The organism is Aquimarina sp. (assembly GCF_977115655.1).
Genome location: NZ_CDSBKO010000011.1, coordinates 1 through 57,671 on the forward strand (window position 1 = coordinate 1; position 57,671 = coordinate 57,671).

Consider the following 57,671-nt stretch of genomic DNA (forward strand, 5'->3'; position numbering starts at 1 on the left):
TAATTACAGGTGCTACATCACAATTATCTGTTACTGTAGCCAAAGTTGTATAATCCGGCAATGTACTGCCGGATGCCAAAACCTGATCTGCAGGGCAGGTAATCACGGGAGCTTCTGTATCAACAGTTTGATTTACCGTAAACTGACAAGTAGCTGTATTCCCAGAAGCATCGGTGGCTGTCATCGTTATTATCATTCCATCTGCAAAAGCAGATCCCGATACCGGATTTTGTGTAATTGCAGGGTTTGGATCTACAGAATCCGTAGCAGATACCAATCCTGTATAATCCAAAATTGTAGAAACATTACAGTTTAGCTCCTGATCAGAAGGACAAGTAATTACAGGTGGAACAGTATCTGCATCCTCATTTACTACAAAAGTACAATCATTAGTGTTACTACTTGCATCTGTAGCGATAAGTGTAATTGTCATTCCGGGAGTATAAACCCCACCGGCTACAGGGTTTTGAGTAATTACAGGTGCTACATCACAATTATCTGTTACTGTAGCCAAAGTTGTATAATCTGGCAATGTACTGCCGGATGCCAAAACCTGATCTGCAGGGCAAGTAATTACAGGGGCTTCGGTATCTGAAACAGAAAATCCATATATTACATGGGCATGACCAGGATCTAAACTAGAACTACTATCATAATACAACCTTTCTTTCTCTCCCATGATTACGTCTGTGATTCCATCGCCGTTAACATCCCCCAAATCAGACACAGAATAATCCCCTAAGTTAGACCTGTTTACAACAAAAGCTTCTGATGATGGCAATGAAAAAGGGTTTACTGTTGCACTCCAAGGAGTACTTTTTCCGTAAACAATAGCTATAGAACCAGATCGTCCTACTATTAAATCCCCGATTCCATCCTTGTTAAAATCCCCCCCGACACTAGAGGTTCTATAGTTATTTCCTGCAAATTCAACTCCATTTGTACCATCCAAGCTTGTAATATCTTCTACTACAGAAAATCCGGTATTCTTTCCAAAAAGAAGCCTCTTGTTCCCAAACAATATGTCGTTTATCCCATCATTATTAACATCACCAACTCCTGTTATAGTTTTATAAAAAGAACCAGACGAAAAAGAAGAAACATCAACATAAAACCCTGTAGTTCCATTTATAGTTGCTGTTGGTACAATACTTGAAAAGCCACCTGTTTTTCCAAAAAGAACATAGGTTTTATTTGTACTTCCACCTTCAAACCCTACATCATCAATCCCATCTCCATTTACATCTCCTAAGCCCGCGACACCATTACCAATTCCTTCTCCATCAGCGTCCCCTTTTATTACAAATCCATTGGTTCCATTTAGATCATATCCCCTTATTAGCGCAGGAAACGCTGTAGATCTTCCATAAACAATATAACATTTACCAGAAGTATCAGTAAATCTTGCTGATCTGGCCCCTATTATGATATCATTAATTCCATCATTATTAATATCTCCTGCCGAATCAAAAGAAAGTGCAGACTGATCATACGGATCTGCTCCCATAAAAACAAAACCATTAGTACCATCAATACTCGAGACATTAAAAACAGGAGAGAAACTACTTGTTTTTCCAAAAATCACATATGTAGTTCCTAATTCTGCTCCTAGTCCATCGTTGCGAAATGGATCACTAAACATCAAATCATCAATTCCATCATTATTAATATCCCCTGCAGTACTAACCTGATAACCAGAAAATTGAAAATTCCCTCCTGGAATATCATTAGTTATTTTAAATCCATTGGTACCATCTAATAACGTAGTGTCTAAATTTGGAAGAAAATTACTTCCTTTCCCAAAAATCACAAAAACATCTCCCGGAAAATTACCTCTTTCTCTTCCGTAAGAAGAGTTAAAATTATACGCTTTACCTGGTGAGCCCACTATAAAATCTTCAATTCCATCTCCATTAATATCTCCTGCTCCTCTAACATCATAGCCTGTTTCTCCTTTTATCCTATTTCCTTCTATCTGAAAACCAATATTACCATCCAAATCATTTAAACTTATTGAAGTGGTTGTGCAATCTACAGGAGTTATGGGAGACCGGACAGTTACTAAAAATGAACAACTTTCTGTATTTCCGTTACCATCTGTAACAGTTACCGTCACATTGGTATCTGCTGTAAATATTGTTCCTTGTACAGGAGTTTGTGTATACGTAAGATCAAATAGTGATGTACAATTATCTGAAACACCAAGCTTTAAATAATAATTAGGAAGTGTCGAATTAACAAATAATGATTCTGAAGTTAAACAAGTAAGTACCGGTTTCTCATTATCTACTCCCTTAGTTACAAAAAATGTACAACTAGCGCTATTCGAGCTTGCATCGGTAGCTGTCATCGTAATTGTCATCCCATCTGTAAATATAGACCCTGCAGGTGGATTTTGGGTAATTACAGGATTGGGATCTACAATATCTGATGCAGTTACCAATGATGTAAAATCAGGAATCACAGTAGAGTTACATGCTATAGCTTGATTAGAAGGGCAAGTAATTGTTGGAGGGGTGGTATCAGCACCAGACAAAGTAGTAACATCATCGATATGGTAGATTTCTCCTTGATTTCCAGTTCCATCTTCTAAAAACAAATACACATCATAAGTAGTACCTGCTGTTAAAGAAGAAATTATCTCTTGGATATTGGTATTCGCGGTACTCATTAAAAAATCTCCTTCGGTTACTGCTCCTACACCATTAATGATATCATTATGATCCGAAGTTCCTGAAAAATTAGCTTGAAAAACTGCATAATGTATCCTTCCTGTCTCCGGGCCATTTACAACCAAGGTAAATCCTTGATCTGTTTCATTGATAGCTTGAGGATATCCATTATTTAAAGGCATCACACAATAATCACCTCCAAATACAACGTAGGTAACACCAGTTAAGCCGTTAACTTCATCTCTTTCAAATACAGCTGGTGCTCCGATAATAAAATCACTAATTCCATCTCCATTAAAATTACCAACACCATCTATATCATATCCAAGATTTTCCTGTATTCCATCTTCGACAATCCGTAAATGATTAATATCATTTATTCCCAATCGATTTTGCCAAGGGTCTGATTTTCCATAAACTATATACCCCCCTCTTTGTGATGTTACTCCGTAGGGTACTCCCATAGCAAAATCGTTTATACCATCATCATTAAAATCTCCTGCATTACTTACTGATAATACAGACAAACCTTCAATAATAAAACCATTATCACCATCTAAACTAGAAAGTTCAAAAACGTTTGGAAATGGTGATGTTAATTCTCTTCCAAAAATAATATATACCTTTCCAGAAGAAGCTTGACGTGCAGAAATTGCGATATCCTGATGACCATCATTATTAATATCACCAATACTTCCTATTCCTTCTCCCAAAAAGTTCCCAGAACCCTCTCCATTTATGATAAAACCATTTGCACCATCTAAATCAGAAAGTTCAAACACTGATGGAAATCTAGATGGAAGTTTTCGTCCAAAAACAACATAAACTTGACCAGAGTTAGGACCATTCACATCTGCACGAGAAGCACTAATCATTATATCATCAACACCATCCCCATTGATATCTCCAGAATTCGCAACTTTTGATCCTGACTCATCATCAATATTAATACCATTTATTACAAATCCATTTGTACCATCTAGGTCAGAGAGTTCGAACACCGATGGAAATCCAGATGGTAGCTCTCGTCCAAAAACAACGTAACTTCTTCCTGCTGCATCTGTAGTATTGGGAGATGCATATTGCGCTCCAATAACAATATCATCAATTGTATCATTATTAATATCCCCTGCTCTACTTAATGAAATTCCTGTTAAATCTCCAGGATCAATCCCATTAATAACGAAACCATTACTTCCATCTAAAGTGTTAAGATCAAAAGTTGCCGAAAAACCAGTTGTTTTCCCGTATACTATATAAACCGACCCTGTATTTTCAAACTTCCCTCCTCCATGAGGGTCAGTATATATGGCATTAAACATGATATCATCTATACCATCATTATTGATATCCCCTATACTGCTTACTTCTCTTCCTGTCCAGGAATCAATCCCATCAATTTTAAATCCATTAATTCCATTCAACGATGAAAGATCAATAGAGCTTGCTATTCCAGAAGCAGTTCCAAATACGACATAAACCTCTCCAAATTTATCATTACCATTGGGATCTGCCCAATATGCTCCTATAATTATATCATCTAGAGTATCATTATTAACATCTCCTGCATTCTTAATAGACCATCCTGACATATCTGCAGCATCAATACCATTAATTAAAAAACCGTTAGTTCCATCTAGTTCTGAAGTGTTTATTCTTGAAATACAATCTTGAGCTATACCTTTTATTAAACTAAAAAAACAAATTAAAACAATTGATATAGTTCTATTTCTACCTATGATGTTATATTTAATATTTCTCATCTTTTGAAAAAAAAAATTGTTCCCCACAAAACTAAATTTCCCCTTAATATTAAAACCCACCATAAATAGGGTTTTACCACATGTACTTACCCCCCTGTTTTCAGGGTGCTCTTTTTCACTATAAAAGGTGTTCCCCTGTCCATTCATATCCCACACCTTTGTAATGTAATTTTTTTGATAATCATACTAGCATAAGCTCTTATTATAAATCAAAAAATAAAAACAAAAAAATAAATACTAACCCTTTAAAATTTAGAAACTATGACCTGGGGAATCACATTAATTTTATTAAGTATTATCGCAGTACCATCTTTATTACTGTCAAAAAAACCAAATGCTAAAGAACTTTTAGAAAAAATCGAACCATATCAAGGATGGATCGGATTGGTATTCTGTTTTTGGGGAGTTTGGGGTATTATCACTGCGATTTTAAATCTTGGATGGTTAACCTCATACCCTATCTGGTGGGTTACATTATTGGCAGGAAATGTTATCGAAGCTATATTAGGATTTATGCTAGGTTTTGGGCTAATCAATAAATTCTTTTTATCCAAAAACGAAGCCGCAAAAGAAAAAGCAAACCAGCTAAGAGAAAAATTAGCCCCAAAACTAGGAAAATTAGGGGTCCTGGGGATCATAGTTGGTTGCTGGATGATCGTAGCCTCTTTCTTGTTCTTTATGTAAAACCTTATATAAAAGTATCCAACAAAAAACAAAATATATGATCATATTTGGAACTAGTTCTTCGATCATTCACCCCAAAAAATTAGAAAAAGGGGATTGCCCGTATTGTAAAACCGAAAACAATATGTGGATACAAGGATACCAAAAATATGTTCATATATTTTGGATACCGTTCTTTCCTGTGGGGAAAAAAGTATACATGGTTTGCGGGCACTGTAAAGGTGCTTTTGAAAAAAGAGAGATTCAGGATCCAAAATTGATACAGAGTTTTCTGGATGGCAAAAACAACCAAACAAAAACACCTTGGTATCACTTTACCGGACTGATATTGTTATCCATACTGATCGTATTGGTTTCTGTTCTTCCGTACATAACACGTACAACGTAAACAAATCCAAAAACCTTTATACATGAAAAAAATAATTTTTATAATACTTCTATGTATGTCTTTACAAACAGTAGTTTCACAAGAAAAAGCTAAAACACTAACCATAGTGGGCGAGGCTAAAAAGAAAGCCGAAGTGGACAGCTATAACCTTACTATCTCGTTAAAACAAATTGTAACAGACGGGTACCAGCAACATGAACCTAAAAGTCTTTCTGAGGTAAAACAAATGTATGCTGATAAGTTAAAGGCTATTGGTGTTGATTTTAGTGCCTTTCATAAAAACTTTGTATATCAGTTCTACTCTTCCTATTCTGAAGTTAACGACGTAGAGTATTTTTACTTTAACTCTGCTTCTCAAGAAGAAATCCATAAAATTATCGATTTAAAAATGAATGGTCTAAGTATCATACATGTAGAGATAATAGCTAAGGAAAAAACAAATGAAGAGTTGGCAGATTTAACTCATACTGCAATAGAAGATGCCAAAATAAAAGCATCAAAAATCGTAAGTAATCTTCATCAAAAATTGGGTAGTATAATAAAGATTGAAAATACTAGTACCAAGGAGCAATACATAGATATGTATAAGCCTGAACAAGATCAAAAACACTATGTAACAGTAACCTTTACTATAGAATAATAATCGCAATCTATTTAATTAATTAATACTTAAACTTTAAAAATGAAAACAAAAATTTTAATTGTAATCGCAATCTTAGCTTTCGGAAGCATCTTTAATGCACAAGCACAAAAACTAGGTAAATTTGGAAGCTCTATAGAAAAAAAGATTGGGCCTAAAACTATAAAAGTACCATATACTGATGTGGTATCCTATCTTGGGTATGCTGCTCCTGGCAATGAAGATGAAGTAAAAGACGGGAAAAAGTTTTACTACATCTATCTTTGGGTACCGGCAGTAGCTCCTGAACTTGGAGTACGAATGATGTCCCCGGTTGGTAAAACAAAAATCAAAAAAGCTACACAATCTGCTGCTTATACCGAAAATGCAAGTTCTGAAGAGTATTTTGATACTTACATTACATTAGAGCGTTCTGATATTGTTAGCAAAGATAACATTAGCCAAGATGCTGTAAATAGTGCAAATTGGGTAACCCTAGAGCGCAATGATGATAGTAGTGAAATGCCAAAACAACCAAGTGGCAGCAGCTATAACTCTTTATTAAGATATAAAAGTGAAGTTGGTAACCCTACCAAAGCCCTTACCGTTGGATTATACCGTATTGGGTTTACAACTTATAAAACTGGTGAAGTAAAAGGTACTTTCTTAGCAGAAGTTGCAGCTCCTATAAAATTACCAGGGGTAGTAATGGCAAAAACTATCGAAGATCTTAAAAAAGGGTTATAAAACATAAATTGGAATAATAGACCTCAAGGTTATTCCTGTGTTTTGACCCTAATCATCAAAAACATGGGGATAACCTGTTTTGATTGCCTTTTATTAAAACCACCTCTATTTAAGATGCAAGAAAACAATAAGCAAAATCCTAAAGAAGAAAAAAATCTTCTTGACGATATTCTGGCCAATGCACTTTCTTCTACAAAAAAACATGAAGAAATAAATGCTGGTCTGGAAACCAAAAAATGTAAAAGCTGCGGAGCTGCAAGACCTGAAGATACAGATCTTAAATACTGTGATTTTTGTGGAGACCAATTTTACTAAAATATAATCTACTAGAAATATGTCTTTTAACGATACACAAAAAAGATGGGATGATTTTCTTAAAAAAATCAATGATCGATTCGAAGAAATATTACAAAAAACAGAAACCCTATTACCTCTTCTTTTTGAATCTACCGATCTTGAAACCACTACCTTTCATAATGCCTGGCAAGGAATTTATTCTCAAGCCAATGAACTTATCTGGAAAATAGATAGCACATGGAACGATAAAGTCGAAGAAGCTTTTGAAGATGCAGGGGCAGAATTTGGGTCAAAACAATTTAATCAGGAAAGAGACAAAGGGCTTAGATCCAGGTTTAACCTGGAGCAAAAGCTAAAATCATACGAAGTGAAAATTTTTGCAGGTGCTGCAAAAAAATTATTAAAAGAAGTAAAAGAAACCCTGTCCAAAGATTTTTGTTGTACCCAATGCCAAGCTAAACTTGCTGTAAAAGATAATTTTTTCAGATCCTATTATAGTACTTGCCAATATTGTCAGACTGTAAATACATTCGAGCCCGGAACCAAAGCCCGAAACATAGAGCATTTTGCCATTCATGCCCTTGGGGAAGAGGCCGCATTAGAACATTATCTGCTGTATGAAGAACTTAAGTTTGAAAATTACATACAAAATCCTGAAACCCACAGCAAAGAGGAATTAATATCTACATATCAAAAATATATAGAAACCTACTTAAAGAAAAGAATAGAAATCATACCCGATTATAAAGACCGGTATGAAAAAGACCTTAAGTCTAAAATTGCACTCTTAACAAACTATCCATAATCCTAAAAGCAAAAAAAAATGTCAAATTCATTTAGAAATGAGCTACGATCGATAATAGAATGGCAAAACCCAACACCCGAAACTCTTTTTGAAAAATGGACAGAAAACGGGGATGAAATCAAAAATGCTTCAAAGCTTATCGTAGGACCCGGACAAGGATGTCTTTTTGTATATGAAGGCAAAGTAGAAGGTTTTTTTGAAGAAGAAGGGCTTTACGATCTCAAAACAGGAAATATTCCGTTCTGGACGACTATCAAAAATATCATGTATGCATTTGAGTCTGCCCATAAAGTAGGTATTTTCTTTTATAGAAAAGCAGAAATGCAAAATATACGCTGGGGAACCCCTTCTCCTATTACCTACAAAGACCCTGTTTATAATTTTCCTGTAGGGTTAGGTGCATTTGGTAATTTTTCTTTTAAAATCACTAAACCAGTTGATTTTTTTACCAACGTTATTGCGGGTGATGACTACTATCCGGTAAAAGCAATCCAGAAAGTTATCTTATCCAGAATTACCCAGCCTATTAGTGATTTCCTTGCCAACGCTTCGTTTAGTTATATAGAAATTGACAAGCACCGCAATGAAATTGCAGCATTCTCTAAAAGTGCGTGTACACAAATCTTTGGTGAATTAGGCTTTGAGCTACTTGATTTCAGGATAGAAGGAACCAGTTTTGATGAAGAAACCAAAACAAGGATTGGTCGAATCGCAGATATGAGCGCCGAAGCACAGGCAATGAAAGAGCTAGGCGTAAGCTATCAGGATTACCAACAACTCGAAGCCTTAAAAAATATGGCAAAAAATGAAAGTGGTGGTAATATCGGCATGCAAATGGGAGCCGGACTGGGAATGGGGCAAATGCTGGGAAATATGATGAACAAACAAGGGCAGCAATCTACGCCCCAACAAAATACCCCACCACCATCTCAATCTCAACCTCAAAACGATGATCCGGTACAAAAATTAGAAAAACTAAAGAAAATGTTTGATGCCGGCTTAATCGACGAACAGGAATACAAACAAAAAAAACAGGAAATATTATCTCAATTCTAAAAACAAAAATTAATTTTTAAAAACCGTACCGTATGAGCACAGTTAATGAATTATATCAAGATGTTTCAGGAAAACAAAAAAACGAATACAGAGACTACATGAGGATTATTGATCGTATGGACTGGCACAGCTATGACTACACGACATGGCCTTGTGCCGATCTTTCTTTTCAAGATCTCGAAGAAGGCAAAAACTATGATCTGTGGCCATTTAAACCTAACCTAAATGAACCACATTGGGTAGATCTTAACAATCAAATTAAGTCTGGTATCAGAAGGTATGGATTTGTAAACAAGCTTAAAATGCCAGAGCAGGTTCTAGAACTTTCTCACGAAGACGCTACAGAAATCCTTAATGACATTAAAAACCTGAAAAATAGTGACCTTTCAGAATTTAAGGATCAAATTCATGAGTATGGATTCTCTGATGAAAACCATTTTTTATGGGGAATAGCCATACTAGATTCTGCTGAAGAAAAAGCATACGATGCGGCGGATGACTTTTTAAAAGAGCAAAAAGCTAAACTAGATGCCCAGATGGATGCCCATATAGAAGCTGCAGAAGCCGGTGGGTTATTAGACCCTATAAAAGGGATCGATATGAAAACCTGGGCGGCTGCTAATGCAAAAATAGCAGGAGGAATGGATCTGGATGAAGTCCTTAAAGTAGTGGGGACAGAAAAACCAATCTGGGACGAAGTATCTGCAGAATGGACAGCAAGAATGTCTCAAGACACAACTTTTGCAATTTCCAAAGTATATGGTGATGCTTTTGTAAATTCGAATATTGGCAAATTTGCCGATGCAGGAAACAGTCAAAACGTTGGTTCTACTGCAAGTAATAACGATATTTATGAGGATTTTGAGCTTTATGTCAAGGTTATGTGTCATCAAAACATGGGGGCAGCTCAAGGAAAAGATGCTGCTTCAATCTTACAACAATACGGACTTACTGTTACTGATTGGAGTACTGTAGGTATGCATTGGGTAACAAAAATGGCTACAGATACTCGTATGGCATTAAAAATGGGAGAGTTAATGGAAAAATATAATGCAGAATTTGCTTCGGCAAAAGTTGGCGATGATATAGATTTTTAAACAAGAAACATTTTTTGTATAGATGACCCAAAGTTCATCAAAAACCCCAAAACACTACATTTTTTTGTATGATGAAACCGGGTCATCTAATTATTAAAGATAAAAAAGAGGTATCATGAAAAAAATATCAAAACAATTCAGACCACATGTAGGGCCACATCAAATAGAAATCACTGATAACAAAAACCGGCAAAGCTTATCTGGCAAACAGCCTGTGTTTATTTTCGATTTCTTTACCCTAGAACAACCCCTTAGATATTCTATAACATCTTACATTGCAAAAAAATCTAATGTTATACCAGTTCTTATTTAAAAATACCCAAATAAAATGCAGGTATTTTTTGTTTAGACAAAAAAGAAAATGCAAGCATAGTCAAAGCTATGATTAAATTTTATTTTGAAGCATAAACGAAAAAGAGCAAATTTTAGGGGGTAATTTTAAGTCAGAAATGGTATTAATATACTATCTGCAGAAATTATTTGGGTAGATGGACAGGATAAATTTTTAAATGATGAAGTGCCCTCTTTTTGGTTATGGGACCAAAACAGTTTGACCCGTCCTGAATAAAGGTTACAAATGGTACTCTGCATTTTTTAGCAAAAAGCATAAGAACACCTATTTTTACAAAACCTATAAAGGTATTTTTGATTTCATTTTTTCTACAATATTATATGCTGCAGGGCAGATAGCAACATTTTTTATCGTTAAATCAGAGATTTGCTGAAATTTTTTTCGATCTGTATGTGGGTACTCCCTACAAGCTTTTGGTCGCACCTCATAAATAGAACAATAATTATCACTGTCCAAAAAAGTACACGGGGTTTGTTGTAATACCAAATCCCCTTCTTCATCGGTTTGCAGGTATTGTTCTTCAAATTGTCTCGGTTTTATTCTAAAAAACTTTGCAATACGCTCTACATCTTTATCGGTAAACAACGGTCCTGTTGTCTTACAACAATTGGCACACTGTAAACAATCTGTAGTACCAAACTCTTCATCATGCAAATCCTGCATTATTTCATCCAACTTTTTAGGTGGCTTTTTTTTAAGTTTAGCAAAGAACTTTTTGTTCTCGTTATGTTTATCTTTGGCCAGTTTTGGTAATTGATCTATAAATTCCTGCATATTGCAAAAATAGAATTTTTAAAAATTATCCTTATCAATTTTAGACATACGATTAAGTAATAATTTTTCAGACATCCCCCCCGGGAGTTTATCTCTCTTAACAAGAGATTAAACAGGTACTGTAAAAACCAAATATAATACGCATGAACACAGATATTTTTGGAGAAGCTATTAAAGATTATTTCAACAACCAATATACAGAGGATATTGTGGTACAGGCAGATGATTTTGATGATGACCATATACCTGTCTCCTATTTTTTTAGATCGTATTCTGAAATGCCAAAAATAGAGCAAAAAGCGTTGGACACAGCATTTGGAAAGGTACTGGATGCAGGTTGTGGAGCCGGAAGTCATGGTTTATACCTTCAAAAAGAAAAAAAATTAGATGTTACCGCCATAGATATTTCTGAAGGGGCTATAGAAATATGCGAAAAAAGAGGTTTAGAAAACACTTATGCTCAAGATGTTTTTAAACACGATTCAGGTACCTATGATACTATTCTTTTTTTAATGAATGGTAGTGGTATTATTGGTACTTTAGATCGTATGGATAGATTTTTTAATCATATAAAAACACTTTTAGCTCCCGGAGGACAAGTTTTAATGGATTCTTCAGACATATCCTATCTTTATCAAGAAGAAGATGGTAGTTTTTGGATAGATGCCTCGGCAGGATATTATGGCGAAATGCGTTATATATTAAAATATAAAAAACAAATATCAGAAGCTTTTGATTGGTTATACATCGATTATAATACTTTACAAAATGCGGCCAATGCCAATGGTTTTTTATCCGAGTTGTTGATCGAAGGAGAGAACAACGATTATCTGGCCCGACTCACTTTGGTGGATTAAAATATAAAAACAACATGGTATAATCTTTGTGACCAGAAAATATTTAAAATAAGCCCTGTGCATACCATAAAAATTTTAAGCTACTTACTTATTTGTTCGTTTATCCTAATAGGATGTTCTGAAGATGATAATGCTACTTTAGATGCATTACAAGCAAATAACAAAAAACCTTTAGGAACTTCTGCTAATGATCTGTTAAGTGAAATTAACTTTACCAGTTTAAGTATAGAAATGGTATCTGTACAAGGTTTTGAACCCACAACAACTGCGATAGATGGATTTAAGCAATTTTTACAAGAGCGTTTATTTAAACCCGATGGAATAACTATTACCCAGCGTACCGTACCTTCTTCTAACAAAACACCTTTTACTATTGAAGAAATCCTGGAAATAGAAAATAACAACAGAACAGTATTTAATCAAACCGGCGATGTTACCGTTTTTATATATTTTGCCGATGGTAGCAAAGAAAAGGATACCGATAAAAAAATCACATTAGGCTCTGCTTATCTAAACACCTCTATTGTTATTTATGAAAGTACTATTCGTAAATTAAGTTCTCGTCCTAATGCCCCGCTACTATCTACTATAGAAACAGCAACTTTAAATCATGAGTTTTCTCATTTATTAGGTCTGGTCGATATAGGCTCTCCTAAACAGACCAATCATGCAGATGCAGATTCGCAAGGTCATTGTAGTATTGCCAGTTGTTTAATGAGTGCCGCTATAGAGTTTGGAAACGGTGCTATGGGCTTAGGAGACGATGTTCCTAAATTAGATGCCCAGTGCATAGCCGACCTAAGAGCTAACGGTGGTAGATAATAAACTATATCTACTTTCTTTATTGGTTCATATTTTTGAATTTGACTTTCAAAAATGAATACGATATCTTATCCATATACTAGATTATTTTTTTCCTTTAACATGTTTTAGCAACAGAAAAAAAATAATTATCTATATTTGTCAAATATAGATAATTTTAAATTTTAGAATATGAATATCAGTTTCACAAAACAGCAGGAAGATTATATTTCTAAGCAAGTTGCTACAGGAGAATATCAAAATAATAGCGAGGTAATACGTGATGCGTTAAGGCTTCATAGTATCTATCGTGAAAAAGTAATCAAAGATTTAAGAAAAGAAATTGAAGATGGGTGGAATGCTCCTGATAGTAACAGAACCATTGACGATATTATTGCTTCAAAGAAAAAAAGGTAATGCAAAAACTAGTATTATCTCAAAAAGCAGATGAAGATATCGAAGAAATATATGATGATGGAGTCTATAAATTTGGCAAGATACAGGCTATAAAATATTTAGAAGAATTAAATTTGATGTTCCTTTTTCTTTGTAATAATCCAGAAGCTCGTAAAAATAGAAATGAGATAAAAGAAGGACTTATCAGCTTTCCTTTCAGTTCTCATGTTGTTTTTTATAGAGTATTTAAAACTCATATTCGGATTATTAGAGTACTATATAGAGGAAAAGATCTAGTGAAATTTTTAAAATAAGAAATTCAATAAACGTATACTATCTAATACACCTTCTCTCCATTTACATAGGTTGCTTTTACTTTACTGTTTGGTATCTGATCTTCTTCGATTTCCATAATATTATCCTCCAGAATTATAAAATCAGCAAACTTATCTGCAGTTATACTCCCTTTTTCTTGCTCTTCAAAATTACTATAAGCAGCCCATAGGGTCATGCCTTTTAAGGTTTCTTCTCTGGTAAGAGCATTTTCTTTTTGAAAACCACCTTCTGGATATTGTTTTAAATCTTTACGAGCTACCGCCGCATAAAAAGTATAAAAAGGACTTACGTGCTCTACAGGGTAATCTGTTCCTAAAGCCAGTTTGCCTGTTTTTTCTAATAGTTTTTTATAGGCATACGCTCCTTTAATACGTTCTTCCCCCAGTCGCTCATCTGCCCAATACATATCGCTTGTTGCATGCGTTGGTTGTACACTCATTACCAAATTATTATTAAGGATTTCAAACTCTTCGGCAGCAACTACCTGAGCGTGTTCTACACGCCACCTTCTGTCTGATTTATTTTGCAATACCTCATAATATGTTTTCATTACCACAGCATTTGCAGAATCCCCAATAGCGTGCGTGTTCATCTGGAAAGGAGAACTTGCCAATCTTTTTGCAAGGTTTTTAAAATCATCGATACCAATTACCATAGCACCAAAATGATTTTCTTTATCGGTATATGGTTGTTTTAAAGTAGCCCCTCTGGATCCCAATGCCCCATCTGCATATACTTTAAAAGAAGAAACATTAAGTTTATCTGTTTTAAGCACCCCATTATTTAGATAATATTCTACATATTCTGGCACATTACTTACCATAGCGTACATCCTTATCTTTAATTCTCCTGCCTTTTGTAAGCTATCTATTAATGTAATTACACTTGGACTTAAACCTGCATCATCTACCGTAGTTAATCCATAACTAAAGTTAATTTTTTCGGCATCTTTTAATGCTTGTATTTTTTCTGCTATCGAAGGAGCAGGAATTATAGCTTCTATCCACTCCATAGGATTATCAATAAGTACCCCTGTTAATTCCCCTTCTTTTTGAAGAATCTCCCCTCCTGTTGCTTTAGTTTTTATACTAATATCAGCCATATCCAATGCTTTTTGGTTTACCAGCATTGCATGTCCGTCTACACGGGTAATTGCAACCGGCGTATTAGGAAATAAGCTATCCAGTACATCTTTTGTTGGGTACTCTTTTATCTCCCAATCATTTTGATCCCAACCTCGTCCTGTAATAAAAGAAACATTTTTTTCTTTTTGAAAAACCACAATTCGTTCTATCACTTCTGCATAACTAGTAGTCCCTGTTAAATCTACTTTTTGTTGCTGTAATCCTAATCCATAAAAATGGCAATGTGCATCTATAAAACCCGGCAGGATAGTTTTACCTTGGGCATCTAATGTATCGATAGCTGTGTATTTTTTTAAAATCTCTGCGGTACTGCCAACTTCAATAAATTTACCATCTTTTACCGCAAAAGCTTCTGCCTTTGGATTAGAATCCTCAACGGTATAAATAGTACCATTAATAACCACCAGATCTGCTTCTATAGGTTTTTGACAAGAAACAAATACTAGTGCAGATAGTACTATTATCGATATGCTTTTCATTAGAACATGTTTTTAGAGATCTAAATGTAAATATATCTAATTGGCTAGATCGTTAAGATTTTCTTAATATAAGTTGTTTTAGATTTTTATCCGGTTTTCCGTAAAAATATGATTTAAGGATGCTGTATCTTAGAATTGAAAATAGTATTTAACCAACATGAGTAGCCTGTTTAAAGACTGCTCTCTCTACACAATTTCTAAATTAAATATATTATGGGTTCTGCAAATCAACTTACAGTAAACAATTCGATAGAACACGGTGTTCTATCTTTTAATAGTAATGAATTAAAAGATTTTACCATACAGACTTGGTTAAAAACCAATCATCATGGGCCATTATTCCAACACTATTCTCAAAAAAATAACATCTATTTTTTTACAGAGGTTCTAAGTAATGGAAAAATTAGTTTTACGGTACAATCCAATGATTTCCAAAACACTGTTCAATCTAACCAAGGTGGTATTAATGATGGGGAATGGCATCATGTATCTCTTGTTAAAAAAGGAGATGAAATGTACATTTTGGTCAACGGAGAAACTGTTTCTACCGAACAAATTAAAGAAACCTGTGATTTACCAATTCAAAATATCGAAGAAATACTTATCGGTAAAAATAGTATCGATACCAAGGAGGAATCCTTTTTAGGAGAATTGGGAGGAATTGTGATCTGGGATCACGCTTTATCCCAAAAAGAAATTATACAATATCAAAAAGAATCAATAACAGGTAATGAAAAAGGGGTACTGGTTAGTCGTCCTTTTGCGATCAAAAAAGATCAAAATACCATACTATCCAATAATTGTATCGAGGATCAATTTGCTTTTATAAACATTATTAATGATTCTCCGTTCGATTTAAAAAAAGCAGATCCTCATCTCGACAAGATATCGGTACAGTTTCCTGAAACCATACCTGCAAAGAGTAACCTAAAAGTTGTTCTTAAAAACTTAACCGGTTTACCAGAGTTTTATGCCGAAGCAAAATATACCAACAGAGATACTCCGGAAATCGAATTAGTAATAGAAGTAAAAAAATCTCTTACTCCATATAAATCGTATCTAAAGGCTCCTGTGTCTTCTGTTTTAGAAAGAGGGATTACGGTAAAATCCAGTAGTAAAGAAATCTTTGATGCTGAGTTAAGAATAAGCGAAAACTTAGTAATCCTAAATGCAAAAAACCTTAATAAATTTATTAACGAAGTAAAATCCCAAGGTTTTAAAGGAGATATCGTTACTAACATGAATTATGATGAGACTACAAGAAAAGCCAATAGTACAAGCAGGCAAATAATTGAATATAACCAAGCGTGCCAACTGTTTAACCGAAGAATACAAGAAAAACCTTTGGCGATATTGTATTGTACCTGTACCGAAGATGTTCAAATCGCATATAAGACCGCTATTCAAAATAATCTTCCTGTAAGTGTGCGATCAGGGGGGCATGATCACGAAGGAGAATGTAGTGGAACTAATACTATTTTGATTGACCTGATAGAACTGAGTGAAGTTATTGTAGACGAAAAAACAAAAATAGCTGAAATTGGCCCTGGTAACCGTTTTATAAAGCTTACTACAGAACTAGCAAAAAATGGGGTAATGATCCCTCACGGAACTTGTGCTACTGTAGCGATACCCGGATTTATCATGGGAGGAGGATGGGGTCCCTGGACCCGAAGCAAAGGTATGTGCTGTGAATACCTGGTTAAAGCCGAAATCATACTGGGAGACGGAAGCATAGAAGTCATATCTGAAACCAATAAACCAGAGTTACTTTGGGCTTTAAAAGGTGGCGGAGGAATGAGCTATGGTATTGTTACCAAACTATTTATACAGACTTTTGATCTGCCGGAAACACTTGTTAAGTTTGAATTAGAGTGGAATTTATATGACAAACACACACAAGAAATAAAAGAATCTATTCCTACTATAAAAGTTTTAACCCAATGGGAAAAAATTATAACTTCTGAAAATACATCGAAGTTAATTGGTACCAATCTTAAAATTAACGGGAAACCACTTAAAATCATTGGCTATAAAGACGAAAAAAACAACGAACCTATCTATGAAGCTTTTGATCCCAATACTGTAATACATAATTGTGTGATGTATGGGTATTGGCAAGGAACACAAGAGCAGTTAACCATTTTTATTACCCAACAATTTACAGATAATAACATCAAACCAGAAGACATTCGTATAGATGGTGTTGGTGGTATCGGAAAAGATTATGGAGCAAACCTAATGGGTTCCTGGGACAGGGAATCCCATCACAACATCAAACTATTAGCTGCTGGTAAAGAAGGCACTCCACTACCCGCAGATTTAGATGAGCCGGCTTCTCATAAAATCACATCCCGTTTAGTAAATAAACAAGGATTAGAGGATAATGGACACGAAGGATTGTTGAGTAGTCTTACTTCTCCTTTAATATTACAAGAAAACCGCTTGTTAGGGCTGTTTACTTATGTTACCCTTGGTGCTATCGCTGGGGATTTTTATAAGACAATGCCTTTAACCGAAAGGGATAAAAGCGCATTCCCGTACAAGGATAAACTATACACCATTCAATACCAAACATGGTGGAACAACGAGCTTAAACAAAAAGAAGAATTAGAGGATAACAAAGTATACACTCGTACCAACAGGGCACTGGATTGGATTGAGGTGTCCAGAGATTTTGATATCCCTAACACATCTGGAGCATTTATAAGTTTTAAAGATAACTCGATACCTACCAAGACCTATTTTGCTCAAAATTATGAAGCCCTAAAACGTATCAAAGAAAAATATTCTGAAGATCAATATAACCATCTTAGAAAACGAAAAACCATTATTTAGTAATCAATGTAGAAGCTACTTACTATATAGATTGCTCTGTGGCTAGTTCTAAAAAACCAATTACATTTATTTGTAGTTGGTTTTTTACTTATAGCAATACCCTAATTTAACCAAAAAGTATACATACAAAAAGGCAACTACATCCCTGTAACCGGTTCTTTGTATTTATTTGTCTTACCCTTACCCGCCAAGCTTTACCGCCACCCGACAGAATCGAGCACTAAGTACAAACAATAATTTTTGTTATTTAGAATGATTAAACGAAACTGGAAACGTCTCGGAAAACACGGATAGATTTTAAAGTATACTTTTTTGTTTTACCAAAAAACCCTCAGTATACATGATATACTTAGAGTATTATTTTTAATCTCGATAGGTTTTTAGTCACATATTGAATACGTATTATAAAAAAATTGAAAATATTTTAAACAAAAACTCTTAGTGTCTTTTTTTGGTACTTTTTTTTATTATTATTGCTGTATAATTACAAAGGATACACAAGACTTATTATTTTCTTTTTAAAAGAAAATTTAAAATTTTACACCTATTGCTATCTATCACTTTATCTATACTAATGTGTAAAAACAAAAATAAGCATCAATATTTATGTTATCTTCTAACAAACAACAAAACATGAAAAAACAATATTTATTTTTATTAGCTACAATTTTAACCCTTACCTGTTCCTCACAAATTACTTTCGAAAAAGGATATTATATTACGAGTTCTGGACAAAAAACAGAATGCTTAATTAAAAATAAAGATTGGAAAAATAACCCTACAGAATTTATATATACCCTGTCTCAAGAAGGTGAAGAAAAAAAAGGCCTCATTAATACCATTAAAGAGTTTGGAATCTATAATGTATCTAAGTATGTTAATCATAAAGTAGATATAGACAGATCAAGTGAAAATATCAATATGATGAGCTTATCAAGAAATCCTATATTTAAAGAAGAGCAACTTTTTTTAAAAGTACTGGTTGAAGGAAAAGCTAATTTATATTTATATGAAGATGGTTCTTTAAGAAGATTTTTCTACAAAACAGATACAACTCCTATTACACAATTAGTTTTTAAAAGTTATAAAGCCAAAGATAATTATATAGAGAAAAACACAAGGTTTAGACAACAACTATTAATGGATTTAAAATGTAAGGATATTTCTTTAAAAGAAATAAAAAAACTGGATTATGAAAAGAAGCAATTAGTAAATTTCTTTGTAAAATATAATGACTGTAGTGGCTCTGAGTTTATAAATTTTGAAACAACACAAAAAAAAGATCTATTTAATTTAACAATAAGACCGGGTTTAAACAACTCTTCTTTATCTACAGGGAATATTCTTTCTAATAGTAATATTAATTTTGGAAATAAAGTAAGTTTCAGATTTGGAGTTGAGGCAGAGTTTATAATGCCATTTAACAAAAACAAATGGTCCGCGATAATAGAACCAACATATCAATATTATAAAACAAATAAAATAATCGATGGGCAAAAAATAAATGTAGATTATAAATCAATAGAACTACCAATAGGGGTTAGACATTATTTTTTTATAAATGATAGCTCTAAAATATTTATAAATGCATCATACGCTTTTGATCTGAGTATGAGCTCTAAAATTGACTTTGAAAACAGCACAAACCTTACTATTAAAACCAATGGTAATTTTGCTTTTGGAATGGGCTATAATCATAATCAGAAATACAGTATGGAAATAAGATATGGATCTGGCAGAGCTATTCTTGGAGATTATGTATACTGGGTATCTGATTATAACAGTTTATCTTTAATTTTTGGGTATACTATTTTTTAAGAAGCCGTTATTTTAATGTAATATTAAATAGTCAAAAACAGAACATAGCTTTTTTTGCTTTATACTAAACTATAATTGCAAGCCTGCCTATCATGTCCGAACCACCAGAGGTTGTAAACATAAAAAACAATTCCCGTTCCATAGTTATTCTAGCCACTTATAGTAATACCATAATATGGCAGGTTAACTTACCAAAAAAGCATACTCATCATAAAACAAAAAAAACAGCTACAAACTTATGTCTGTAACTGTTTTTTTTATATTTACACTTACCGCTTACTCATATACGGCATAGATTGCAAACCTGCTATCTATATCCAAGCGATCAGTTTTTTTATCTGTTTATCATTTTTATTTTGGTCATTCTGCTTAATAAGCAGGCCCTACCTGGTAGATATCTATCTTGTTTTTATTAACTCTACATTATATGTATTACATCACAAGAGAAGATAAAGCTACATCAATAGGTTCTCCTACAGATGGGGTTAAAGTTAATTTACCATCAAATTTTCCAGATTTACCAGAAGTAAATTCAAGGGTTATTAATAACGATTTCCCTGGTTCTATAGGCGAAAAGTTTGAACCTATTTTTATAAAACCATTATTAGTAGAGACTCTGGAGTTAGTAGAAGCACCACTGCCAGAAAGAGTACTACTACTAGAAGAAGATCCATTATTACTTGCAGTAGAGAAATCCAACTTAATACTGTTAATGGTCTTATTGGTATTATTGGTTAATCTAATAGTTACTGTCTTTGTTAATCCTGATTTTGAAAAGCTTCCGAAATCAACAGACTGTTTATCAACAATTACCTTGCCCGTAGTAGGCCCTGTTCCTGTTCCAGAAGCAGTTACGGCAGCAGAAAGTTTTATCTCAATAGGGTTCCCTATAGATGGTATTAAAGTCAACGTGCCTTTAAAACTACCCGGATCTGTATCTCCCGAGGTAAACTTGACAGGAATGTTTATAGATTTGCCCGGTGCTAATGAAGAAAAGTTAACAAGGGTCGCTTCTACAGAACCAACACCTTTAGTAGAAAGCTTTTGGGTAAGTCCTTCTAAAGTTTTATTTGTATTATTGGTTAATTTAACAATTACTTCTTTCATAGATCCTGTTCCTGTTCCCCTTGGCAAACTTCCAAAGTCAATAGAGTTTTTATCCACTATAACTGTACCTTTAACAGGTTCTTCATCTGCTTTGATTACATTAACAGACAAATTTACTTCTACTGATTTTCCATTTAAAGGTGTTAAAACTAATTTACCTTTATAAGCCCCTGGTTTAGTGGTTTTTTTTGAAGTAAATTTAACAGGAACATCTATGGATTTGCCCGGTGCTAATGAAGAAAATTTAAACGAAACACCTACACTTCCTCCAGAAATAGTAGCCTTAGACAACAAACTTTTGATAGTTGCTTTAGAATTGTTTGTGACTTTTACAACTACCTGTTTACTATCTCCCTGTTTTACTTTTTCAAAATCAACACCAGATTTATCCAGTTTAATCGATACTACATTTACTACTGGAGGAGTGGCATCATCGTCTTTTTTGCAGCTAGTTAGACTTATGGTAAATAAAACCACTAATACATTAATAATTAATTTGCTTTTAAACATTTTCATATATTTTTTTTTGTTGTTTTTTCTATCGTGTTGATATAAGGTGTAAATTATATGAGATTAAAAATTTCATATCAACATGACAAAGCTTGATTTCTTTTCTAACAACAATTAACTTCCTGAACACCCTAGTTTTTTAATTCTGCTTTTTAAACATTAACAAAATTTTTATATTTCATTAATAAATCAGAAGCCATTCTTTAATAATCATCATATCCAAAAGGCTATAAACTAAAAACCCTGCGAAGCCAGCTCCACAGGGTTACTCTATATTATTTTAAAAATCACTGTTCTTTTAAAAAAGGGTATCGTTTATTTATTACTTGCGATCCAGACATTGATTTTATCTTCTAATAATGCCAAAGGCACACAACCTGTTTCTAGTATCTGATTATGAAATTGGCGAATATCAAATGCATCCCCCAATTCTTTTTCTGCCTTGGTTCTTAATTCCCTTATTTTTAACTGTCCGATTTTATAGGATAATGCTTGCCCCGGATTTGCCATATATCGTTCGATCTCAGAAATTATTCCTGCTTCGGATTCTGCTTCATTATCCAGAGAGTATTGTATTGCTTGTTCTCTGGTCCATCCTTTTGAGTGTAATCCTGTATCTACAACAAGACGAATTGCACGATGCATTTCTGCTCCCAAAGTACCAAAATACTGGTAAGGATCGGTATATAACCCCAATTCTTTACCTAACGATTCACTATACAATGCCCAACCTTCGCCATAACCGCTATACCAAAGTGTTTTTCTAAACTTAGGCAACTCTGTACTTTCCTGGGTTAAGGATGTTTGATAATGATGTCCTGGTATGGCTTCATGCAAAAACAAAGACTCGTCACTATATACATTATATTTTTTTACGTCTGGTATTGGGGTATAAAAAATACCTGGTCGTGTACCATCCAGTGATCCGGAATTATATTCTGCACTGGCAGAATTTTCCCGAAATGCTTCTGTACGGCGAACCTCAAATAATGTCTTCGGTTTTTTATCAAACAGTTTATCTATTTGTGGTTTCATACGATCATGTATCGCATTAAAATTATTGATTACTTGTTGTGGGTCTGTAAAAGGCATTAATTCTTTTTTATTGCGCACATGATCAAAAAATGATTTTAAGTCTCCGGTATATCCAACTTGCTCTTTTACCTTCTCCATCTCTGCAGAGATTCTGGCTACTTCAGAAAGCCCTAGCTCATGTATTTGCTCTGCTGTCATATCTGTTGTGGTATATAGCTTTATTTGATATTGATAGAATTCTTTTCCGTTAGGTATCCCTTCGATTCCTGAGGTCTCTCTACCAGCATCCATATACTCTGTACTCATAAATTGATGCAACTCTTTATATGCAGGAATAATTTTTTCTGTCACCATTTTGCTATATGCTTCGGTTATCTGTTTTTTATCTTCTCCAGAAAAAATTTCAGGAAAATTCTTTACTGGTGTATAAAAAAGGTGTGTATCCAAATCTTCTACAGTTAATGCCTCTAATTGGGGTAGCACTTTTACTATCAACGATTTTGGTAATACATACCCTGCTGCCATACCTTCTTTCATTTTTGCTTTGGCAGAGGTCATCCAATCCACATAACCATCTAATCGTTTTAGCCAATTGTTATAATCTTGTACGGTTTTAAAAGGTTGCGCACCAGCCCCACTTGCTAATTGTCCTGCTACTAAATTAATCGACCACATTTGATCGATAGGAAAGTACTCTTTTTTAAATTGAAACCCTTCCAGATTCCTGTCACACTCCCAATTAAGGATAGCTTTGGTCATTTTTTCACTATCCGAAAGTGTAGAGTCTTCAAACTGTGCTAATTGTTCTTTATATTTTTTATAATATGCTTTATACTTATTTACGGTTTCTTTTGCTAAAGGATTAGGAAATTGATCGTTAAATCTGTTATCTCCTGTAAATGTTGCTTGCACAGGATTAAGCTGTAAACTCTCTTCATAATAGGCATCCAGCATTTCATTAAACCGATCGCTAACAGCAACCTCATCTACAGGCTCTCTTGTTGTTTTTGTATCATTTTTACAGGCTGTAAAAAGCACTGTAAGACACGTTATAGCTAGTATTTTTTTGATCATAATACGGTTGTTTTTGATTTAATCAGGAAAGATAACAAAATCGGGACTAAAAAAAGATGCTCTTAACATTCTGAAAACAAAAGGGTTTTTGGATACAAAAAACCTCACAGGGTCTTAAAAAAGACCTGTGAGGTTTGAAATAAAACAATATAACTTAATAAAGATAGTCTAGATGCTAAACTTATCTAAAGTAACTTTTTCTTTTTGTGTGTATAATTTTATAAATTTCACAGTTTTGGTTTCCTCTGCCAATCCATAATTTCTATATATAGTATATTTCATAAAAGCGGGATTCTGCTTCGATTCTTCTTCAAAAGACTGTACATTAATGATCCACTCCCCTAACATAGATTCGTCTACCACAAATTCTTTGGAAACTACACCATACTTAGTTTCTTTTTGAAACAATTCTTTATTTTCTTCAAAACGGTGTGTCCATTTTTCATATTTCTTTTCTGGATTTACAAATTGAAACTCGAACTCTGCCTGAGGATCGTTCCAATCAAAAACAATACGAACAGGAACACTTTTTACGGTTAAAAACTCTTTAGATATATCTGTATAAGATACGTGAGAGCGATGATGATTTAATAAATGCCTTAGCTCTGATTCTGCTTGTTTTCGTACTTCTACAAATTCTGTTTCTTCTTTATGATCTTGCAGTATTTTTTTATAAATATTAAATGCTTTTTCATATTCTTTGTTTTCTTTATAGATACGAGCTATATCCAGATAAGATTGTGCATATTCTGGTTTTAATTCCAGTAGCTTTTCGTATACTACAGTTGCTTTATGTATGTCCTTATTTTCTTCTAATAAAAATGCTAATGTTCTAAGTGCTCCATAATTATCATTTGCTATTTCTGCTACATTAGAAATTATCTGTTTTGAAAACTCTTTATCCCACTGCTTAAAATAGGCTGCACAATACACATAAAAAGGAATTCTGTTCTTATGTTTTTTTCTAAGCTCATAATAGGTTTCTAAAGCACTGCTATAAGTAGTGCTGTTCCATAACACATTAACATATTCTGGTCTATTTTGATTGTTATCCAATAAAAAGGTAGATTCTTTATAGTCATTACCTACAACCAGAAGAGGGTTTACATAGTTATCATCTATTTTATAGCCATATGTAGTATTAATGACTATAGCACCATTATTACCTCTTCCACCATATTGAATAGAGGCAGTCCTTGCAGGCATAAAGTAAATAGTTTCAATCTGACTAGGTTGTAAAAATATTGGTGGTTGAGATTGTGGATTATTATCAACAACAAATAATACTTTATCCCCTCCGGGATTATCACTAAATATTGAAGAACGAGACCTTCTAGACACAAATTCTGCACCTAATCCAAACCCAATTACATTCACCTTAAATAAAGTTCTTCTAATAAGGTCTGATAGATGCTCAACATTTTTAGGAAGTTCCTCTTTAGTAAATATCTGTTCTCCAAATGCAGCTTTACGCTCATAATAATATGGGTCTTTCTCTTTAAGTTTTCTCTTTTTCACTCTTAAATTAACTTCGCTAAGATTTACATATTTAGGATTTAATTTTACGGATATATTTTTTGACCCATCATAAATTATGTCTTTACTTATCATATTAAAATGTTGAAAAGATAACATCTGATTGGTATCTACAGGAAGTGAAAATTTCCCTTCTTTGTCAGTGATGGCCTCGGTAAGTGTTCCTTTTACGATTACTTTACATCCTTGTACTGGTATTTTGTCTGAGTATACTGTTCCTGAAACTAATTCTATATTTTGATTTGTTGCATATACTACACTATCTTTTAGATCATAATTAATTAGTGTTACTGCTTTTTGCGTAGTTGTATTGGATAAATTAATATAATAACCTTCACTAGAAAAGCCTCCTTCTTGCAATGCTACATCATTGGCTTTTTCTTTACTATTAATATAGAAAACCGGGGTACCATACATAAACTCATGATTACCATAGGTATCATATCCATCTGTAAAAACGAGATATTGATCTGGTTTATCGGTTTCTTTAAATAAGTCAGAAAAATTACTACCTCCATCATATTTTAACTCTGCCAGCATTTGAAGCAGATCTTTACTATCTCCATTTTTTACTATAAATTGTTTTCGTTCTCCTGTTTTATTAGAAAATGGCACTACGACGATAGTAGTATTTTTTAAAGTAGATATATATTCTTTAAGAAATAGTAGATCTTTATCTATATTTCTATGTTGCATAGACAGAGAAGTATCCCAATATAATACTATATCTTCCGGTTTTTGACGTTTTTCTAACTGATCTGCTGCCGGATAGGTAACATCTATTTTAAAGGCGACACCAACTCCTTTACGTTCTTCCCATTTATCCTGGCTTGTATATCTCAAAAATGAATATCCTCCTTTACCTGCACTAACTGCAAATTGCATATCCTCGCCATATACTTTTACCAATTCTATACTGGCTATAAAATCTTTATCTACTTTTATATTATATCGGGATACGTCTATAATTTCTTCTCCTTTTTTATTCGTGATTGTATGATAAATAGCTCTTTCCAAAAAATTGTTCTCTGGTCTTTTGCCTTTTATGTTATAAAAGTTAACTCGAACTACTATACTATCTGTTGTATTTTCTGCTATATAAAATTTAAGATTATCTAGTTTAGTATTCTTTTTTCTTACTTTGATAAAGGAAGCAATCTCTCCTCCCGGTGTTTTATTATCTTTCCAATATGCCAATAGATTAGAATGATAAGATGCATATCCTATAGAGTCTTTAACACTATTCTCTATAGATGTAGATGTTTCTTTTGTATTGTATACCAATTGCTTTAAGGAAATCGTATTACTATTCTCTAAAGTATCAAATAGCTGTTTTTGTGTTATTACCAAGGGTTCATATCCTATACAAGATATTTGAAACCTATCGCTATCTGCAATCTTATTCTCGTCATATTGCAGATAAAACCTTCCACTTTTGTTGGTTACTGTTCCGATTCCTTTGCCTAAAAATCCTACATTAACATACGATATTGGCTCTTGGGTTTCTTTATCTAAAACAAAAGCGTTTATTTTTATCTCATACTGTCCAAAAACAGTAGAGAAGCTAAACAACGTTAGTAGAAAAAGTAATGGTAATGATTTCGTTTTCATAGTTATCCCCTTTAAAATGAAGTGTGTATAACAAAAATTACAACCACAAATACTTTGCCACAAATAACTATGAAAATAATATTACATCTATTTTATTTTTTTCCTGTTAATAAAACGGTTGCTTCTAAAAAAGTGTAGTATTTATCTTTGAACTAATCTATTTCTTCAAACTTTTTAGACAAAAAATAAAACGCTCAAATGCAAAAGAGTATAGCAATACACTAAGGGTTATACCTGCTACGATGCCATATATGTTTTTTGTAAATCCAGAGTATCCTGTAATATCTGCCGGAAACTTAAACATCGAATGTAATTTCATCAAAAATTCTGTGGTTGGAGTAAAAACAAGTGTTCCTTTATCATTGGCATATCCAATCAAACTGCATATTACCGCTAAAACAAAAAGTAAAATAAATGTAGTGACATAGGTAGATATATTAATTTTTTTCATCTGTATATAGTATTAAAAATGATTATAATAAGTGTTTCTTAATACTGTGCAAGATATAGGGCTTTGTATGTCTGCAAAACACAGTAAACCATGAAAACTATATACTGAAAACAGGGGTATAATACCCATTTAACCATGTATAAGAATTAGTAATCCCGAAGATATTTTTCTTTTTCTATTAGCGAAATTGCTTTTTTTCCGGTGTCGACCAAAAACTTTGTTTTTAAGGTTTCTCTGGTTTTTAATCTTTGAAAAAACACTATAAAATGCAAATGCGGTCCTGTAGCCCAACCTACATCTCCGCTATATCCTATAAACTGTCCTATTTTTACCTCGTCTCCTATCTTTACTTCTGCTCCGTTTTTTTTAATATGCGTATATTCTGCAAAGGTTCCATCGGTATGATATACCAAAATAAAATTATTATACTTAGCACAATCCCCTGTAGTACAACTTTTATTAAAGCTTTCTTCTACATCTACAACTACTCCACCTCTTGCTGCGTATATTTTGGTGCCAATTGGCATTTTAAAATCTAAAGCATTTTCATTTTGATGCGAAACAGAACCGTTATATCCTTGTGATAACCAATATTCGGCTCCTTTTTGAAAAGGCAAGTAATATTTAAAATTAGTATCGTACTTTTTTTGATTATGATCCCCATGGTTATAGGTCGATTCGTAACCAAATTTTATGCGTTTCTTTCTATCTCCTACATTTAGGTTTGTAATGATATACCTTTCTGTTTTTGCCGGAACCACAAAAACCTTATCGTTACCGTTGCTGGAAGTTAGGTTTTCTAACCTGAAATTTATTTTTGCAGAAACGGGACTAAACTCCCCATTATCTGCAAATATTGTATATCCTGTTTGTGTTTCTTCATAATAAAGTTTAAAGTTGTCCTGAGAAAATATGCTACACGAAAATAACATGACAATAAGAAGTATGCTGCTCTTCATATCTATGATTTTATTTCATAGTTACAAAAAATATATGATTGGCTACTAATAAAATCACAAAAACACTAATAATCAAACTTATAGGTAACACCTCCTAATACTTGTATGCCCTGAACCGGAAAATTAACCCAACGTTCATAATTTTCACCTAACAGGTTATTTCCCTTTATAAAAAAGGAGAGTTGATCATTTAAACGATATCCAAGATTTACATTGGCATCCAAATAAGAATCTAATGTAAGGGCTGTTTCAGAAATTGAAGGTAGTATAAAAAGCTCGTTATTTATATCTTTTCGTTCTCCTACATAAAACAACTGTGCCCCGGCAAACCATTGGGTATTAATTTGATAATCCATAAAAACGGAAGCTTTGGTTTCTGGCAAGTTCCAGGCTTCTTGTTCCTTTTCTAAACTATAGTTAAAATACTCTCCGGAAACTCCTAATTTAAACTTTTTACTGATTTCAAAATTTAATTCTCCATATCCTTTTATAGTATTTACATCATCGTACCGGTATGCAAACGAGTTTCCATAATCATATCCTTCCAATCCCAGAACAGATCTGGTGTTATTAACGAACAAAGGTTTTTTATCTTCTGAAACATAACTCCCTCTAACATTATAACTTACCACATCTGATACTTTTCCTTTTAATCCTATATAAGCATCATACAGCGTGCTGGTTGGTGATATAGCTAATGTTGGAGATACAAAAGGGTTATTTTGCACTGCATCTCTATAGGTATTTTGTTTTAATGCTCCTTCGATACCTCCGTAAGCAATAACCGTTTCGTCCAACAATCTATACGAAGCTGTAATTTTTGGGTAAATAAACAAATCATTCTTTTCATTTTCATCTACACCATAATATAGTATTGCCCCTAAATTAAGAGTTAGATTATCTCTTAGTATAATAAGACCAGGATTAATTCCTAAATTCAAATACCCATATTGATTTGGGGTTTGGAGCCCTAAATCGAGACTTCTTTCAAATCTTCCTTTAAGGTAATCTACTATAAAATTGGTTGTAATTAAATTATCCCCCATCTCAAATTCAAAAGTAGGTTTTGCTATTAAATGATGCTCTCTAGAACTAAAAGCATCCCCAAAAAACCGGTAATTTAAAGATGCATTCTTAAAATAAAGATCATCAAACTGAAGTTTTCCTCCTAATTTTGCTCCAAAATAACTTTGTTGTGGATCTATTGCATCTATTTGCCCCTGAGTTAAAACAGGATTTTTGGGTAAGCCATACCAATTATATAGTTGGTGTTCTGCTCCTGCTTCTATCCCGTATGTATAATCTCTGGTTCTGGAGGTGTAATTAAGATCCAGAAAAGTATTATAAAACTTGTCGTCTAATTTTACGTCTTTTATACCTCCCTGAGAGGAGTTGTGATGTAAATAAACCCCTACATTATCAGATCGGTTTACTTGAAAATTACTATAAAACTCTGCAAGAACAGATGTATAGTTACCAAATCCTAATGTAGCATAGTTATCATAAATTTCTATTGGTTTGGGTCTGTCAATATTTGCAGCCTTCCCTTTTTCTGGTGTATATGTAGATGCTACCGGAACCGAGAAAATACTATATCGTATTTGTTTTTTTTGTTGCGTTACAGAATCGTTTTCAACCGGGGTTGATTTTATTTTGAATGCATCGCTAATTGTTGGTGTATATGTCTTAACAATAACTACCCGTTCTGTATCCAGGGTTTCTTTTTCTTGCGCTATCGCAACAGTACATACTAAACCTGTGCATAAGAATGCTATTATAGATTTTTGAAATTTATTTGAAGAAAAAAGTTTAATCTTTTTAAAGTATATAAACATATAATATAGCTTGTTTGGTATCGAATTACTATTGCTCGGTTTGGATAGATGAATTTGTTTTTGCTTCTTGGGCTTTAATAGCTTTAAGTTCTATTTCTGCTTCCAAAACTACATCTGGATAATCGGTAAAGTTTTTAATTACACTCTCTAAAATGTAGGTTGCCTGATATGCATCTTTAAGTCCGTAAAAGTTTTTTGCCATTAATACCAATCCTTTAGAACCATATAATCGATACCCCGGAAAATTTTTAGACAACTTTTGTACGGTTTCATTAGATACTTTATAATCTCCATCTTGATTTTTAAAATATGCATCATAATACAATGCTTCTGCTGCCAACTCTCCTGTTGCTATTTTTTGCACTTCTGCATACGCTTTTTTGGCACGTTGCATATCTAAGGTTTTAAAAGCGGCTCTTGCGGTAAAAATCTTGGCATCACTTTTTACATCTTTTTGGATTTTAGGGTTCTCCAAAACTTTATCTGCATATTCTATCGTTTTTTGATAATTTACTAGTTGGTAATAGGATTTCATCAAATTGGATTGTGCAAAAATTATATTTTGAGGATAGTCTGCATCGGTTTCTAAGCGCTCTAATACCGGGATTGCTTTTTGGTAATTACGGTTTTCCAGATATATTTGAGATAATCTTGCCAATGTTTGCTCGGTAAATTCGGTTCGATCTTGTTGCAATACATATTCATAATGTGGTGTTGCCGCATCTTTATCCCCTTTTTTAAAATATAATTGTGCTGCATAAAAATGGCTTTTTAGTACATGTAACCCGTTAGGAAATTCACTTAAATATTTTTCAAAACCATTAATTGCGGCACTTTCTTTATTTTCCAAAAATTGTTTTTCTGCTGCTTCAAAAGAGGTATTATCCAGATCAGCATCGGTAACATCTATAAAGCTTAGTCCTTTTACCCAGGATGCATACTCGTCTGTTCTTCCCAGATCTACATAAATCAATCTTGCGGTATTTACTGCCTGGATTGCCTCGTCTGTACCCGGATATTCTGCAACTACTTTCTTAAATTTTGATAGTGCTTTATCGCCATTATTAGCATTATAATAAACCAAACCTTGTTTTAGCAATGCTTTTGGCACATAAGAACTTCTGGGCATATCCCTAATTAAACGATCGTAAGATTCTATCCCTTTTTCTGTTTTATTTTCTGACACATATACGTCTCCCAAAGAGAACATGGCATCATCTCTATATGCAGATCTCGTATATGTTTTTAAAAACATTTCTAAATCTTCTATCTTTTTGTCCTGTTTATTTACGAAACCATAACTAATTGCTTTTTGATAATGTGCATAATCTGCATCTGCTCCATTTTGTTTGATCGCCAGATTATAGGCTTCCATTGCTGGCCAGTATTTACTCGATATAAAATGGCTATCCCCTAATCTTAGGTAGGTATCTGATTTTCTGGCATCCTCTATATTTTCTTTTTTAGAGTAGGTTTCAAAATGTTTGGCTGCCTGTGGGTATTGTTTTAATTTAAAATAGGTATATCCCAGATTATAATCTATGTTTTCAAACTCTGCAGTTATAGAAGATTCCTGACTTTCATAAAATTGTTTAAAACCAATTAGAGCGTCTTCAAAATTATTTAGTAAATACTCACTTTCTGCTTTCCAATAAATTGCTTTGGCTGTAAATTTAGGATTTACCTGTTCTTTTAAAGATTTATCAAAATAAGATATTGCCTCTTCGTATTGCATTTCATTATACAACTCAATTCCCCGGTAAAAGGCTACTTTTTGATACACTTCTTTATCTGCAAAATTCCTGCTTCCTTCTAGCAGATCCATAGCTTCTTTATAGTTCTTGGAAGTTATATAGGAGCTTATTAGCAATTCTTTAATTTCTTCTTCAAATTCTGTATTTGGATATTGATCCAGATATTGAAGCAATACTTTTGGTGCACTTTGATATGAATTGCCTATTTCATAACTTAATTTTGCGTAATTATAGGTAGCATCTTCCTTAATTTCAGCTTCATAATCCATTTCTGAAGCATTTTTAAAAGCATGCAAGGCTTGTTGTTTTTGATCTGTTTTAAGATAGGATTCTGCCAGGTGGTAGTATGCATTTTGGGCAGTAGCATTGTTGCCCCCTACAATTTTATTAAACTCTGAAATGGCATTTTGATAATCCCCTTGTTTATAATATGCATACCCAAGTAAGTAATAGTCTGTATTGTTCCACTTTCCTTTTCGACCTTTATACTCTTTTAAGTACGGGATTGCTTTGTCGTATTTTCCAAGATTAAAATAGCTTTCTCCTATGATTTTATTTAGCTCTGATTTCTCTGAGGGTTTAGAGTTTGGTAATTGCGTCAATCCTTCGTTTATAGCTTCCTGAAAATTACCGGATTTAAAATTCATATCGCTTTGAAAATAGGATAAGTTTTTATTGTATTGGTCCAGATCCTTTACTTCATCAAATAACTTATCTGCTTCTTGATAATTATCTCCTTCATAGGCTATAAATCCTAAATAATATTTTGCTTTGGCACTATACTCTGGAGAATCTTCTACCTGATTTAAAAATTTCTTAGCTTCATTAAATCGTTGAATTTTAAAATATGCGTATCCATTGTTGAAGTTATATTTTTCTTTTTCGTTTCGGCTTAAATTACTTATATCTACTTTATCATACCATTTACGTGCATAGGCGTATTTACCGTTATCAAAATAATACGTTGCTGCGTCCAGATATGCTGCATTACGTTTTATGCTGGTTGGATATTGCACTACAAAATTCTCTAAGAGCTGATCTGCATCTTTTTGATTTAGCCATACGGCACAATTAGCTATATAATAGGTGCAATCTGCATCTATATTTTCATCATTTGAAGTGTTTTTTACTTTATCAAAAAGATTTTGTGCTGCCAAAAATTGTTTGTTATTATATAATTCTAACGCCTGATTATACAGTACCAACTCATTAGTATATATTGCAGATTGCTGTGCAGATACTTGTGCACACAAAACAATTACAAAAAGCATCGAAATGATGTGTCTCATAAGAATATGTTGTAAGACCCTGTAAAACAATACATAAAACATAAAAAAGAAAATTTGAAATTGTATCAAAAATGCTTCCTGGCAGCCTTATTTATTGGTTTAACCAATCTTTATTTTAATTTAAAGTAAATATCGTTTCCCGCGAATAAATTTTGTGTTAAAGATACCCTAATCTTCAATTTAATAACGAAAGATCATAAAGTTAATTATATAGATCATTCATAATTATGAATTCTTTATGAATATTAAAATTTTAAAATATTTTTAATAAATCCTTGTTATACCATTTTAACTTTGAAATAGTGCGTATAGAAATTGAATTTATTTTTTAAGTATTCAAGGCAAAAAGCTTGTGCCAGACTTGATCTGGCATCAAGCATAGCTGTAGTTACTGTTATATTTTTTTAACAAAGAATAGATGAAAAAGAAATAATTTATTAGTGCTATTTCAAAGTTAAAATGGTATTATTTGTTTATACAAACCAAAACTATTGCTTTTACCTTATTTTTTTTAACCAAAAACTTTTTACATTTACCAAATACTATTAATTCAGAATAAAAACTATGTCCAATACGGTATTAACCCTTAAAAATGCTTCTATCTATCAACGTGAAAGTCTTATTCTTTCTGATGTCAATGTTGAGGTAAACAAAGGCGATTTTGTATATCTTATTGGTAAAACCGGAACCGGAAAAAGTAGTTTTATGAAAACTCTGTATGGCGATATTCCTTTATTAAAGGGAGAGGGCAGCATTGTAGATTTTGATCTGCCTACACTTAAGGAAAGTCAGATTCCTTTTTTACGAAGAAAACTGGGGATTGTTTTTCAAGATTTTAAACTCTTAAACGACAGAACGGTCAAAAACAACCTTTTATTTGTTCTTAAAGCGACAGGTTGGACAGATGAAAAAGGAATGGATAGCAAGATCAATGATGTATTAGATAAAGTGGGCATGAAATCTAAAGGTCTTAAATTTCCTTATCAATTATCCGGAGGAGAACAACAACGTATTGCTATTGCCAGAGCATTGCTTAACGATCCCGAATTAATACTAGCAGATGAGCCTACAGGAAATCTGGACCCGCAAACTTCAGTTGAAGTTATGGAAGTGCTTAGAGACATCAATAAAAATGGCAACACTATACTTATGGCAACTCATGATTATGCCTTATTGCTTAAGTATCCTTCAAAAACTTTAAAATGTGATGGCAATAAAGTTTTTGAAGTAGTACAAAGAAAAGGGTAAAAAATAAACATGTAATTTGAGAACAAGCCTGTAATGCCAACAGTTACCCTATTCTTAATCCATTTTTGACTTTTACATCCGGGGTAAGCAATGTTACCTCTTTATTTTCGCCTACTGCCCCCAACACCAAGCATTCACTCATTATGTTTGCTATTTGTTTTGGCGGAAAATTTACCACTGCCACGACTTGTTTACCTATAAGTCTTTTTAAATCGTACAGCTTTGTTATTTGTGCTGAAGTTTTTTTATGTCCCAACTCTCCAAAATCAATAATCATTTTATATGCCGGGTTTCGTGCTTCTTCAAAAACTTCGACATTTAGTATAGTACCAACCCGTATATCTACTTTCATAAATTCTGACCACTGCAAACTTTTTTCCATTGTTTTTATTTAAAATTTATTTTGGCACGAATGCCTACATAAAGCAACTAGTAACCTCAAAGAAAACCTGAGAGCCAGTTTCTGGGTACTAATACCCATTTATTACAGAAATAAAAATACAGAAACTATTTTAAACCCAACTTGTACAAAAAAATCTATTACATTATTCAGGCTTAAGGTAAGTTGAAAATAGAAATACCATAAAAGAATAAAGCAAACCCCTCAACAAAACAAAGTTTTTTACGTATTTTGTCGAAGTAAATGGTTTTTTACCGATAATTTATTGCTTTTTATTAGTTTTCGTCTAAAAATATTCTTACTTTTGAAAAAGATTTCTAATTATAAAAATACTTTTACCCAAAAATATTGAATACCCCAATCGCATACCCCAAAATTTCGACGAAAAATCCTGAGCTAGCCTCGGGATTTTTATTTTAATAAGCTTGACCATACCTCTACAATACTTATTTTTAAGACTTCGGTTATTTATAAAAAATAATAACCCCGAAGAAAAATATTCTCTGGGGTTATTTATTAATGTAATACAAAAAGTTTTATACGATCTTATTTCTTTTTCGTTCTACTTCGGTAAGAAATACTTTTCTTAATCTTAAATGATTTGGAGTTACCTCTACATACTCATCTTTTTGAATATATTCTAAAGCTTCTTCTAATGAAAACTTAATTGCTGGTATAATTTTAGCTTTATCATCTGCTCCAGAAGAACGTACGTTTGATAATTTTTTTGTTTTGGTAATATTTACCGTCATATCATCTCCACGAGAATTTTCTCCGATAACCTGTCCTTCATAGATATCCTCTCCCGGATCTACAAAGAATTTTCCTCTGTCTTGTAATTTATCGATAGAATATGGTATCGCCGATCCTTTTTCCATAGAAACTAAAGAACCATTAATACGTCCAGGAATATTTCCTTTAAGCGGCTGATACTCTTTAAAACGGTGTGCCATAATAGCCTCACCTGCTGTAGCAGTTAGTAATTGATTTCTTAAACCTATAATACCTCTGGATGGGATCATAAATTGGCAAACCATACGATCTCCTTTAGCTTCCATACTAAGCATTTCCCCTTTACGCAAGGTTACCATTTCTACTGCTTTACCAGATACATTTTCTGGTAAATCAATGGTTAATTCTTCAATTGGCTCACACTTAACACCATCTATTTCTTTGATAATTACTTGTGGTTGTCCAATTTGTAATTCGTATCCTTCACGGCGCATGGTTTCGATTAGGACAGATAAATGTAGTACTCCTCTACCAAATACGATAAACTTATCTGCACTATCTGTACTATTAACTCTAAGTGCTAGGTTTTTCTCCAGTTCTTTTGCCAGTCTTTCTTTAATATGTCTGGATGTTACAAATTTTCCATCTTTACCAAAGAAAGGAGAATCATTAATTGTAAACAACATACTCATTGTTGGCTCATCAATAGCAATGGTTTTTAATCCTTCCGGGTTTTCTATATCTGCAACAGTATCCCCTATTTCAAAACCTTCTAATCCTACCAAAGCACAGATATCTCCTGCTTCTACTTTTTCTACTTTCATTCTTCCTAAACCTTCGAAAGTATGTAGTTCTTTTATTCTTGATTTTTTTATAGACCCGTCCCGTTTCACCAAAGAAACCTGCATTCCTTCTACCAAAGTCCCTCTTTGTAAGCGTCCGATAGCGATACGTCCTGTAAAAGAAGAAAAATCTAAGGAAGTAATTAACATTTGTGGTGTACCTTCTTCTATTTTTGGTGCTGGTATATGCGCAATCACCATATCTAATAAAGGTTCTATATTATCTGTCTCGTTTCTCCAGTCATCGCTCATCCAGTTATTTTTGGCAGAACCATATACTGTTGGAAAATCTAACTGCCACTCTTCTGCGCCTAATTCAAACATTAAATCAAACACTTTTTCATGAACCTCCTCTGGAGTACAGTTTTCTTTATCTACTTTATTTACTACCACACAAGGTTTTAACCCAAGGTTAATTGCTTTTTGCAAAACAAAACGGGTTTGTGGCATTGGCCCTTCAAATGCATCTACCAAAAGTAGCACTCCATCTGCCATATTTAATACACGCTCTACTTCGCCACCAAAATCAGCGTGACCAGGAGTATCAATAATATTGATTTTTGTTCCTTTATAAATAACCGAAACGTTTTTTGAAGTAATCGTAATACCTCTTTCTCGCTCCAGGTCATTGTTATCCAAAATTAAATCGCCTGTGTTTTCATTTTCACGAAATAATTGGCAATGGTACATAATTTTATCTACCAACGTAGTTTTACCGTGATCTACGTGAGCAATTATCGCAATATTTTTTATAGCTGTCATAAACGCCTCATTTTTAAGGCTGCAAAGGTAAGTTATATTTTGACAGGTTGTATACTAAAATTTAATTATTAAAAAAGCTTCACATTTTCATAATATCAAACCTGCATAAACACCGTTAAAATATTCATTTTCAATTTAATTACCACTTAATTGCTGTCTTTTCCAAATACCCAACCTATAGAAAAATTAACTATTGGTGATATATAAGTATTCTCCTCATTAAAGCCATACCCCATACCTAGCGCCAGATTCCAATTAAGTTTTGATTTATAGGTTCTCTGCACCCCCCATACAGGACCTACTACTCCGTTATAATCTAATCTAGATTCCAAATCCCCAATTAAAGGGTCTCCAGAAGTTACATAAGAAGATATTGCTATATAATTTCCAGAGTTATTATCCGTTCGTTTCCCTTTACGTTTTCTTCTTTCAAAATTGTAATAATAGCGATACGCTCCTTCAAAAGAAGGAAAAACCCCATATTCTGACCCATTAGCACTACTATAAACCCAAGAAAACCCCGTAGTCAGGCCTAGTTTTATTGAAGTTTTTGAGGTTAATCCTATTTCATAATGTATTCCAGGCATTATTACATTTGCTGTAAACATATTTTTTGTGCTAATTGTATTTACATTAGTCTGTGCATAAGTATTAAACACATTAATCATTAAAATAATAAGAAGTATTTTTTTCATCTATAAAGTATGAGTATTCCAAAAAAAGGAAATTTATCAAGTTTCGTACCAAATTTAACGTACTTTTACTATTAATTCTTTCTTTTGAATCCTTAATATGGTATATATTTGCCCCATTAAAAAACCCGTATGGATCTTTCTGAAATAAAAAACCTCAAAAATCTTGATGCAAACAATTTTTTTCTTTTAGCAGGGCCTTGTGCTATCGAAGGAGAAGAAATGGCATTACGTATCGCAGAAAAAGTAGTTACTATTACCTCTAATCTTAAAATACCTTATGTTTTTAAGGGATCTTTTAAGAAAGCTAATCGTAGTCGTATTGATAGTTTTACAGGAATTGGTAATGAAAAGGCTTTAAAAATATTACGTAAAGTTGGAGAAACTTTTGAAATACCAACAGTTACGGATATTCATGAAAATGAAGATGCCGCACTTGCTGCTGAGTATGTGGATATTTTACAAATTCCTGCATTTTTAGTACGCCAAACAGATCTTGTAGTTGCCGCAGCAAAAACAGGCAAAACAATAAACCTTAAAAAAGGACAATTTATGAGTCCTGAGGCAATGCAACATGCTGTAAAAAAAGTAAAAGACAGTGGTAACAATAATGCTATGATAACAGATCGTGGTACTATGTTTGGTTATCAGGACATGATTGTCGACTTTAGAGGGATTCCTACAATGAAACAATATGCAACTACTATTCTGGATGTAACACACTCTTTACAACAACCAAATCAATCTAGTGGAGTAACCGGTGGCAGACCGGATATGATTGAAACTATAGCTCGTGCTGGTATCGTTACTGGTGTAGATGGTTTATTTATAGAAACACATTTTGATCCTGCTAATGCCAAAAGTGATGGCGCAAATATGCTGCACCTGGACTATCTTGAAAAACTATTAAGTAATCTGGTAGCAATTAGACAAACTGTAATTAACCTTTAATTTTTTGTGTTGAAAAAAAGTACCATTTTAATTTTCCTTTTATTAATAGCAGGAAAATACAAAACAATAGCGCAACAAGATAATACTGAGTCTGATTCTATAGGTAAAACCAAGGAAAAAACTAAAAACAAAGGGAAAATTTATTTTTATTGGGGTTGGAATGTTTCTCAATACAGTAGTTCGGACATCCATTTTTATGGAGATAATTACGATTTTACAGTTCAAAATGCAAGAGCAAAAGATAAAGTCGCCAAACCTGTAGGGTATGACAAATACTTAAACCCAGGCAATATGACTATACCGCAAACCAATGCAAGATTGGGGTATTATTTTCATGATAACTGGAATGCTTCTATAGGATTGGATCACATGAAATATGTGGTAACTCAGTTTCAAACCGCAAAAGTATCCGGAGATATCAATCTTACTTCACAAAACGAAGGTGTTACTTCTTTTAATGGTGTGTACAATAATACAGATACTATTTTATCTGAAGAGTTTGTTTCTTTTGAACATACAGATGGTTTAAATTTTATTAATTTAGAAGTTGCACGTGTAGATAATTTAGGGGATTATATTGGATTAAACCCTGATAAAATACAGATTAATCTAACCGAAGGTGTTGGTGCAGGGGTACTTATCCCTAAAACAAATGCTAAAATTCTGGGAAAAGAAAGGCATGATGAATTTCATCTTGCCGGATACGGTGTATCGATCAAAGGAGGTATTAATATAACGTTTTTTAAATACTTTTTTATTCAAACTGAACTCAAAGCTGGATTTATAAACCTTCCTGATATACGAACAACAGGAGATAGTGCAGATAAAGCCAAGCAACATTTCTTTTTCTCGCAACAAAACATCACTTTTGGGGGGATTTTTAAAGTTTTTTAAACTTATTTATACAGAGTACAGGGCTTTAATTTCTTTGAGAATATCAACAAGTACCAAATCCTGAACATCTTCGGGTTTATGGTATCGAAGTGATTTTACAATTTTTCTGCCATCGGCAATTAAATGATCGGGATGGATATTGATTTTATTTGCTTGCAAAAAACCAACATCTACATATTTTTTAGTTTTATTTAGGTAACAAAAAGGTCGATTACCTATATAATAAAATGGTATTTTATATTTGTATTTTAATTCTACAGAGGTAACTGTTGTTTCTATAATTACTTGCAGATGCAACAACATTGCCCTAAAAGGTTCTGGTTGTTTAAGAATATATTCTTCGGCAGGATTCATAAGCATATATAATTAATAATGTCCCAAGATATTTATTCCTGCTTTGTCATCTTACATGTTTTATTTAATTTTTAGATTTACCATTAACATCCCTCTAAATTCCCCTTCAAAGGGAGACTTTTACTCCTTTCTTTGAAGGAAGGTTAGGATGGATATTTTTTAAAATCTAAGTCTAAGATGACAAAGCTAGGATTATTATACCAATCTTCAAAGAATTAATTTTCTGCCTTTTCTGTTATCGTCGACAACACTTCTAGTATTTCTTGATTACCTTGCATACGGGCATGATCTTCTGCAGTATTGCCTCTATCATCTTGGATTGTTGGATCTGCTTCATATTTGAGTAATTCTACTACAATATCTTTATGTCCAAAGGTTGCTGCATAAATCAAAGCAGTGGCTCCCCCATAGTTTTTTATATTAATATCAGCTCCCTGAGCAATAAGTAAACAAATAGCTTGTAAATACCCCTTAAAACAAGCTCCCATAAGTGCCGTATTACCAGATTTATCTTGTATATCCGGATTTGCCTTATGTTTCAGTAAAAAATCGACCGTATCTAATTGTCCATTATATACGGCTAAAATCAACGGACTAAAGCCTTTATAATCTAAAGTATCTACTTTTACTTTTTTTGACTTCAGTACTATTTCAATTTCTTTTACATTACCTTTTCTACTTAAATCAAATATATCCTCTTGCGCTTTTACCAAAGCTATGACCATAAACATGCAAAAAAACAGTGTACTATTTTTCATCTTCCTTTATTATTTTTAATCTGATATACTGTAATCTTATCTCGCTTATTTTTAATACTAAAAAGCACATAACAATATATGGTCTTACGATAATAGAAAGTATATCTTACCATATCGCAAAACCATATAAAGAACAGTAATCCTTTTTTTTTACATAAAATCTTTTTCTGTAAAACCTAAAGCTTTAGCTACCCTTATACCATAATCTCTATCTGACTTATAAAAATAGGTAATCATCTTTTTTTGAATATTCTTATTGGTAACCTGCCCTAAATCTCCAACCAAATTTCGAATCAAATTAGTCTTGTCTTTTTCTGATAAAGATCTGTAAAAATCTCCCGGCTGTGCAAAGTCATTTGTTTTTGAAATCTTTTTGTACGTGATTTTTACATTATCAATAGCAGTTTCTGAAGGTTTATCTTTAGAGCTATCTGTTAAAGAAACTTTATTGCTAGGTTGGTAATTGACATCAGGATCAGGGAATTTTGAATTAGTTGCACTAGAATAACTATCCGAATTATAATTAATCACTTTATTTTTTGGCTTATTTACTTCAATTTGCTGATTATTTGGTCCTAACCTGTGACGTTGTGTATCAAAATAAGAAAACAACCTGCCTTGTAAAAGCTTGTCCTCAGATGGTTCTACCCCTGCAATCAAATTACCCGGGGACATAGCAATGGATTCTACTTCCTGAAAATAATTAATTGGATTTCTGTTCAAAGTCATTGTTCCAATTTTAATTTTTTCGATTTTATCTGCCGGCCAATCTTTGGTGGCATCCAAAGGCCAAAAATCAAAGCTATGCAAGTCCTCTGGCTTAATCATTTGCACATATAAATCCCATTGCGGATACTTTTTATTTTGAATCGCATCTCTTAGGCTAACTGTAGCGTGCTGCCAATCCATAGATTGTTGTTTTGCTGCTTGTTCCAAATCCAGGTTTTCTTCACCTTGTTTGCTTACCCATGAATATTTAACATAAACTACTTCTCCTTTTTCATTAAACCATTTAAAACCGTGTACACTGCTACCATTCATATATTGATATCCTTTTGGAATCCCCAAATCTGTATACAAACGTGTAATCATGTGTGTAGCTTCGGGTATGTTAGAAAAAAAATCAAAAAACCGGTTAGGGTCTTGTTTATTGGTTACCGGAGAAGGCTTTAAAGAATGTACCATATCCGGAAACTTTACAGCATCCCGTATAAAAAACACAGGCAGGTTGTTTCCTACAATATCATAATTACCATTTTCGGTATAAAATTTTACAGCAAATCCTCTTGGATCTCTTGCTGTTTCCGGAGAACCTTTGCCATGAATTACTGTTGAAAAGCGAACTGCTAAATCGGTACGCTTATTATTTCCTTTAAATAAAGTTGCTTTTGTGTATGCAGACATGTCTTTAGTGCTTTCAAAATAACCAAACGCCCCTGCTCCCCTTGCATGCACTACTCGTTCAGGAATCCGCTCTCTATCAAAAGCTGCTAGTTTTTCAATTAGATGTACATCCTCTAATAATACCGAACCATACTCTCCAACAGTTTTTGAGTTTTGATTGTCCCCAATAGGAGCACCTCCATTAGTTGTTATAGTTTGCTGCCCATGCATAGAAGAACAAAAACCAATGACAACCGCAATTAATACGCTTTTTTTCATGTGTGAAATGTATTTAAGTTAACAATAACACAAAGCACGTTTAATTAATATCATAAATCAAATTAATAATCTAAATGATTATATTTATAATATCAATAATATTATAATAATGACATTACAACAATTAAAGTATATCGTAGCATTAGATCATAAAAGACATTACATAAAAGCCGCAGAAGAATGTTTTGTAACACAGCCAACACTAACCATACAGGTAAAAAAATTAGAAGAAGAAATTGGCACCATTATATTTGACCGAAATACTATACCTCTAACACCTACTCCTATAGGAAAAATTTTAATTGCTAAAGCGAAGAGTATCCTTAGAGAGGCCAATGAATTTAATGAGATTGCATATAGCAATACCTCTGGTATTACTGGTCAATACACTTTGGGCATTATACCAACTATTGCTCCTTATTTACTCCCGCTATTTTTAGAGAGTTTCTTAAAAAACAATCCTCTAACCAAATTGATAATAAAAGAAATGCAAACGGAGTTTATTATTAATGCATTACACAATGGCACCTTGGATATTGGTATTGTATCTACCCCATTAGAAGATAAAATGATTAGAGAAATAAATCTGTATCAAGAACCTTTTTTATTGTATTGCAAAAACAAAGAAGCTTTTGGCTCATCAGAAATTGTAAACCAAGATGATCTTACCCCGGATAATCTTCTTATTCTCGAAGAAGGACATTGTTTTAGAAATCAGGTACTAAATATTTGTAAAGACAGCGTCAAAAGTAAAAACAAGTCCTTTTTATTTGAAAGTGGCTCTATACAAACTATAAAAAATTTAGTCAAAGCAGATTTAGGCTATACTTTAGTACCAGAGCTATCTATAACAGACAAATCAGAACAGCAACATATAAAACATTTTAAAGATCCAAAACCTACAAGAGAAGTAAGCATTGTTGTAAATAAAAATTTCACCAAAGAAAAACTTATAGAAAATCTACTTCTGGAGATCAAAAACAATATCCCTGAGCAAGTTAAAGAAATTAATAACTACATTAAAGTAAGATGGAAATAATACTTTACCAAAAAAATTACACTTATTAATTTGTAATATTGAATATTTTACCATTACTTTGTTTTTCAAAGTACTTTTACATGAGCACAGAAGAATATTTAAAAGACATCACCCAGATTAAAGACATGATGAACAAATCATCCCGTTTTTTTTCTCTTAGCGGTTTATCAGGAATAATGGCTGGTATTTATGCCCTTATCGGGGCAGCAATTGCTTATTATCTGGTAAGTATTAGTAACAGAGAATATCTAATCCTTGATGGAAAAACATTTAATTATATCCTATTAGATCTTATAATTGTTGCTATACTAAGCATAGTTACCGCCATTTTTTTGAGTATACGAAAAGCAAAGAAAAATGATGAAAAATTATGGAATGCCACTTCCAAAAGATTACTTACAGCCTTTTTGGTTCCATTAATAACCGGTGGAATATATATTATCATCAAAATCTCTAGTGACCATTACGGACTTACAGGATCTCTGATGCTTATTTTTTATGGGCTGGCACTAGTAAATGCTTCAAAATATACTATCGGAAATGTAAAATATTTGGGATATATAGAAATTGTATTAGGGTTAATTTGTGCTATATACCCGGGGTACGGATTTTGGTTTTGGGTATTTGGATTTGGCATAATGCACATCCTGTACGGAAGTTTAATTTATTTTAAACACGATCGATAAACTGTTTTGATCCCTTTTTAAATTATTTACAGCCAAAAAATCAATAAAGCACCTTACCATCTGTAAGCTTAGTAAAGCCAAAAGAAAAAATGAGCAGTATTATCAACAACATAAACAAAGCATTTGATCATCGAATTAGGCTAGGAATCATGTCTATATTGGTTGTTAATGAATATGCTGATTTTAATATGTTAAAAGAGCTTCTTGGCGTAACCGATGGTAATTTGGCCAGCCATACAAAAGCACTAGAAAAAGAAGAATATATAACCGTCGAAAAATCATTTATAGGCAGAAAACCCAACACCAAATATTATGTCACAAAAAAAGGAAGAGATGCTTTTAAAAAACATGTAGAAGCAATCGAAAAACTACTAAACCCATAACTATATTTTTTTATCCAACAACTTTGAAAAACAAAGTACTTTAAAAATAAAGAATGAGAGCATTAATTTTAGAAATGATTTATAACTGGAGTAAAAAACCATATCAAAAATGGTTTAAGAAGCAAGCAGCCTGGGATATATCTGTACAAACGCTTATTCAATTTCCTAAAGAAAGTCTGGGGTTTCATTTAGGGGGGTTTTTATTGATGCACAATTTTAGCCCGCAACCTAAGCTAGAAAATCACGATGTTTTTCATGTATTAACAAATACAGGGATATCCGTTCCCGAAGAGATATCTATGCAATACTACTTATTAGGAAATGGAAAAAGAACCCTATATCTAATTTTTGTGATTTTTATAGGCACCCTATTCTACCCTGATAAAATTAATATTTTCAAAAAAGCATATTCAAAAGGAAAATCGGCGTATCCATTTTACAACCTGGATTACAAAAAATTATTACATCAACCCATACATAAATTACAAACCACATTTTTAATCTCGTCTATATGAAAATAATACAATCTATAAACAAAAATGCTCTCACAATTGCTGTTACAAGTTTTATTATTGGCACTATACTTTTGCTGGCTTTTATAATCTACCCATCTGATGTGCTAGTTACCATAGGTCTTTTTTACATTCTTATAGCACTCTCTTTAAACACTATAACTATTATAGAATTAATTACAAATTCTTTTATCAACTATCAATACAACAAAGAAAACTTAACTACAATCCTACTGGTTACATTAAATATACCAATTGCCATTGGCTATGCTATTATTGTTTTAAATAACCCTTTTAACAACCTTTTATAATGAATACTGTACTACAAAATCAATTGCCCTTTATTAAAAGATTTATCGCCGCTGTACTATTCAGTTTTACACTATTACTGGTGCGCATTTTCAAAACAGATTCTACATTCTACTTATTTCTGGTTTGGAATCTTTTTTTAGCCTGCATTCCTTATGCTATCGCGTTTGTTTTAAGTTTACAAAAAACAAATTCATTTATTTTCTGGATTGGTTTTGCATGTTGGTTAGTCTTTTTACCTAACTCACCGTACATACTAACAGATTTACAACATATCAAACTAAGTACCTTGCAGTCTGTGTGGTTTGATGTTTTACTCATACTGTCATTTGCCATTAATGGGCTGGTAGCAGGTTTTGCATCCTTATCGATAATACAAACCTCTCTTCAGAAAAAATTTTCAAAAACAACAACAAATATTATCATCCATTTTATTCTGCTACTCTGTGGATTTGGGATCTATCTGGGACGGGTATTACGATGGAATAGCTGGGATATACTTCAAGATCCCGCGGGACTCTTAGGTGACATCGCAAAAAGACTTCTGTTTCCTTCTCAACATATAAATACCTGGACTTTTACAATAGGCTTTGGTGTTTTTTTAATTGTCATCTACAGAATGATGAATCACTACGAAGTAAAAAAAATAAAATAATTAAACACTATAAATTTTATACCTATGGAAAAACAAAAAAAATCTTTCGGACAATGGCTTAAAACCTCTATTACTATACGAATGTTAATGGTAGGAATCTTAATTTTAGTATTACTAATCCCTTTATCTTATATTAAAAGTTTAATAAAAGAACGCTCATACAGGCAGGAAGAAGTTGTAAGTGAGATTAATCAAAAATGGGGAAACGAAATTTTATTATACGGACCTGTACTTAAAATACCATACCAGATACATAACCTAAAAAAGACCTGGGATGATAAAACCAAATCTTATACCGAAGAAGATATAATTACTATAAAACATGCATTCTTTTTTCCAAACACACTAGATATAAATGCTAATATAGAGTCTGAAACTTTAGGAAGAAGCATATACGAATCTGTAGTGTACACTGCTAACATGAAAATCACAGGTTCTTTTACTACTCCCGTTTTTGAAATACAGGATATTAAAAAAACAGATGTTTTATGGAATAAAGCTACTGTTATTATAAACTCGACAAACTTAAAAGGTATACGTAATAACCTGGAATTAAAATTAGAAGAAGACAGCTACCCGTTAATATCCAGATATAGTCAAAACTCCTATACCAATACTCTGGAAACGAAATTTCTTAAAGAAAGTTCTTTACCTGTAGAAAAAGATATATCGTTTAATCTGGACATTGCAATAAACGGAAGTGAGCAACTGCGATTTATACCCGTAGGCCGGGAAACAAATGTATCTATGGTTTCGAATTGGGCATCCCCTAGCTTTAATGGAAATTATTTGCCAAATACCAAGACTAAAGAGATCACCAAGGATGGTTTTAAAGCCAACTGGAAAGTTTTACAGATAAACAGGGAGTTTGAGCAGGAATTTTTTGGCGAATTACCACAAATTGACTCTTCTGCATTTGGAGTAAAACTACTTATACCTGTAGATGAATACCAAAAAAGCGAGCGCGCTGCAAAATATGGATATCTGGTAATTGCACTTACATTTTTAGTGTTTTTCTTAATACAAACGATCAGTAAAATTGATATTCATCCTTTTCAATATTTAATGATAGGATTGGCATTAACTATGTTTTACACTTTATTAATCTCTATATCAGAGCATTCTAGTTTTTTACATGCTTATTTAATTGCCGGCATTGCTGTAGTTTTACTTATTTCGGTATATTCCAAGGCAATACTTAAAAGTTTTAAGTTTATGATTTTTATTGCTGCCTCCCTTGCCACATTATACACATTTATATTTGTAATTATACAATTAGAAAACTATGCTTTACTAGTAGGTAGTATAGGTCTTTTCTTGATACTTGGAACTATAATGATGATATCCAGAAAAATAGATTGGAAAAATGAAGGAAATTAGTTTCAATCCCTCATTGAATATCTATAGCTAAATCAACATAAAACAACATTAATCTTTCTAGTAAAAAATCTTTTATGCCATTTCATATTAATTTAGCTATAATTCTATTTACAATTTGAATTCCTTTTCAAAAAAATAATATTAGTTAGTTATACCATTTTAACTTTGAAATAGCACTAATAAATTATTTCTATTTCAAAGTTAAAATGGTATTAATTGTAAAAAGTCGTGCTTCTGGTTTTTGAAGTGCGGCTTTTTTATCTATTTTTAAATCCTAAAAAAAGAAACAAATGAAAAAGAGTATTTTTATTGCTATTATTGTATGTATTGCACTTCAGTTATTTTCGTGTAAAACAGATTCTAAAAACAATCAAAACCTAACCAAAGAAATTACATTTACTAAAGAAGGGGAACTCTCTTTATTTGATCTGAAAGATTCAATCCCCAATCTTATAACTAAACTGGATATCGAAATAGCAGATGATGAATATCAAATCCAAACAGGTTTAATGTATCGGGGATCTATGTTAAAAAATGAGGGTATGCTATTTATTTTTCCTGAAGAAGCTCCACGTTCTTTTTACATGAAGAACACAAAATTTTCTTTGGATATCATTTTTATCGATGCCAAAAACAAAGTGATTAGTATCCAAAAAAACGCGCAACCTCTTAATGAAAACTCATTATCGTCTGAAGGATCTGCAAAATATGTATTAGAGGTTAATGCAAAACTATCCGACGCATGGAACCTTAAAAAAGGGGATTCTGTTTCGTTTACCAAAATCAAAAGCAACAATTAGCCTTAAAACCGATATAAGAGAATTTATGTCGGTCATTAAATTTTTTATTATATAGTTAAAAATTTAAAGTTAAGTTCTAAAAAGGATATGTTTTACGCTTTGTTTTCAAACCTTCAAGGTTTCGAAAACCTTGAAGGTTTGAAAACAAAGTCAAATTTAACAACCCTATATTCCCAACCTCTAACAATAGCTATACAAGAACCGCCTACACCTCTACAAAGACCATCTGCACTTAATAAGGGCTAAATCAACATAAAATAACATTAATCTTTCTAGTAAAAAATCTTTTATGCCATTTCATATTAATTTAGCTATAGTTACATTCAACATCGAATAAGGGGCAATAAAAAAACCTTTCTGAACAAATCCAGAAAGGTTTTTTATAACTATAAAAAGATAGTACTTACTACTCTTCTATAGTTTCTTTTTCTTTAGTTTTTAAACCAACTTTGCTTAACGTATCATGCATAATAGGAGTGGCTATAAATAAAGAGGAATAAGTACCCACAACTATACCAATAATCAAAGAAAACATAAACCCTCTTAATGGTGCTGCAAATATAAAGATTGCTATAAGTACTAATAATGTTGTTAACGATGTATTTAAAGTACGGCTTAATGTACTATTCAATGCATCATTGACATTTTTACCAAGAGATCTTCCGGTATGTTCACTAAAGAACTCCCTGATTCTGTCAAACACTACCACCGTATCATTTAACGAATATCCTATTACCGTTAATATTGCTGCTATAAAAGCCTGATCTATTTCCATATTAAACGGCATAAACTTATAAGTTAATGAGAATACCCCTAACACTACCAATACGTCATGGAATACCGCGGCAACAGCACCTAAACTAAATTGCCATCTTCTAAATCTAAGTAAGATATATAGGAACACCACTATTAATGATCCTAATACAGACCAAAATGCAGCTTGTTTTATATCATCTGCTATAGTTGGACCTACTTTCATAGAGGACATAATACCAACTTGCTTATCCTCATCTCCATTAGCAAATTCATCATACGTCAATCCATCGGTTAGATAAGGTTTTAAAGCAGTATATAATTTATTAGATATTTCAGAATCTACCTCTTCTCCTGTTTCTTCAACCTTATACTTCGTTGTTATTTTTAACTGGTTATTCGCCCCCAGAGTTTTTGCCTGTGCACTTTCAAACACTGCTATCAAGTCTTTTTCTACGGTAGTTGGGACTACATCTTTAGCAAAACGAACGGTATATGTTCTACCTCCAACAAAATCCACTCCATAATCCAACCCTTGTGTAAATAAAGATCCTAATCCTACAAGAATAATAACTCCAGAAATTGCATAAGCTACTTTACGCTTCTTTAAGAAATCAATATTTACATTTTTAAACAAGTTCTTGGTCATTCCTGTAGAGAATGCTAATTCTTTACCATTTTTACCATACCCGTCTATAAATAATCTGGTAACAAAAATTGCAGTAAACAAAGAGGTTAGAATACCTATTAATAAAGTAGTTGCAAAACCTTTTATTGGCCCCGTACCAACTATTAATAGTATAAGCCCTGTAAGTCCCGTTGTTATGTTTGCATCTAATATAGAAGATAAAGCGTTGCTAAATCCGTCTTTTATGGCATCTGCCTGGGATTTTCCTTTAGCTAATTCTTCTCTGATTCTCTCAAAGATTAAAACATTTGCATCGACAGACATACCAATAGTTAATACAATACCTGCAATACCAGGAAGTGTTAACACTGCTTTTAAACCCGCTAAAACTCCAAAAATAAACAGAATGTTAACTACCAATGCTATATCTGCATAAGCCCCTGCTCTACCATAGTAAAATACCATCCAGATTAAAATTAGTACTAATGCTATTGCAAAAGACATAATACCACTATCGATAGCTTCTTGTCCTAAGGATGGTCCTACTACTTCACTTTGAATAATATCTGCTGAAGCGGGTAATTTACCAGCTCTTAATACGTTTGCCAAATCCTGACCTTCTTCGATAGTAAAATCTCCTGTAATTTCACTTCTACCTCCACTAATTGCTCCTGTAGTTACTCCTGGTGCAGAATATACAATATCGTCTAATACAATAGCAATCTGACTTCTTTGGCTAAATGCCCTACCGGTCATTTCTTCCCATTTCTTAGCTCCTTTACCATCCATTTGCATAGTCACGGTAACAATCCCTACCTGATTGTATTCTTGTCTGGCATCGGTAATAACCCCTCCACTTAATTCCGGGTCGTTATCTCTGTTCCCTTTTATAGCATACAGGTCTAAAATCTCAGAATCTTTTACTGGTTTTCCCCATGCAAACTTTACAAAACGTTGCTCTACCGGCAATAGCGCTCTAACTTTAGGATCGTTAAGATATGCCATAAACTGCGCTGCATTTTTCTTCTCTACAGACACAACTACAGGTCCTCCTTGTCTTCCTTGCCCTGCAATCAGGTCAAACAAAGGATTAACCTGAGCTTCTAATTTTGTTGAATCTTCTGCATCTTCTAACAGGTCATTGATAGCAGAATCTGCATCTGATTTTGTAGAATCTGATTTGGTAGAATCTACTTGAGTAGAATCTGCCACTATTTCACTTACTTCTTCTGCTTCTGCTTTAACTTCTTTAACAGTATCTGCTTGTTCTTTTAAAAGGTTATTAGCGGCAAACAGGAATGAAAGAATTTCTTCAGATTTATACACATCCCAGAACTCTAATTGTGCAGTACTGGTAACCAAAGTTTTTACTCTTTCGATATCTTTGGCTCCCGGAAGCTCTACCAAGATACGACCAGACTCTCCTAAACGTTGAATATTTGGTTGTGTAACCCCAAATTTATCAATACGCTTACGTAAAACCTCAAATGCAGAGGTTACAGACTCGTCTATTTTTTTCTTCAAAATAGGCTTTACTTGCTCATTGGTCATATCATAAGTGATATCATCACTTAAGCTTTTGTTAGCAAAAATATCTGGCGAAGCTAGTTTAGCATCCGGAATTTTATCAAACTCTGTAAAGAAATCTTCCAGATATGTGTTTTGGCTATTTTTTTGCGCCTCGTCGGTAGCCAGTAAAGCTTGATTAAATGAAGGGTCTTTGGATTTATTAGCAAGCCCGCTTAAAATATCTTTTACAGAGATTTGCAAAATAACATTAATCCCTCCTTTAAGGTCAAGACCTTTGTTTAATTCTTTATCTTTTGCAACATTATACGTTATCCCTGCAAAAATCTCTTCTTTACCAATAGAGTCCAGATAAATGCGCTCTGCAACTTCTCTAAATTTCGAATAGTTTTCTACATTATCGGGATATTGCTGTTTTGCATAAGCTTCTGCCTCTTTTTCTTTTGTATAGGTCATGTAAGTATATGACAATTGGTAAATACATACCAAGCCAAATAAAATAGCAAACACCTTAACAAGTCCTTTATTTTGCATTATTTTTTATTTTTTTAGATTAAACCTTTTGTAAACGAGTAATTACAATAATCTACTCAAGGTTTGAAATTATTTGAAATTATTTGAAATTATTTAAGTACTAAGTAATCTTAACCATAGTGATGATACAGGCTACGTTTAAAAGTTAACAATGATTTTTAAGAGTTATTAATTACTCTTTTTTAACTTTTAATAAAAATGCGATTATTTTTCAGGAAATTCTTAAAAGCTTTTGATCTCCCAATCAAGAGATTGGCCCTGCCCTTACTTCTGGTATATTACGTGAAGTGTTATCTATTGTTATTGCAATATTTGTATTTACTTTTTGGGCTACTTTTATAAGTTTCTCTATATAATTAGTATCTACTTCTGAGACAAAACTATAGGTATTAGAGCCCGAATATCCATTTTGTTCATGTTTTACTTCTAAAACATATTTGCCAATAAAGTCAGAGTCTAAATCTGTACCTTTTTGGATTTCATAAACATCCAGATTATAATTTTTGGAGTTTTTGTGTAAAGGAAAAGGGTCCTCATCTTCGTTATTATCATAAAAAACATGATCTAACTCTACATTTTTCTCTTTAGAGAGCAATCTTTTAATATACTCTACATCTACATCACTGTAATACGCAATTTTAAGCTTACCGTTATTTAGCTCTTGCGATATTCTGGTGTTTTTAACACCTATGGATTGTAATTGTTTTTTTACAATAGTAATTGCGTTTTGAGCTTCTACAGAAGTAATCTCAATATCCACAAATTCTAATACAATCTCCTGATTAGGTACAACGGTTTGCTGTTGAACAACAACAAGCAATGCTAATGTAGCAATTAAAATACCGAAACACCATTTTTTCTTCATCCCGCAAATATAAAAAAATAAAAACGGCATTTCTTAAAGTCTTTAAACAAATATTTATTACAAATCGCAGAACGTCTTCAAAACTTAAAAACAAAAGCTTGAATCTCTTTCTGGCAAAGACTTTGTTTACCTTAAGGCTATTTATAAAAAGTATTTAAAAACAATGAGAGCTACTTTTTGAGTAGCTCTCGTTAGATTTTATGACTAGGATGAATTATAATTCTAATAATCCATTTGTTTTTTTAACTCCTTCTGCACTTTCAGCTAGTTTAGCTTTTTCTGCATCATTAAGTTTAATCTCTACAATTTTTTCAATTCCATTTCTGCCTAAAACTACTGGTGCTCCAATACATAAATCATTTAATCCGTATTCTCCTTCTAATAGCACAGAACATGGGTATATTTTCTTTTGGTCACATGCAATTGCCTGCACCAATCCAGAAACTGCTGCACCTGGTGCATACCAGGCTGAAGTACCTAATAATTTTGTTAATGTAGCTCCTCCTACTTTGGTATCTTCTGCTACTTGTTGTAACCTGTCTTCAGAAATATACTCTGATACAGGTACGCTATTTCTTGTTGCCAATCTGGTTAATGGTACCATTCCTGTATCACTATGTCCTCCAATCACCATTCCATCAACATCTGAGATAGGAGCCTCTAGTGCTTCTGCAAGTCTGTATTTAAAACGTGCGCTATCCAAAGCTCCTCCCATTCCTATAATTCTGTTTTTAGGAATACTAGTGGCTTTATGCACTAAGTAAGTCATCGTATCCATAGGGTTACTAACTACAATAATGATTGTATTGGGGGAATGTTCGATTAAGTTAGTAGCTACGGTTTTAACTATACCTGCATTTATACCTATCAATTCTTCTCTTGTCATTCCTGGTTTACGAGGAATCCCCGAAGTGATTACAGTAATATCACTACCCGCAGTTTTAGAGTAATCCCCTGTAGTCCCTGTGATTTTAGTATCAAATCCGTTTAAAGATGCGGTTTGCATTAAGTCCATTGCTTTTCCTTCTGCGTATCCTTCTTTAATATCCAACAACACTACTTCAGAAGCAAAATTCTTTATTGCTATATATTCTGCACAACTAGCACCTACTGCACCGGCACCTACTACTGTAACTTTCATCGTTTTAAATCTTATTTAATTAATATTTATACGTTATATTGAAATAATTTCAATACGTCGCGAAAATACAAATTCTTTGATGAATTAATTAACAAATAAGGTGTTAATTACCAGCCAAAATTAAGGCCAAGAGAAATGTTATTATAGTTTTGAAGTGTATAATCCAGATTTGCATTAAAAATACCAAACTTTACTTTTGCACCTATAGATGCTTTTACTCCTTTTGTTTTGCTTTTCACACTTATCGGATCTGTAATTGTTTGTGACATCAATGGCCCGTTCAGTATTTGATAAGTACCTAACACATCTGCATTACTAGAACCAAAATAATAGCCTAATCCTGCGTAAATATTGAAGGCTGGAAATTTGGTGGACACGATACTTGTAAGTAACCAGGAATTAGTATTCAAACGTACTTCTTTATCTGTTCCCAAAATACCACTATCCTCATTTATCTCATAAAAGCCTTTTACATTGGTATAGCCCAACAATGCAGAAAGGTGGACCGGCCATCTCTTTAATGGAAATACCCAATCTGTAAATTCATGCTGAAAAGCGACACCATACAATTGTATCTCTGCATCTTGTACTGCCTTAATTTTTGGCAGAAATCTTATTTTAATTTCGGTACTCTTAATCAGACCTAAAGATCCTTGAATAAACCCACTTGGCAAAGAGTTAGTTTCTGAATCCCCAATTCCATTTGGCAAAACCACTTCTACTTCTGCCGGGGTTCCTTGATTAAACACTACCACGATATTTTCTTGATTATGCCCAAGAGCATTGCCTACACTTTGACTATTTTGTCCATTTCTGAATGTCAGATCTGTATACTCTGCTGTATGCATAATAAAGGATTGTTTTTCTTCTCTTACAAAAGAAAGATTGCCAACAACCCCTGCTTCAAAATGCCATAGTTTTTTTGTTTTTGCAGAATTATACCATCCGTTAGATACGGTATTTACCAAGGATTCTCCTGCAGAGGCAAAATAATCTTTACTAAATATTTGTGCATTTTCGATTCCAATTTTCAAAATTTGATCGATTTCTGTTTGTGAATAACTAATATGACTAAGTAGTAATGCTAGTAGCAAAGTACATTTTTTCATAAGATCTGGATTTAACATCAACTAAATTTTAAGTCACAAATGTGTCATTATAAAATTTTAATCAATATAATAGGCCTTGCAATATAAAAAAAATCCGCTATATCAAATATATATAGCGGATCTTAAATATAATTCTAAAAGCGTTATGCATCTATTTTTGCATATACTGCATTTTTTTCTATAAACTCTCTTCTTGGCGGTACTTCGTCCCCCATTAACATTGAAAAAATCCTATCTGCTTCTGTGAGGTTATCGATCGTAACCTGACGCATAGTTCTAAATTCAGGGTTCATTGTAGTATCCCACAATTGCTCAGCATTCATCTCTCCAAGACCTTTATATCGTTGTATTTTAGAATTTTCTCCAAACTCTTTTATAATTCTGTCCCTTTGGTCATCGTTCCATGCATACTGTTTTTTAGTTCCTTTTTTCACTAAATAAAGTGGTGGAGCTGCAATGTAAATATGTCCGGCTTCAATTAATTCTTTCATGTAACGGAAGAAAAAAGTTAGTATCAGAGTAGAAATATGACTACCATCCACATCGGCATCACACATAATAACCACTTTATGATACCTCAATTTTGAAATATTCAATGCTTTGCTATCCTCTTCTGTACCAATGGTTACTCCTAATGCAGTAAAAATATTCCTGATTTCTTCGTTTTCAAAAACTTTGTGATGCATAGCTTTTTCTACATTCAATATTTTTCCCCGCAATGGTAAAATTGCCTGAAACATACGATCCCGTCCTTGCTTTGCCGTTCCACCCGCAGAATCTCCCTCGACCAAAAATACTTCGCATAATGCAGGATCTTGTTCTGAGCAGTCTGAAAGCTTACCTGGCAACCCTCCAATACTCATTACAGATTTACGTTGCACCATTTCTCGCGCTTTTTTGGCGGCATGTCGTGCCTGGGCAGCAAGGATTACTTTTTGAACAATTATTTTTGCATCGTTAGGGTTTTCTTCCAAATAATTTTCCAACATTTCAGAAACTGCTTGTGATACAGCTGCGGTAACCTCTCTGTTTCCTAATTTGGTTTTTGTTTGCCCTTCAAATTGTGGTTCCTGAACTTTCACTGAAATAATAGCTGTTAATCCTTCTCTAAAATCATCTCCGGCTATTTCAAACTTCAGTTTATCCAGCATCCCTGAAGCATCTGCATACTTTTTAAGTGTAGAAGTAAGTCCTCTTCTAAACCCAGAAAGATGTGTTCCTCCTTCATGGGTATTAATATTATTTACATAAGAGTGAAGGTTCTCTGCATACGAATCATTGTATGTCATTGCTACTTCTACAGGGATATCATTTTTCTCTCCTTCCATAGAGATAACATCTCCAATAATTGAGCTACGACTTGCGTCCAGAAACTTAACAAATTCTTTTAACCCTTCTTCAGAATGAAAAATCTCTCCAATATCATTTCCATCCTTATCTTTATTACGCTTATCTGTTAGCTTAATAGTGATCCCTTTATTAAGGTATGACAATTCCCGCATACGACTTGCCAAAGTATCATAGTTGTACTCTAAGGTTTGTTGGAAAATAGTGGGATCTGGTCTAAAAGTAACTACCGTACCTCTAAAATCGGTTTCTCCTGTAGATTTTACAGGATATAAAGGTTTTCCTTTTTCGTATTCTTGTTCCCAAACTTTGCCATCTCTGTGCACGTAAGCATGTAAATGGTCTGAAAGTGCATTTACACAGGATACACCAACACCATGTAGTCCCCCGGAAACTTTATAAGAATCTTTATCGAATTTACCACCGGCACCAATTTTAGTCATTACAACCTCCAGAGCAGAAACACCTTCTTTTTTATGAATTTCTACAGGGATTCCCCGACCATTATCTTTTGTAGTTATAGAATTATCTTCATTTATGGTAACATCTATTGTATCACAATGGCCGGCAAGGGCCTCATCAATAGAGTTATCCACAACTTCATATACCAGGTGATGCAATCCTCGCACCCCAACATCTCCAATATACATTGACGGGCGCATGCGCACATGCTCCATTCCTTCTAATGCTTGAATACTATCGGCGGAGTAATTATTCTTATTAGCTTCTTCGCTCATAAAATCCCTTATTAATTATTTTATTTTTTTTGATAACAAACAAAGATAAAAAAAGAGTAAAAGGATCAAAGGGTTTTGCCAAGAAGGATTTAACGAGTTATCAACAATTAATTAAGAAAAGTACCAGAAAACAAAAAAAAGCTCTTAAAAACGATAAAAAACACCTTAAATCGAATCCTGTATTAATATTAGGTTTTGTAAAATATTTATAAAATCACTCTAACCTGCTTAGAAATCGAAAAACAAAACCTAACATGCCCTTTCTAACACCACCCCCACTATAGTTTATTAATATTGATATATCATTAACATAATTTTACTGCAATATTAACATTTTCTACATACTACCTAACACAAAGAACAGTTGTTAGTTCGCGAACAATATTGTTCATTAAAACCAACTGTTTTAAATATTAACACAAACTCAATTTAACACAAACAAACATTATGAAATTCAACAAAAAATTTAACGTATTTAAAGCTGTAGCACTATGCTCAGTATTATGTTTTACTTCTTGTCAAAAAGACAACATCAACGAAAACACAGACCAAAATGTAACATCTACAAATGAAAAAACTATTGAAAAATATTTTCAAGGAAATTTAGTGGTTGTAGAAGATATAGGTAACGGAGAATTTCTGTATAATTCAGACATTATACTTTCTGCAAATATGCTGTCTGATACGCCTCCTCCTGTTTTTGACCCCAAATTACCTCCAAGTACTGAAGCCGGACAAAAACTAGCAATATGGGGCTCAACTAAAAAGTGGCCGAATAATACTGTGGTTTACAAACTTGGATCATTAAACAGTACTTTGCGCACTAACTTAACAGCAGCTTTCAAAAGATGGTCTGATAAAACCAATATAAAATTTAAAGAAAGAA

At 33.0% G+C, this 57,671-nt stretch carries 48 protein-coding genes (1 of these 48 running past the window's edge); 27 read left to right on the top strand and 21 right to left on the bottom strand.

Annotation, left to right across the window (positions count from 1 at the left end; genetic code table 11):
- Positions 1–4,435: HYR domain-containing protein (locus ACZIYX_RS06455; protein WP_462681389.1), on the bottom strand; the 4,435-nt coding region annotated here is incomplete at its 3' end.
- A gap of 261 nt (positions 4,436–4,696) precedes the next feature.
- Here ACZIYX_RS06455 and ACZIYX_RS06460 point away from each other — a divergent pair.
- The 9 genes from ACZIYX_RS06460 to ACZIYX_RS06500 all read left to right on the top strand — a co-directional run bounded on the left by ACZIYX_RS06460 (position 4,697) and on the right by ACZIYX_RS06500 (position 10,441).
- A complete protein-coding gene (locus tag ACZIYX_RS06460; RefSeq protein WP_462681390.1) occupies positions 4,697–5,119 on the top strand; it encodes a hypothetical protein in 423 nt (140 codons plus the stop codon).
- A gap of 37 nt (positions 5,120–5,156) precedes the next feature.
- Positions 5,157–5,507, top strand: coding sequence for a zinc-ribbon domain-containing protein (locus ACZIYX_RS06465; RefSeq protein ID WP_462681391.1), 351 nt, complete (start codon positions 5,157–5,159; stop codon positions 5,505–5,507).
- Positions 5,508–5,529: 22 nt separating this feature from the next.
- Complete coding sequence (locus ACZIYX_RS06470; RefSeq protein WP_462681392.1) at positions 5,530–6,147, top strand: SIMPL domain-containing protein; 618 nt, start codon at positions 5,530–5,532, stop codon at positions 6,145–6,147.
- A 42-nt stretch (positions 6,148–6,189) separates the two neighbouring features.
- The gene (locus tag ACZIYX_RS06475; RefSeq protein ID WP_462681393.1) at positions 6,190–6,873 is read left to right on the top strand and encodes a Lipl32 family lipoprotein; all 684 of its coding nucleotides are present in this window, start codon (positions 6,190–6,192) and stop codon (positions 6,871–6,873) included.
- A gap of 114 nt (positions 6,874–6,987) precedes the next feature.
- Positions 6,988–7,188: a hypothetical protein gene (locus tag ACZIYX_RS06480; protein WP_462681394.1), complete on the top strand. Its 201-nt coding sequence runs from the start codon at positions 6,988–6,990 to the stop codon at positions 7,186–7,188.
- A gap of 19 nt (positions 7,189–7,207) precedes the next feature.
- Positions 7,208–7,975 carry a hypothetical protein gene (locus ACZIYX_RS06485; RefSeq protein ID WP_462681395.1) on the top strand — a complete coding sequence of 256 codons (768 nt, stop codon included), beginning with the start codon at positions 7,208–7,210 and terminating at the stop codon, positions 7,973–7,975.
- 18 nt (positions 7,976–7,993) lie between these two features.
- Entirely contained in the window at positions 7,994–9,031 is a 1,038-nt protein-coding gene (locus ACZIYX_RS06490; protein WP_462681396.1) for an SPFH domain-containing protein, read from the top strand.
- A 32-nt stretch (positions 9,032–9,063) separates the two neighbouring features.
- Positions 9,064–10,128 carry a DUF6620 family protein gene (locus ACZIYX_RS06495; RefSeq protein ID WP_462681397.1) on the top strand — a complete coding sequence of 355 codons (1,065 nt, stop codon included), beginning with the start codon at positions 9,064–9,066 and terminating at the stop codon, positions 10,126–10,128.
- A gap of 115 nt (positions 10,129–10,243) precedes the next feature.
- The gene (locus ACZIYX_RS06500; protein WP_462681398.1) at positions 10,244–10,441 is read left to right on the top strand and encodes a hypothetical protein; all 198 of its coding nucleotides are present in this window, start codon (positions 10,244–10,246) and stop codon (positions 10,439–10,441) included.
- A 318-nt stretch (positions 10,442–10,759) separates the two neighbouring features.
- On the opposite strand, the gene ACZIYX_RS06505 is transcribed toward ACZIYX_RS06500, so the two are convergent.
- Positions 10,760–11,254 carry a YkgJ family cysteine cluster protein gene (locus ACZIYX_RS06505; protein ID WP_462681399.1) on the bottom strand — a complete coding sequence of 165 codons (495 nt, stop codon included), beginning with the start codon at positions 11,252–11,254 and terminating at the stop codon, positions 10,760–10,762.
- A 143-nt stretch (positions 11,255–11,397) separates the two neighbouring features.
- Here ACZIYX_RS06505 and ACZIYX_RS06510 point away from each other — a divergent pair, with 143 nt between their 5' ends.
- The 4 genes from ACZIYX_RS06510 (at position 11,398) to ACZIYX_RS06525 (ending at position 13,622) form a co-directional block, all read left to right on the top strand.
- Complete coding sequence (locus ACZIYX_RS06510; protein ID WP_462681400.1) at positions 11,398–12,111, top strand: class I SAM-dependent methyltransferase; 714 nt, start codon at positions 11,398–11,400, stop codon at positions 12,109–12,111.
- Positions 12,112–12,168: 57 nt separating this feature from the next.
- Entirely contained in the window at positions 12,169–12,933 is a 765-nt protein-coding gene (locus tag ACZIYX_RS06515) for a hypothetical protein (protein WP_462681401.1), read from the top strand.
- Between the two features lie 171 nt (positions 12,934–13,104).
- Positions 13,105–13,329, top strand: coding sequence for a type II toxin-antitoxin system ParD family antitoxin (locus ACZIYX_RS06520; RefSeq protein WP_462681402.1), 225 nt, complete (start codon positions 13,105–13,107; stop codon positions 13,327–13,329).
- The gene (locus ACZIYX_RS06525) at positions 13,329–13,622 is read left to right on the top strand and encodes a type II toxin-antitoxin system RelE/ParE family toxin (RefSeq protein ID WP_462681403.1); all 294 of its coding nucleotides are present in this window, start codon (positions 13,329–13,331) and stop codon (positions 13,620–13,622) included. Before ACZIYX_RS06520 ends, ACZIYX_RS06525 begins: the two co-directional genes overlap by 1 nt.
- A 23-nt stretch (positions 13,623–13,645) precedes the next feature.
- On the opposite strand, the gene ACZIYX_RS06530 is transcribed toward ACZIYX_RS06525, so the two are convergent.
- Complete coding sequence (locus ACZIYX_RS06530) at positions 13,646–15,268, bottom strand: amidohydrolase (protein WP_462681404.1); 1,623 nt, start codon at positions 15,266–15,268, stop codon at positions 13,646–13,648.
- 213 nt (positions 15,269–15,481) lie between these two features.
- Between ACZIYX_RS06530 and ACZIYX_RS06535 the strand changes: the two genes are divergently transcribed.
- A complete protein-coding gene (locus tag ACZIYX_RS06535) occupies positions 15,482–18,106 on the top strand; it encodes an FAD-binding protein (RefSeq protein ID WP_462681405.1) in 2,625 nt (874 codons plus the stop codon).
- A 633-nt stretch (positions 18,107–18,739) separates the two neighbouring features.
- Positions 18,740–19,924: a tRNA modification GTPase gene (locus ACZIYX_RS06540; RefSeq protein ID WP_462681406.1), complete on the top strand. Its 1,185-nt coding sequence runs from the start codon at positions 18,740–18,742 to the stop codon at positions 19,922–19,924.
- Between the two features lie 432 nt (positions 19,925–20,356).
- Here the strand turns inward: ACZIYX_RS06540 and ACZIYX_RS06545 are convergent, their stop codons facing one another.
- From ACZIYX_RS06545 to ACZIYX_RS06575, 7 genes are all read right to left on the bottom strand, one after another.
- Entirely contained in the window at positions 20,357–21,547 is a 1,191-nt protein-coding gene (locus tag ACZIYX_RS06545; protein ID WP_462681407.1) for a DUF1573 domain-containing protein, read from the bottom strand.
- A 309-nt stretch (positions 21,548–21,856) separates the two neighbouring features.
- Positions 21,857–23,650, bottom strand: a complete 1,794-nt coding sequence (locus ACZIYX_RS06550; protein WP_462681408.1) for a DUF885 domain-containing protein — start codon at positions 23,648–23,650, stop codon at positions 21,857–21,859.
- Between the two features lie 168 nt (positions 23,651–23,818).
- Positions 23,819–26,797, bottom strand: coding sequence for a carboxypeptidase-like regulatory domain-containing protein (locus tag ACZIYX_RS06555; protein ID WP_462681409.1), 2,979 nt, complete (start codon positions 26,795–26,797; stop codon positions 23,819–23,821).
- Between the two features lie 157 nt (positions 26,798–26,954).
- On the bottom strand, positions 26,955–27,248 hold the full coding sequence (locus ACZIYX_RS06560) for a hypothetical protein (RefSeq protein WP_462681410.1): 294 nt from the start codon (positions 27,246–27,248) through the stop codon (positions 26,955–26,957).
- A 146-nt stretch (positions 27,249–27,394) separates the two neighbouring features.
- Entirely contained in the window at positions 27,395–28,207 is an 813-nt protein-coding gene (locus ACZIYX_RS06565; RefSeq protein ID WP_462681411.1) for a M23 family metallopeptidase, read from the bottom strand.
- Positions 28,208–28,272: 65 nt separating this feature from the next.
- Complete coding sequence (locus tag ACZIYX_RS06570) at positions 28,273–30,042, bottom strand: TonB-dependent receptor (protein ID WP_462681412.1); 1,770 nt, start codon at positions 30,040–30,042, stop codon at positions 28,273–28,275.
- A 28-nt stretch (positions 30,043–30,070) separates the two neighbouring features.
- Entirely contained in the window at positions 30,071–33,085 is a 3,015-nt protein-coding gene (locus ACZIYX_RS06575) for a tetratricopeptide repeat protein (RefSeq protein WP_462681413.1), read from the bottom strand.
- 564 nt (positions 33,086–33,649) lie between these two features.
- Here ACZIYX_RS06575 and ACZIYX_RS06580 point away from each other — a divergent pair.
- The gene (locus ACZIYX_RS06580; protein WP_462681414.1) at positions 33,650–34,333 is read left to right on the top strand and encodes a cell division ATP-binding protein FtsE; all 684 of its coding nucleotides are present in this window, start codon (positions 33,650–33,652) and stop codon (positions 34,331–34,333) included.
- Positions 34,334–34,376: 43 nt separating this feature from the next.
- Here the strand turns inward: ACZIYX_RS06580 and ACZIYX_RS06585 are convergent, their stop codons facing one another.
- From ACZIYX_RS06585 to ACZIYX_RS06595, 3 genes are all read right to left on the bottom strand, one after another.
- On the bottom strand, positions 34,377–34,715 hold the full coding sequence (locus ACZIYX_RS06585; RefSeq protein ID WP_462681415.1) for a tRNA-binding protein: 339 nt from the start codon (positions 34,713–34,715) through the stop codon (positions 34,377–34,379).
- Positions 34,716–35,269: 554 nt separating this feature from the next.
- Positions 35,270–37,069, bottom strand: a complete 1,800-nt coding sequence (typA, locus tag ACZIYX_RS06590; protein WP_462681416.1) for a translational GTPase TypA — start codon at positions 37,067–37,069, stop codon at positions 35,270–35,272.
- Positions 37,070–37,215: 146 nt separating this feature from the next.
- Positions 37,216–37,764 carry a hypothetical protein gene (locus ACZIYX_RS06595; RefSeq protein WP_462681417.1) on the bottom strand — a complete coding sequence of 183 codons (549 nt, stop codon included), beginning with the start codon at positions 37,762–37,764 and terminating at the stop codon, positions 37,216–37,218.
- A gap of 129 nt (positions 37,765–37,893) precedes the next feature.
- On the opposite strand from ACZIYX_RS06595, the gene kdsA reads away from it, so the two are divergent.
- Together kdsA and ACZIYX_RS06605 are read left to right on the top strand one after the other, a co-directional pair.
- Complete coding sequence (gene kdsA, locus ACZIYX_RS06600; RefSeq protein WP_462681418.1) at positions 37,894–38,712, top strand: 3-deoxy-8-phosphooctulonate synthase; 819 nt, start codon at positions 37,894–37,896, stop codon at positions 38,710–38,712.
- Between the two features lie 9 nt (positions 38,713–38,721).
- The gene (locus tag ACZIYX_RS06605; protein WP_462681419.1) at positions 38,722–39,606 is read left to right on the top strand and encodes a hypothetical protein; all 885 of its coding nucleotides are present in this window, start codon (positions 38,722–38,724) and stop codon (positions 39,604–39,606) included.
- A 6-nt stretch (positions 39,607–39,612) separates the two neighbouring features.
- Here ACZIYX_RS06605 and ACZIYX_RS06610 read toward each other — a convergent pair whose 3' ends face one another.
- The 3 genes from ACZIYX_RS06610 to ACZIYX_RS06620 all read right to left on the bottom strand — a co-directional run bounded on the left by ACZIYX_RS06610 (position 39,613) and on the right by ACZIYX_RS06620 (position 42,380).
- Positions 39,613–39,960: a DUF1801 domain-containing protein gene (locus ACZIYX_RS06610; protein WP_462681420.1), complete on the bottom strand. Its 348-nt coding sequence runs from the start codon at positions 39,958–39,960 to the stop codon at positions 39,613–39,615.
- Positions 39,961–40,175: 215 nt separating this feature from the next.
- The gene (locus tag ACZIYX_RS06615) at positions 40,176–40,718 is read right to left on the bottom strand and encodes an ankyrin repeat domain-containing protein (RefSeq protein ID WP_462681421.1); all 543 of its coding nucleotides are present in this window, start codon (positions 40,716–40,718) and stop codon (positions 40,176–40,178) included.
- Between the two features lie 150 nt (positions 40,719–40,868).
- Positions 40,869–42,380 (bottom strand): catalase, encoded by a 1,512-nt coding sequence (locus tag ACZIYX_RS06620; RefSeq protein ID WP_462681422.1) that lies wholly within the window; start codon positions 42,378–42,380, stop codon positions 40,869–40,871.
- 109 nt (positions 42,381–42,489) lie between these two features.
- Between ACZIYX_RS06620 and ACZIYX_RS06625 the strand changes: the two genes are divergently transcribed.
- The 8 genes from ACZIYX_RS06625 (at position 42,490) to ACZIYX_RS06660 (ending at position 48,144) form a co-directional block, all read left to right on the top strand.
- Entirely contained in the window at positions 42,490–43,419 is a 930-nt protein-coding gene (locus ACZIYX_RS06625) for a LysR substrate-binding domain-containing protein (RefSeq protein WP_462681423.1), read from the top strand.
- Positions 43,420–43,499: 80 nt separating this feature from the next.
- Entirely contained in the window at positions 43,500–44,105 is a 606-nt protein-coding gene (locus ACZIYX_RS06630; protein WP_462681424.1) for a hypothetical protein, read from the top strand.
- Positions 44,106–44,194: 89 nt separating this feature from the next.
- Entirely contained in the window at positions 44,195–44,488 is a 294-nt protein-coding gene (locus tag ACZIYX_RS06635) for a winged helix-turn-helix domain-containing protein (RefSeq protein ID WP_462681425.1), read from the top strand.
- A gap of 53 nt (positions 44,489–44,541) precedes the next feature.
- Entirely contained in the window at positions 44,542–45,003 is a 462-nt protein-coding gene (locus ACZIYX_RS06640) for a Coq4 family protein (RefSeq protein ID WP_462681426.1), read from the top strand.
- On the top strand, positions 45,000–45,311 hold the full coding sequence (locus tag ACZIYX_RS06645) for a hypothetical protein (RefSeq protein WP_462681427.1): 312 nt from the start codon (positions 45,000–45,002) through the stop codon (positions 45,309–45,311). The genes ACZIYX_RS06640 and ACZIYX_RS06645 overlap by 4 nt, the downstream gene beginning before the upstream one ends.
- Complete coding sequence (locus ACZIYX_RS06650; protein WP_462681428.1) at positions 45,311–45,964, top strand: DUF1361 domain-containing protein; 654 nt, start codon at positions 45,311–45,313, stop codon at positions 45,962–45,964. The genes ACZIYX_RS06645 and ACZIYX_RS06650 overlap by 1 nt, the downstream gene beginning before the upstream one ends.
- A 24-nt stretch (positions 45,965–45,988) precedes the next feature.
- On the top strand, positions 45,989–47,344 hold the full coding sequence (creD, locus tag ACZIYX_RS06655; RefSeq protein ID WP_462681429.1) for a cell envelope integrity protein CreD: 1,356 nt from the start codon (positions 45,989–45,991) through the stop codon (positions 47,342–47,344).
- Positions 47,345–47,634: 290 nt separating this feature from the next.
- Positions 47,635–48,144 carry a DUF192 domain-containing protein gene (locus tag ACZIYX_RS06660; RefSeq protein ID WP_462681430.1) on the top strand — a complete coding sequence of 170 codons (510 nt, stop codon included), beginning with the start codon at positions 47,635–47,637 and terminating at the stop codon, positions 48,142–48,144.
- A 406-nt stretch (positions 48,145–48,550) separates the two neighbouring features.
- Here ACZIYX_RS06660 and secDF read toward each other — a convergent pair whose 3' ends face one another.
- The 5 genes from secDF to gyrB form a co-directional block, all read right to left on the bottom strand.
- The gene (gene secDF, locus ACZIYX_RS06665) at positions 48,551–51,586 is read right to left on the bottom strand and encodes a protein translocase subunit SecDF (protein WP_462681431.1); all 3,036 of its coding nucleotides are present in this window, start codon (positions 51,584–51,586) and stop codon (positions 48,551–48,553) included.
- Positions 51,587–51,830: 244 nt separating this feature from the next.
- Positions 51,831–52,481: a hypothetical protein gene (locus tag ACZIYX_RS06670; RefSeq protein WP_462681432.1), complete on the bottom strand. Its 651-nt coding sequence runs from the start codon at positions 52,479–52,481 to the stop codon at positions 51,831–51,833.
- Positions 52,482–52,665: 184 nt separating this feature from the next.
- Positions 52,666–53,592, bottom strand: a complete 927-nt coding sequence (gene mdh, locus ACZIYX_RS06675; protein ID WP_462681433.1) for a malate dehydrogenase — start codon at positions 53,590–53,592, stop codon at positions 52,666–52,668.
- Between the two features lie 107 nt (positions 53,593–53,699).
- Entirely contained in the window at positions 53,700–54,701 is a 1,002-nt protein-coding gene (locus ACZIYX_RS06680; protein WP_462681434.1) for a DUF6588 family protein, read from the bottom strand.
- A gap of 143 nt (positions 54,702–54,844) precedes the next feature.
- Positions 54,845–56,785 (bottom strand): DNA topoisomerase (ATP-hydrolyzing) subunit B, encoded by a 1,941-nt coding sequence (gene gyrB / locus ACZIYX_RS06685; RefSeq protein ID WP_462681435.1) that lies wholly within the window; start codon positions 56,783–56,785, stop codon positions 54,845–54,847.
- A gap of 447 nt (positions 56,786–57,232) precedes the next feature.
- Here gyrB and ACZIYX_RS06690 point away from each other — a divergent pair, with 447 nt between their 5' ends.
- On the top strand, positions 57,233–57,671 hold the 5' portion of the coding sequence (locus tag ACZIYX_RS06690; protein ID WP_462681436.1) for a M12 family metallopeptidase. Its footprint extends 584 nt past the window's final position; the window shows 439 of its 1,023 coding nt (coding positions 1–439); it begins with the start codon at positions 57,233–57,235; its stop codon lies off the right edge, out of view.

Bases quoted from the DNA above. Each gene is read 5' to 3' on its own strand.
- ACZIYX_RS06460 (WP_462681390.1), top strand. From the start codon at position 4,697: ATGACCTGGGGAATCACATTAATTTTATTAAGTATTATCGCAGTACCA.
- ACZIYX_RS06465 (WP_462681391.1), top strand. From the start codon at position 5,157: ATGATCATATTTGGAACTAGTTCTTCGATCATTCACCCCAAAAAATTA.
- ACZIYX_RS06470 (WP_462681392.1), top strand. From the start codon at position 5,530: ATGAAAAAAATAATTTTTATAATACTTCTATGTATGTCTTTACAAACA.
- ACZIYX_RS06475 (WP_462681393.1), top strand. From the start codon at position 6,190: ATGAAAACAAAAATTTTAATTGTAATCGCAATCTTAGCTTTCGGAAGC.
- ACZIYX_RS06480 (WP_462681394.1), top strand. From the start codon at position 6,988: ATGCAAGAAAACAATAAGCAAAATCCTAAAGAAGAAAAAAATCTTCTT.
- ACZIYX_RS06485 (WP_462681395.1), top strand. From the start codon at position 7,208: ATGTCTTTTAACGATACACAAAAAAGATGGGATGATTTTCTTAAAAAA.
- ACZIYX_RS06490 (WP_462681396.1), top strand. From the start codon at position 7,994: ATGTCAAATTCATTTAGAAATGAGCTACGATCGATAATAGAATGGCAA.
- ACZIYX_RS06495 (WP_462681397.1), top strand. From the start codon at position 9,064: ATGAGCACAGTTAATGAATTATATCAAGATGTTTCAGGAAAACAAAAA.
- ACZIYX_RS06500 (WP_462681398.1), top strand. From the start codon at position 10,244: ATGAAAAAAATATCAAAACAATTCAGACCACATGTAGGGCCACATCAA.
- ACZIYX_RS06505 (WP_462681399.1), bottom strand. From the start codon at position 11,254: ATGCAGGAATTTATAGATCAATTACCAAAACTGGCCAAAGATAAACAT.
- ACZIYX_RS06510 (WP_462681400.1), top strand. From the start codon at position 11,398: ATGAACACAGATATTTTTGGAGAAGCTATTAAAGATTATTTCAACAAC.
- ACZIYX_RS06520 (WP_462681402.1), top strand. From the start codon at position 13,105: ATGAATATCAGTTTCACAAAACAGCAGGAAGATTATATTTCTAAGCAA.
- ACZIYX_RS06525 (WP_462681403.1), top strand. From the start codon at position 13,329: ATGCAAAAACTAGTATTATCTCAAAAAGCAGATGAAGATATCGAAGAA.
- ACZIYX_RS06530 (WP_462681404.1), bottom strand. From the start codon at position 15,268: ATGAAAAGCATATCGATAATAGTACTATCTGCACTAGTATTTGTTTCT.
- ACZIYX_RS06535 (WP_462681405.1), top strand. From the start codon at position 15,482: ATGGGTTCTGCAAATCAACTTACAGTAAACAATTCGATAGAACACGGT.
- ACZIYX_RS06540 (WP_462681406.1), top strand. From the start codon at position 18,740: ATGAAAAAACAATATTTATTTTTATTAGCTACAATTTTAACCCTTACC.
- ACZIYX_RS06545 (WP_462681407.1), bottom strand. From the start codon at position 21,547: ATGAAAATGTTTAAAAGCAAATTAATTATTAATGTATTAGTGGTTTTA.
- ACZIYX_RS06550 (WP_462681408.1), bottom strand. From the start codon at position 23,650: ATGATCAAAAAAATACTAGCTATAACGTGTCTTACAGTGCTTTTTACA.
- ACZIYX_RS06555 (WP_462681409.1), bottom strand. From the start codon at position 26,797: ATGAAAACGAAATCATTACCATTACTTTTTCTACTAACGTTGTTTAGC.
- ACZIYX_RS06560 (WP_462681410.1), bottom strand. From the start codon at position 27,248: ATGAAAAAAATTAATATATCTACCTATGTCACTACATTTATTTTACTT.
- ACZIYX_RS06565 (WP_462681411.1), bottom strand. From the start codon at position 28,207: ATGAAGAGCAGCATACTTCTTATTGTCATGTTATTTTCGTGTAGCATA.
- ACZIYX_RS06570 (WP_462681412.1), bottom strand. From the start codon at position 30,042: ATGTTTATATACTTTAAAAAGATTAAACTTTTTTCTTCAAATAAATTT.
- ACZIYX_RS06575 (WP_462681413.1), bottom strand. From the start codon at position 33,085: ATGAGACACATCATTTCGATGCTTTTTGTAATTGTTTTGTGTGCACAA.
- ACZIYX_RS06580 (WP_462681414.1), top strand. From the start codon at position 33,650: ATGTCCAATACGGTATTAACCCTTAAAAATGCTTCTATCTATCAACGT.
- ACZIYX_RS06585 (WP_462681415.1), bottom strand. From the start codon at position 34,715: ATGGAAAAAAGTTTGCAGTGGTCAGAATTTATGAAAGTAGATATACGG.
- typA (WP_462681416.1), bottom strand. From the start codon at position 37,069: ATGACAGCTATAAAAAATATTGCGATAATTGCTCACGTAGATCACGGT.
- ACZIYX_RS06595 (WP_462681417.1), bottom strand. From the start codon at position 37,764: ATGAAAAAAATACTTCTTATTATTTTAATGATTAATGTGTTTAATACT.
- kdsA (WP_462681418.1), top strand. From the start codon at position 37,894: ATGGATCTTTCTGAAATAAAAAACCTCAAAAATCTTGATGCAAACAAT.
- ACZIYX_RS06610 (WP_462681420.1), bottom strand. From the start codon at position 39,960: ATGAATCCTGCCGAAGAATATATTCTTAAACAACCAGAACCTTTTAGG.
- ACZIYX_RS06615 (WP_462681421.1), bottom strand. From the start codon at position 40,718: ATGAAAAATAGTACACTGTTTTTTTGCATGTTTATGGTCATAGCTTTG.
- ACZIYX_RS06620 (WP_462681422.1), bottom strand. From the start codon at position 42,380: ATGAAAAAAAGCGTATTAATTGCGGTTGTCATTGGTTTTTGTTCTTCT.
- ACZIYX_RS06625 (WP_462681423.1), top strand. From the start codon at position 42,490: ATGACATTACAACAATTAAAGTATATCGTAGCATTAGATCATAAAAGA.
- ACZIYX_RS06630 (WP_462681424.1), top strand. From the start codon at position 43,500: ATGAGCACAGAAGAATATTTAAAAGACATCACCCAGATTAAAGACATG.
- ACZIYX_RS06635 (WP_462681425.1), top strand. From the start codon at position 44,195: ATGAGCAGTATTATCAACAACATAAACAAAGCATTTGATCATCGAATT.
- ACZIYX_RS06640 (WP_462681426.1), top strand. From the start codon at position 44,542: ATGAGAGCATTAATTTTAGAAATGATTTATAACTGGAGTAAAAAACCA.
- ACZIYX_RS06645 (WP_462681427.1), top strand. From the start codon at position 45,000: ATGAAAATAATACAATCTATAAACAAAAATGCTCTCACAATTGCTGTT.
- ACZIYX_RS06650 (WP_462681428.1), top strand. From the start codon at position 45,311: ATGAATACTGTACTACAAAATCAATTGCCCTTTATTAAAAGATTTATC.
- creD (WP_462681429.1), top strand. From the start codon at position 45,989: ATGGAAAAACAAAAAAAATCTTTCGGACAATGGCTTAAAACCTCTATT.
- ACZIYX_RS06660 (WP_462681430.1), top strand. From the start codon at position 47,635: ATGAAAAAGAGTATTTTTATTGCTATTATTGTATGTATTGCACTTCAG.
- secDF (WP_462681431.1), bottom strand. From the start codon at position 51,586: ATGCAAAATAAAGGACTTGTTAAGGTGTTTGCTATTTTATTTGGCTTG.
- ACZIYX_RS06670 (WP_462681432.1), bottom strand. From the start codon at position 52,481: ATGCCGTTTTTATTTTTTTATATTTGCGGGATGAAGAAAAAATGGTGT.
- mdh (WP_462681433.1), bottom strand. From the start codon at position 53,592: ATGAAAGTTACAGTAGTAGGTGCCGGTGCAGTAGGTGCTAGTTGTGCA.
- ACZIYX_RS06680 (WP_462681434.1), bottom strand. From the start codon at position 54,701: ATGAAAAAATGTACTTTGCTACTAGCATTACTACTTAGTCATATTAGT.
- gyrB (WP_462681435.1), bottom strand. From the start codon at position 56,785: ATGAGCGAAGAAGCTAATAAGAATAATTACTCCGCCGATAGTATTCAA.